We start from the raw sequence: 57671 nt of genomic DNA on the forward strand, positions 1-57671 counted from the left end.
CGCCAACCCGTCCTCCTCACCGACGCCCTCAACTCCGCCCTCACCGACGGCCACACCACCTACCTCGAAATCAGCCCCCACCCCGTCCTCACCCCCGCCATCGAGGAAACCCTCGACACCACAACCCCCACCCTCATCACCGGCACCCTCCGCCGCAACGAAGGAACCTGGACCCGACTCCTCACCTCCGCCGCCCACCTCCACACCCACGGCCACCCCGTCGACTGGACCCCCTACCTCACCCCCGGCACCCACCCCGACCTCCCCACCTACCCCTTCCAACGCAGCCGTTACTGGGTGGACACCGTCGGGACGGCCACGCCGACCGCCGAGCCGGACGAAGGCACCGCGGGTTCGGCCGGGGCGCAGCTGCGCCGTCGCCTCGCCGAACTGGCCGAGCCCGACCGCGAGCGCCTGCTGTTGGACCTGGTGGAGTCCCACGCGACCGCCGTCCTCGGCCTCACCGGTCCGATCCCGCCGGGGCGCTCGTTCCACGAGCTGGGGTTCGTCTCGCTCACCGCGGTCGAGCTGCGCAACCGGCTGATCGCCGTCACCGGTCTCCGGCTCCCGGCGGCCGTCGCCTTCGACCATCCGACGCCCGAGGCCCTGGGCCGCCACCTGCTCGGCCGGCTCGCGGGCACCGAGGCCCCGGCCGACGAGGCGCCGCCCGTTCCCACGAGGGCCGGTGACGACGAGGAGCCCATCGCGATCGTGGCCATGGCCTGCCGCTACCCGGGCGAGGTGCGCAGCCCCGAGGACCTGTGGCGGCTGGTCGCGGACGGCCGCGACGCGATCACGCCGTTCCCGGGCAACCGGGGCTGGGACCTCGACAACCTCTACGACCCGGACCCGGACCGCCCCGGCCGCACCTACACCCGCGAGGGCGGCTTCCTCCATGACGCCGACCGCTTCGACGCCGCCTTCTTCGGCATCGGCCCGCGCGAGGCGCTCGCCATGGACCCGCAGCAGCGGCTGCTGCTGGAGACCTCCTGGGAGGCCTTCGAGCGCGCCGGGATCGACCCGGAGTCCCTGCGCGGCAGCCGGACCGGCGTCTTCGCCGGCAGTAGCGGCCAGGACTACCACCTGCTGGCCCAGGAGTCCGCGGACGGCCTGGAGGGCTACCTGCTGACCGGCAACGCGGCGAGCGTCATCTCCGGTCGGCTCGCCTACACCTACGGGCTGGAGGGTCCGGCCCTGACGGTGGACACCGCGTGCTCCTCCTCCCTGGTCGCCCTGCACCTGGCCTGCCGCTCGCTGCGCGCCGGCGAGAGCACGCTCGCGCTCGCGGGGGCCGTCACGGTGCTGTCCACTCCGCAGGCGTTCATCGGCTTCAGCCGGCAGCGCGGGTTGGCCCCGGACGGCCGGTGCAAGCCGTTCGCCGCCGCGGCCGACGGCACCGCGTGGGGCGAGGGTGCGGGTGTGCTGCTGCTGGAACGGCTGTCCGATGCCCGCCGCAACGGGCATCCGGTGCTGGCCGTGATCCGCGGCTCGGCGACCAACCAGGACGGTGCGAGCAACGGCCTGTCCGCGCCCAACGGCCCCTCCCAGCAGCGGGTGATCCGGCAGGCCCTGGCCAGTGCCGGGCTGGCACCGGACGAGGTGGACGCGGTCGAGGCGCACGGGACGGGCACTCCGCTCGGGGACCCGATCGAGGCCGAGGCCCTGCTCGCGACGTACGGGCGGGACCGGTCGGCGGAACGGCCGCTGTGGCTGGGCTCGGTGAAGTCCAACATCGGGCACACCGCGGCGGCCGCCGGCATGGCGGGTGTGATCAAGATGGTGAAGGCGATGGAGCACGGCGTCCTGCCGCCCACGCTGCACACCGACGCCCCCACCCCGCACGTGGACTGGTCCTCCGGCGCGGTCGCCCTGCTCACCGAGCCGGTGGCCTGGCCGGAGGGGGGCCGTGCCCGGCGCGCGGGCGTGTCCGCCTTCGGCATCAGCGGCACCAACGCCCACGTGGTCCTCGAACAGGCCCCGGCGGTGCCCGGACAGCCGCGCCCGGCCAACGTGTCCGGGGGCGACGCGCCGCAGGCCCCGACGGAGCACGGGGCGCCGGCCGAACCCGCACCTCCCGCGCCTGCGCCGCTCGTCGCCTGGCCGGTCTCGGCCCGCAGCGCGGCCGCCCTGCGCGGCCAGGCGGAGCGCCTCCGGGACCACCTCGCCGACTGGCCCTCCCCCGCCGCCGTCGGGCGCTCACTGGCGCTGTCCAGGGCCGCCCTGCCGCACCGGGCGGTCGTGCTCGGCCGCGACCTCGGCGAGCTGCGGGCCGGGCTGGCCACGCTGGCCGCGGGCGACACCGCCCCCGGACTGCTCCGGGGCACCGCGGTGCCCGGCCGGGTCGGCTTCCTGTTCCCGGGCCAGGGCAGCCAGCGACCCGGCATGGGCCGGGGCCTCCACCAGGCCCATCCGGTCTTCGCGCGGGCACTGGACGAGGTGTGCGCGGAACTGGACCGGCACCTGGCCGCGCCCGGGCGTCCCGCGCTGCGCGACGTCCTGTTCGCCCCGGAGGGCAGCGCCGAGGCCGCCTTGCTCGACGAGACCGTGTTCACCCAGGCCGGGCTCTTCGCCGTCGGCCTGGCGGCGTTCCGCCTGCTGCTGTCCTGGGGTGTGACGCCCGACTACGTCGGCGGCCACTCCGTCGGCGAACTGGCGGCGGCCTGCGCGGCCGGCGTGCTGACGCAGGAGGACGCCTGCCGCCTGGTCGCCGCCCGCGGCAGGCTGATGCAGGACTCGCCGGAGGGCGGCGCGATGGTGGCCGTCGAGGCGTCGGAGGACGAGGTGCTGCCGCTGCTGGCGGGCGGGGAGGGCCGGGTCGGCATCGCGGCCGTCAACGGGCCGCGCGCCGTCGTGCTCTCCGGCCTGGCCGAGGCGGTCGAGGAGGTCGCGGCCGTCCTCGCCGCGCGTGGTCGCCGGACGAAGCGCCTCCGGGTCACCCGGGCGTTCCACTCGCCGCTGATGGACGGCGTGCTGGACCGGTTCCACGAGGCGGCGAGCGGGCTCGCGTACCGGCCACCGCGGATCCGGCTGCTGTCGAACCTGACCGGCGAGCAGGCGACAGCCGAGCAGGTGTGCGCACCGGAGTACTGGGTCCGGCACATCCGGGAGGCGGTGCGCTTCCACGACGGCGTGCGCCGGATGGCTGCGGACGGCGTGACCACCTTCCTCGAACTCGGCCCCGGCGGCGTGCTGTCCGCCCTGGTGCGGGACGCGCTGGCCGACCGGAGCCCGGCCCCGGCGGCGGTGCCGCTGCTGCGGAGCGGCCGGCCGGAGGTGGACAGCGCGCTGACCGCGCTGGCCGGTGTCCACGTCCGTGGCGTCCCGGTGGCCTGGGAGGCCGTTCTCGCCGACTCCGGTGGAGACGACCGGGTCGCCCTGCCCACGTACGCGTTCCAGCGGCGCCGGTTCTGGCCGGAGGGCGTCGTACCGGCCTCCCGGACGGCCGGTCCCGCCACTGAACCACCGGCCACCGAACCACCGGCCACCGCGCCGGGTGACCCCCGAACGCCCGAGGAGAACGCCGGCCCCCGGTCGCCCGAACGACTGTCCTCCCTCGATCCGGCCGAACGCGGCCCGTTCCTCAGGGAGTTGGTGGCCGCCGAGGTGGCCGCCGCGCTCGGGCACAGCTCGACCGAGGACGTGGAGACCGCTCTGAGCCTGCCCGAGCTGGGACTCGACTCCCTCGCCGCGACCGAGCTGAGCGCCGCCCTCCAGGCGGCCACCGGCCTGGAGCTGTCCGCCACGGCGGTGTTCGAGCACTCCACGCTCGACGCCCTCGCCGCCCACCTGCTGGACCGGTTGGACGCCGCCCCGGTGCCGTCGGCCGGTCCGCCCGGCGGGCTGCTGGCCTCGCTCGCGCCACGGGCGGCGGAGCTGGGCCGGTTCGCGGAGTTCAACGCACTCCTGTCCGCCGCCGCGCGGTTCCGCGACACCTTCGACTCCCCGCCCGACCCGTCCGGCCGGCCGGCTCCCGTTCGCCTCACCCAGGGTCCGGCGGCCCCCCGCCTGTTCTGCTTCCCGTCGTTCGCGAGCAGGTCCGGCGCCCACCAGTACGCGCGGCTCGCCGCCGCCGTGGGCGGCCGGCACGAGCTGTGGGCGCTGCCGGCCCCCGGCTTCGCCGCGGGCGAGCGGCTCCCGGCCGATCTCGACGCGCTGGTGCGCCTGCACGCCGAGGACGTCGAACGGCTCGCCGCCGGGCAGCAGTTCGCGCTGCTCGGCCACTCCGCCGGCGGCTGGATCGCGCACGCCGTGGCGGAGCGCCTGGAGGACCTCGGCGCCCTCCCGGTGTCGGTCGTCCTGCTGGACAGCTACCGGCCCGGCAGTGCCATACTTCCCCTCGTCCAGGCGGAGATCGCCGCCCAGTTGACGGACGGTCGGATTCCCGCCGACGCCCTGCTGGACGACGTCTGCCTCACCGCGATGGGCGGCTACGCCCAGCTCTTCGAGGCCTGGCGGCCCCGGCCCCTGGCCACGCCCACGCTCCACCTGCGCGCCGCCCGGCCGCTGCCCGGCTTCCCGGCCGCCGACTGGCAGGCCTCCTGGCCGGTCCCGCACACCGGGGCAGAGGTTCCGGGCGACCACTTCACGATGACCGGCGAGCACAGCCCCACCACCGTGCGCGCGGTCCTCGACCGGCTCGCCGAGCCGGTCGCCTGACCACCACGACCGGCACGGCCGGCCCGACCACCACGATGTCCGACTCCTGACGAGGGTGAGCAGAACATGAGCACTGACAACGGCAACCGGCCCACCTCCCTGGACCAGGCGGTCCACGACGGCCAGGCCCCCTACCACCGCCGCGCGCTGACCTTCTACGACCTGGTCGTCTTCCGCGGCAGCGCGCCGCTGTTCTGGCGGTGCTCGCCGCGGAACTTCCAGCAGATGTACGACACCTGCCTCGGTGCGAAGCACCTGGAGATCGGCGTCGGCACCGGGTACCTGCTGGCGCACTCCCGGTTCCCGGTGTCGAACCCGCACATCACGCTGGCCGACCTCAACCCCAGCACGCTCGACTTCACCGCCGAGCGGCTCGCGCACTACCGGACCACCAAGGTGGTCGCCAACGCCCTGGAGCCGCTGCCGGTGCCCGCCGAGAGCCAGGACTCGGCCGCCCTGAGCTTCCTGCTGCACTGCATCCCCGGCAGCCTGCGCGAGAAGGGCGTGGCCATCCGCCACGCGGCCGCGGCCGTGAAGCCCGGCGGCACGGTCTTCGGCAGCACCGTGCTGTCGTCGGGGGTCCCGGTCACCGGGGCCGGCCGCTGGCTGATGAACAACCTCAACGCGAAGGGCGTCTTCCACAACGACCAGGACGACCTGGAGGACCTGCGCGACCAGCTCAAGCAGTCCTTCGACGACTTCGACCTCGTCGTGCGCGGCTCCGTCGGCCTGTTCCGGGCCCGCAAGGCCTGAGGCGTGAGCCCCGGCCCCGTCCTCACCGCTCCTCACCGCTCCTCCCCGCCCCACCGCCCCGTTCCCGGAAGGACCCGACACCATGTCGACACGCTGGTACCCGATCGAGGAGGCCGACGACTCGCTGTTCGCCACGGCCCCGCTCTACCACGCCCGTTCGGTCGAGGTGCCGTTCTCCGCGGAGGAGACCTGGGCGGCCCTGACCGGCGACGGCGTGTCCAGCTGGACGAAGGGCATGCGGCGGCTCACCTGGACCTCGCCCCGGCCGTTCGGCGTCGGCACCACCCGCGAGATCGAGATGGACGGTGACTTCACCCTCCGCGAGCGCTTCTTCCGCTGGGAGGAGGGCACCCGCAAGACCTTCAGCGCGACCGAGGCGACCCGCCCGATCTTCCGTCACCTGGTGGAGGACTACGTGGTCGAACCCACCGAGAACGGCGCCCGGTTCGGCTGGCGCTGGGCGGCCGAGCTGAACCGCCCGTGGTCGTTCCTCCAGGGCCCGCTGGACCGGTTCTTCTTCGCCCCCACCGGCCGCTCGCACATCGACGGCCTGCCCGCCTACATGGCCTCCCGGCACGGCGCCGCGCACCGCTGAGCACCCGGCCCCAACCCCCGCCCCCGAACGAAAGAAGAACCGAATGTGCGGGATCGCCGGCTGGATCTCCTTCCAGCACGACCTCGAACGTGAACTCCCCGCCCTGACCGCCATGACCGACACCATGGCCTGCCGCGGTCCGGACGCCGCCGGCACCTGGCTGTCCCGGCACGCCGCGCTGGGCCACCGCCGGCTCGCCGTCATCGACCTGACCGGCGGCGCGCAGCCGATGGTCGTCGAGACGCCGGACGGCCCGGTCGCCATGACGTACAGCGGCGAGGCGTACAACTTCACCGAGCTCCGGGACGAACTCCGCCGCCGGGGGCACGAGTTCCGCACCTCCAGTGACACCGAGGTCGTGCTGCGCGGCTACCTGGAGTGGGGGCAGGGGATCGCCGACCGGCTCAACGGCATGTACGCGCTGGGCATCTGGGACGGCCGTGTCGAGAAGCTGGTGCTGCTGCGCGACCGCCTGGGCATCAAGCCGCTCTACTACTACCCGACCGCCGACGGCGTGCTGTTCGGGTCCGAGGCGAAGGCCCTGCTCGCCCACCCGGCGGTGGAGCCCGTGGTGGACGCCGACGGCTTCCGCGAGCTGTTCGGGTTCGTCAAGGCCCCCGGCCGCGCGGTCTGGACGGGCATGCACGAGGTCAAGCCGGGCGCCATGGTGACCGTCGACCGCTCGGGCCTGCGCGAGCACGTGTACTGGCGGCTGGAGGTCACCGAGCACCGGGACGACACCGAGGCCACCGTCCGGCGCGTCCGGGAGCTGCTGGAGGACAGCGTGGCCCGGCAGCTGGTCGCCGACGTGCCGCAGTGCGTGCTGCTCTCCGGCGGCCTCGACTCCAGCGCCCTCACCGCCCTGGCCGCCCGCCGCCTGGCGGACGGGGGCGAGCGGGTGCGGACCTTCACCGTCGACTTCGAGCAGCCGGACGAATTCCGCCCCGACGACCTGCGCGGCTCGGCGGACGCGCCGTTCGCCCGCGCGGTGGTCGAGCACGTCGGCGCGCAGCACCACGACATCCGGCTCGACCACCTCGAACTGGCCGATCCCGAGGTGCGCCGGGCCACCGTGACCGCCCGCGACCTGCCGTTCGGCTTCGGCGAGGCGGACAACTCGCTGTACCTGCTGTTCAAGGCGATCCGCCGGCACTCGACGGTCGCCCTCTCCGGGGAGTCGGCCGACGAGATCTTCGGCGGCTACCCGTGGTTCCACCTGCCGGCGGTCCAGCAGACCGCGATGTTCCCGTGGGTGACCGCCTCCGGCCTCGGTCCGCGGAAGCACCCCACCAAGCTGATCGACGCCGGGCTGCTGCTGGGGACCCTCGACGTCCCCGGCTACTGGGCGCAGCGCTGGAGCGACTCGGTCGCCGCCATCCCGGTGCTGGAGGGCGAGGACGCGCACGAGCGGCGGATGCGCGAGTTCTGCCACGTGCACCTGACCAGCCTGCTGGGCCTGCTCCTGGACCGCAAGGACCGGATGAGCATGGCGGTGGGCCTGGAGGTGCGCGTGCCGTTCTGCGACCACCGCCTGGTGGAGTACGTCTACAACACCCCGTGGGCGATGAAGACCTTCGACGGGCGGGAGAAGAGCCTGCTGCGCGCGGCGGTGCGGGACGTGCTCCCCGCGTCGGTGGTGGAGCGGGTGAAGGCCCTCTACCCGCACACCCAGCAGCTCGCCTACGTGGGGCAGTTGCAGCAGCAGGTCGGCGAACTGCTGTCGGGCGGCCACGAGGCGGTCGAGTTCTTCGACCGGGCCGCGCTCGCGGCGGCCGCGGGCGCCCGGCCCGAGGCCGTCGACCGGGACGAGCGCGAGGCGTTCGAACGGGTCCTCGACCTGGCCGTCTGGCTCGACCTCTACCGCCCGACCATCAAGCTCTCCTGAGGAGTCGCACCATGCCCGTCGACAACGACGTCTACAACACCCACTCCTGGTGGCACGACGACCAGCCGTTCGCGACGCTGGAGGCCTTCACCCCGGCCCGGTTCGCCTACTTCCAGGAGGTCCTCACCCAGCGGCTGAGGCTGGACCTCAAGGGCCTCAAGGTCCTCGACGTGGGCTGCGGCGGCGGTCTGCTGGCCGAGCTCTTCGCCGGCGCCGGGTGCCGGGTCACCGGCGTGGACCCGTCCGGCCCGTCCCTGGAGGCCGCCGGCGAGCACGCCCGGCAGTCCGGGCTGGAGATCACCTACCAGCAGGGCTTCGCCGAGGAACTCCCCTTCGCCGACGGCACGTTCGACCTGGTGTACTGCTGCGACACCCTGGAGCACGTCACCTCCGTGGACCGGGCGGTGGGCGAGGCCGTACGGGTGCTCAAGCCCGGCGGCCACTACCTCTACGACACCATCAACCGGACGTTCCGGTCCAAGCTGGCGATGATCAAGATGGCGCAGGACTGGAAGTCCGTCAGCTTCGCGCCCAAGGACCTGCACGACTGGAAGAGCTTCATCAAGCCGGCCGAGCTCCACGCGGTGTTCCGCGCGCACGACCTGACCAATCAGGACCTCGTCGGATTCGCCTCCACCCGGCCGCAGTTCGAGCTGCTGAAGGCGATGCGCCGCCGGGCCCGGGGCGAGATCACGTACGGCGAGCTGGGGCGGCAGTTCCAGCTCGGCGTGCACAAGGACACGTCGGTGATCTACGCCGGCTACGCACGGAAGGCTGCCCAGTGACCCTCACCACCGCCCCCGACGTCCGGGTCCCGGTACTGATCGTCGGCGCCGGCCCGGCCGGCCTGACCGCCTCGCTGGCGCTCTCGCGCTACGGCGTCGCGCACCTGGTGGTCGGCAAGTACCCGGGCACGGCCCACACCCCCCGCGCGCACCTGCTGAACCAGCGCACCGGGGAGATCCTGCGCGATCTCGGCGCCGAGGACCAGGTGACGGCCGAGGCGACCCCGAGCCCGCTGCTGGCCAACCACGTCTTCATGTCGACGTTCGCCGGACCCGAGGTGAGCCGGCTGGACGCCTACGGCAACGGCCCGGACCGCATCGGCGACTACCTGGCGGCCAGTCCGAGCACGATGTGCAACCTCGCGCAGCACCGGCTGGAGCCGCTGCTGGTCGAGCGGGTCCGGCAGGCCGCGGTCGGCGAGCTCCGCTTCGGTCACGAGTTCCTGCGCATGGAGCAGGACGAGGACGGGGTCACGGCCGTGGTCGCCGACCGGCAGTCCGGCCTGGAGTACACCGTGCGCGCCGACTACGTGATCGGCGCCGACGGCGCGAAGAGCCGGGTGATGGAGCAGGCCGGACTCACCGTGGAGGGTGCCACCGGGCTGGCCAAGGTCGCCTCGGTCTGGTTCGAGGCGGACCTCTCGCAGTACTGCGAGGACCGCCCGGCCATCCTCTACATGGGCGCCGTGCCCGGCAACCCGCCGGAGGACGGCCGGGTGTTCGTCAGCATCCGCCCCTGGAACGAGTGGGTCTACCTGCGCTTCCTCGACCACGGCGCGGAGTTCGACCGCGACGACCACGAGGAGATCCTCGCGCACATCCGGGAGAGCATCGGCGACCCGTCCGTCGAGGTCCGGATCAAGAACGTCTCGCCGTGGGAGGTCAACGCGGTCGTCGCCCCCCGCTACGCGAACGGCCGGGTGTTCTGCGTCGGCGACGCGGTGCACCAGATGCCGCCGACCAACGGCCTCGGGCTGAACTCGGCGGTCGCGGACTCCTTCAACCTCTGCTGGAAGCTGAAGCTGGTGCTCGACGGCTCGGCCTCGCCCGCGCTGCTGGACACCTACCAGGCCGAGCGGCTGCCGGTGGGCGGACAGATCGTCGACCGGGCGGTGCGCAGCATGCTGGACTTCCTCGGCATCCCGGCCGCGCTGGGCTTCACCGCCGGGCAGGACGCCGCCGAGCAGTGGGAGCTGCTGCGCGGCCTCGCCGACGACACGGAGGAGGCCGCCGCCCGGCGGGCCGCCCTGGCCGCCGCGACCGACCGGATCAACTACCAGGTCAACGCGCACGGCGTCGAGATCGGCTACCGCTACCGCAGCGGTGCCCGGGTCGACGACGGCACGCCCGAGCCGGTCGGCGACCGGGACCCCGAGCTGTACTACCAGCCCACCACCTGGCCCGGCGCACGTCTGCCGCACGCCTGGCTGGAGGACGGCGGCCGCCGCCGCTCCACCCTGGACGTGGTCGGGCGGGGCCGCTTCGTCCTGCTCACCGGCCGCGGCGGCGACCGCTGGCACGATGCCGCCCGCGAGGCCGCCCGACTCACCGGGGTGCCCGTGACGGTCCGGACGATCGGCTCCGCCGAGGGCCTGCGCGACCCGTACGGGGCCTGGGACCGGCTGCGCGAGGTCGACGCCGACGGCGGCGTCCTGGTCCGCCCGGACGGACACGTCGCCTGGCGCGCCCGGACCGCCGACTCCGCCGGCGAGCTGCCCAAGGTGCTGGCCGCCGTCCTGCACGCGCCGGCCGGCCCCGCGGTCTGAGCCGCCGCCGGGCGGCCCCTTCGGGGGGACGCCGAGGCCGGTCGGTCCGACAGTGCGTCGGACCGGCCGGCCTCCCCGGGTGGGGAGGGGACGGTCAGACGGCGCCCATGGGGTACCAGCAGATGTTCATCTGGACGTTGCCGTTCGCGTTCGCGACGTCGTCGATGTCCTCGATCCAGACCTTGGCGGTGGCGTTGCGGGCGAGCGGGACGGTCATGTTGTCCCAGACTCCCTGGGTGTTCTGCCGGGTCTTCTTGCCGTGGGCGACGAGGTCGAAGTAGTAGGTCATCCCGGGGGCTTCGACGTAGACCCGGTGCTTGCGGCCGTGCTTCTCGTCGTCGCTGAACCACTCGTAGCTGGCGGCCTCGACCACCAGGAAGCCGTTCCGGTCGGCCGTCATGGTCCACTTGCTGGTCGAGCGCGGCTTGACGGACGACGTCGGGTAGTTCTTCCGCGTCGGGCTGCCGAAGAGTGCGGTGGCGAAGGAGACGCTGCCGTTGGCGGTGAGGGTGCCGGTGACCTTGACGGTCTTGTTGGCGGTGAGCGGTCCGTTGGCGGTGAGCTCGCCCTCACCGGCCTGGGCCCCGGCCTTGGCGGTGAGCGCGCCGTAGACGGTGATCGCTCCGCCGTTCTGGGGGATGCTCAGGCCCGCGGTGCCCTGGAAGAGCAGCGTGTCGTTGACCTTGATCGCGGTGCCCGCGGTGGGGTGTGCCAGGGCGGCGGCCTTGAGCGTCTTGTCCGACTTGACGGTCAGGCCGTCGTTCGCCGTGATCACTCCGCCCGCCGTCACCTTGCCGGCTTTCAGCTCCTTGTCGGACTTCACGGTGACGTTCCCGTCCGCCTGCAGTTCGCCGCCGACGGTCAGCTTGCCGGACATGGTGACGTCCCCCTCGAAGGCGGTGTTGCGGGCCCAGGTCTTCCTGGCGTTCTTGTTGTCCGCCCAGAAGGTGTCCGTCACGGTGACCTTGTCGGTGGCGGAGAGGGTCTTGGCGGCGATGTCGGGGTTCTTCACCGTGACGGTGGTGGACAGGTAGTGGTGGACGTCCTTGCCCTGGGCGTCCTTGGTGCGGGCGTCGAGGACGAAGGTGGTGGTGTCGGTGAGGGGGCCGACCGGGTGGCTTCCGCCGGAGACTTCGATCGGGGGGCGGTCGTCCCAGGCCAGCCAGTAGCCGGTGCCGGCCTCGCTGCCCTCCCAGCGCAGGACGACCGTCGCCTTCCCGTCGTTGACGATCTGGGGCCTCTCGGCGGCGAAACCGCGGAAGTGGAAGGCCGACGGGCGTTCGAGGTGCTTCTCCACGGGGTCGGTGCTCACGGTGCGGTCGGCCCAATCGTCGCTGGTGGCGGGGGTCGTGTGCTCGGTGATGGTGAGGGCGGCGTGGCCGGGGGTGCGGACGACGGGGATCGCCGAGACCTTGAGGGTGAAGCGGCGGGTGGCGTCGAAGGTCACCTGGTTCCCCGGCCCCTCCGGGGTGCACGTGAACACCACGGCCTTGTCACCGCGCTGCGGCACGATCAGCCAACTCCCCTGGCCCCCGTCCTGGTTGCCGTCGAGGGGGGCGGGGCTGCTGGCGAGGTCGGCGGCGGTCGTCCCCACCGGGAGGGAGACGGTGATGGACCGGCATCTGACGTCCGCGGCGCCGTCGGGCTTGGAGAAGGTGAGGCTGAGGACGCCGTTCTTGGTCTTGCTGGGTGTCGAGACGGGAAGCGGGTCCGGGCTTGGCACGCACTCGACCCGCAGCAGGCCGGGCGGTCCTGCGGCCGCGTCGGAGGGATCGGAGGGGGAGGTGTTCGGCAGCACTCTCGGATACTCGGGTGAGGACCTGATTTCGTCAACAACTCCCGCTGGTGCGCCCGAGGTTGGATGTCTGCGCCGTGTCAGAAAGAGAATGCTTTCGATCGGATCACCGAAATTCTCGGAGAGTTTCGATCAGTCCGGGAAGTCATGGCTCCGCCAAGATGTATACGTGCGACCATGGGCGCTGCTCCTCGACCAGTGATCATCAGCCGTACGGACTGAGGGAGTTCGCCATGCCCGTGGAAGCCGTCTTCTTCAATGTGGGGCAGGGCGACTGCACCCTGTTGATCTTCTACGCCGACGGCAAGGACACCCAGGGCGTGGCTTCGGTCCTGATCGACTGCGGGAGCATCAAGCGCCAGGGGCACAAGGGCGGCGGCCCCCTGGCAACGGCCGGGTCCATGTCGGAGCGGGTCATCGAGAAGATCGACGGCTACCTGAAGAACCTGAAAACCCCGAACACCATCGACTACCTGATCCTCAGTCACCCCGACCGCGACCACTACCGCTACGTCCAGGACCTCGTCGCGCCGGTCGACACGGCCACGAAGAAGCGCCGACTGCGCTACACGATCCGGAACATCCGGTACACCGGGAAGCCCGGCGACTACACCAAGGACATCCTGGGGCACGGCAAGGGCCTCAACCTGATGCTCAAGAACTGGACCACCTACGGTCGCGACGGCTCGTCCCACACCATCGCCACCGAGCCGGTCGAACAGGACATGCCCGCCACCCCGCTCCTGCTGCCGCTCGACGGCCTCCCGGACGGCCCGACCACCCCGAAGCTCTACGTGATCTCCGCGAGCGTCTCCAAGACCCGCACCACCGCCAGCGTCGCCGCCAAGAAGCGCAGGACCACCGGCAGCACCCTGGCCCGCCTGGAGGCCCTCCCGCACGGCTTCTGGCCGCTGGGAGGCAGCAAGCGCAAGGCGGACGCGCCGACCGCGGAGAGCCAGGCGAACACCGACTGCATCGTGCTGATGCTCCAGGGAGCCCCCGACAAGGACGGGAAACGGCAGAAGGTCATCCTCACCGCCGACGCCGGCGAGGAGACCGAGGACTACCTGGTGGCCAGGTACAAGGACGACCCCGACCTCAAGCGCGAGGCCGGCTCCTGGTTGAAGGTCGGTCACCACGGGAGCAGCTACTCCTCGACGGCGCCCTGGGTCCGACTGATCAACCCCGACGGCCTGTTGGTCAGCTCGGGCACCCGGGAGTTCGGCGGCACCGGGATCCCCGGGTTCGGCCACCTCCAGCGGATCGCCGACGACCGGCACAAGCCCGCGCCCACCGTCACCCCGAACCCGGCGGACGGCGAACTCCCGCGCGTGGCCTACTACGGGCAGTCCGGCGACGTCATCAAGGGCACCGGGCCGTACCACTACCGGGACCAGGTCGGCGTCGCGGGCGTGTGCACCACGCTCAACAACGTCAAGGACGCCGCGACCGGCAAGAAGCCCGACCCCCGCGGCTGGGACTGGCACCTGACCATCGACCCGGACGGCACCCCGGGCACCTACCGGCTCACCTACAAGTAAGGAGAGTTGACCATGGGGCTGTCCGTTGCGGCACTGCGCGCGAGGATCGAGGCGTCCGACGGAGGCGCCTTCACCCTCGGAGCCGCCGACCTCGACCTGCCGACCGCGGGCGAACTGTTCCAGCGGCACCTGGGCGCCGGAACGCTGAACCTCGCCCGGTCCGTCGCGCTCACCGAGGAGTTGAGCGTCGCGGGCGAGCTGCTGCTCTCCGGCGCCGCCACACCGCTGCCCGCCCTGGTGTGGTTCGCCACCGACCGGGACCCTGACGACCCGGCGGCCGGTGACGACGACGAGGCCCTGGTCACCGGCCTGCAGATCGACGTCTCGCTGCCCGACTTCACCGTGCCCGCCGGCCACCTGGACCGCGAGCTGGATCCGGCGGTGCTGCGCACGGTGGGCTTCGACACCCTCCACCTGCTGCTCGACGCCACCGCCGCCATCGACGACGACCGGACCGACGACCACGCCCGCCCGCGCAACGGCATCGGCGCCGAGTTCCCCCTGCCCGGCGCGGGGCCGCGACAGCGCGGCTACGCCGTCGGGTTCTGCCCGGAGCAGGCCGGGTGCGCCTGGAGCCTGGCGGGCGACTTCGCGGACGTCCCGCTGCGCGACCTGGCCGACCTGGCGGTGCTGGGGCCCGGCCTGGGGGCCGGCGACTTCGCGATCCCCGAGGAGTTCGGCCGGATCGGCCCGCTGGCGATGAGCGGCCTGTCCGTCACCTTCCACCCCGCCGACCAGGCCCGGGGCATCACCGCGGCGATCGTCTCCGCGGGCGTGCGGATCGAGCTCGACACCACCTTCGACCTGTTCCCCGGCGCGCTCGGCGTGTCCGGGCTGTTCGCCGAGTTCACCGTGACCCACGTGGGCCGCCCCCGGGTGCGCAGCCTCTTCGGCGGCACCCTCACGCTCGCCGGCGACACCGAGGCGCACGCCGAGGTCCGGTTGCCCGACTTCCGGGCGGTCGCCCGGCTGCTCGCCCCGGTGCCGCTCGCCCCGCTGGCCGCCGCCTACCTCCCGGGCCTCGGCCTGCCCGAACTCACCGTCTCCGAGCTGCGCTTCGAGGGGACCGCCGGCAAGGGCGCACCCGCGTTCGGCCTGGACCTCTCCGTGGAGGGCCCCTGGGAGGTCCTGCCCGGCCGGGTCGCGCTGACCGACCTCGACCTCGCCCTGACCGTCGACGGTGACGGCTGGACCGGCGAGCTGGAGACGGCCTGGCAGCTGGGCGGCGGCCAGGTCGGCGTGTCGGCCGAGCACCAGGACGGCGTCTGGCGCTTCCTCGGCCAGGCGACGGGCCTCACCCCGGCCGACCTCTTCGGCGTGTTCGAGGCCGACGTCCCGGCGCTCTTCGACGAACTCGAACTGCTCTCGCTGTCGGTGGAGTTCGACGGCTCGGGCGAGGAGATCGCGCTGGGCGGTGCCCTGGCGTTCCCGATCGGCGAGGCCGACGCCGTGCTCACCCTCACCACGGTGCTCACCCGGCGCCCCACCGGTGGCGGCTACGAGAAGCAGGTGACCGGCCTGCTCACCGTGGTCGTCCCGGGTGCGGGCACCGAGGAGCCGGACGGCGGGGAGGAGCTGCTCGGGGAGGACCTGCGCCAGGAGGACGCTCCGGCCGGTGTACGGACGGCCGGGCCGCGCACCCTGGTCTTCGCCGTCGACTACCGCGAGGACGCCACCGGCACCACCGTCACCGGCACCTGGTCCTCCCCCGAAGGGGTCCGCCCGACCGATCTGGTGGCCGCGCTCGGCATCGACCTGCCCCGACTGCCCGAGGCCCTGGAGCCGGCGCTCACCGCCCTGGCCGTCCGCTACGACTCCGCCACCGGCCAGGTGCTGCTCACCGCCACCACCGAGCACACCGGCTGGGTGTACGCCACCCGCCCCGGCTCCGGCCAGGGCAAGCCGCGCCGCACCACCGCCGCGGCCCGGGTACGGCTGGACGCCCGCGCCTCCGGGCTGCCCCTGGTCGGCGACGCCGTCCCGCCCGGCTCGGACCTGGCGCTGCCCGGGCTCGCCGTCACCTCCGCCCCCGAGGGGTGGAACGACCAGCAGGCCCGCGCCCTCAACACCCTGCTGGACGGGCTGGACGGCGCCGCCGAACGCCGCCTGCCCCGCTTCGCCGTCGGCGAGGCGGCCCGGCCGGGGGTCGCGGTCCAGATCGAACTGAGCATCGGCGGCGAGCCGCAGGACCCGCTCGTCCTGCCGGTCACCTCCCCGCCCGGGCGGGCGCTCACCGCGCGCGGCCCGATCGCCGCCCGTGCCATCGCCGCCCGTGCCCAGGAGGACGGCTCCGCCCGCGAACTCGGCGTCGTGCTCGGCCCGGTGCGGCTGCACCGGCTGGGCGTCGCCGTCGTCGACGGCCGGCTGGTGATCGCGCTGGACGCCACCATGGCGGTCGGCCCGCTCACCGTCGACCTGCTCGGGCTCGGCTTCGGCCTGGACACGGACTGGTCCCTGACCCCGACCCTGCGCGGCGCGAGCCTGGCGCTGGAGCGGACCGGCCCGCCCCGGGTGGTCATCGCCGGGGCCTTCACCCGGATCGACGCGGGCCCGGAGTTCGAGCCGGCCTTCGCCGCCGCCGGACGGATCGAGATCCAGGACCTCATCGTCCTGCAGCTGGCCGGGAGTTGGGCGCGCAACAAGGCCGGCTGGGACTCGGTCTTCGGCTACGCCGAACTGGTCGCCGGCCGCAACCGGATCAACGGGCTCTTCACGGTCGGCCCGGTGACCTTCACCGGCGTCGTGCTCGGCTTCGGCGTCAACAGCACCGTCCGGCTGCCCGCCACCCACGAGGTGAGCGAGTTCCCCTTCGTCAAGCGGCTCGGCGCCGCGCCCGGCGAGCCGGGCGGCGAGGTCGAGAAGCTGTCCCCGACCGAGGCACTGGACCGACTGGTCGGGCAGGGCGGCTGGGTGACCCCGGCGCAGGGCCAGTACTGGGTGGCCGGCGGCATGGAGTTCACCGTCTACCGGTTCATCCAGGCCCGCGCGGTGGCCCTGGTCGAGTGGGGCCCGGCCGGCTGGAAGGCCGTCCTGGCGGGCAGTACCTCGCTCGCGCTGCCGCCCACCCGTGGCGCCGGGAGCACGGCGGCGCGGCGGGGCGAGGTCTCCCCGCACGGGGAGGCCGCACCGCACGACGGGGCCGCACCGCTCCTCTTCGGCAAGCCGCTCGGCCAGGTCGTCGTCGACTTCGTCTTCGCCTACGACTCCGCGCTCGGCCGCTTCTCCATGGACACCGTCATCGCCGAGGGCTCCTACCTGCTGGACCCGCAGGCCAGGCTCACCGGCGGCATCTCCCTCTACGTGTGGGGCAAGAGCCTGCCCGGCGTCCCGAAGGGCTTCGTGCTCACCGCGGGCGGCTACCACCCGCGCTTCCGCGTCCCCGCGCACTACCCGAGGCCGCCGCGGATCGGCTGGCTGTGGGAGCGCGGCCCGGTGTCGATCCGGGCCGAGGCCTACGCCGCGCTGACCGACGGCGCCTTCATGATCGGCGGCGAGCTGGCCGCCGTCTACGACAACGGGCACGGCATCAACCTGCGCGCCTGGTTCACCGCCTACGTGCACGCCCTGGTGCAGTGGAAGCCGTTCTACGCCGACCTCGCGCTCGGCCTGCGCATCGGCGTCGCCGCCACCGTCAAGGTGCTCTTCGTCCGGATCCGGGTCTCGCTGGAGGTCGGCGTCGACCTCCAGCTGTGGCTGCCGCCGATCGGCGGCCGGGCCAAGGTCAAGGTCTGGTTCATCTCCTTCACCCTCGGCTTCGGCGCCGACCGCAAGGGCGCGCCGGCCGCCGACTGGGAGGAGTTCCAGCTCCAACTGCCCGCACCCTCGCGCGCCGCGCTGAAACAGGGCGGCGAGCTGCCCGACGTCACCGAGGCGGAGACGGCGGCCCGGCAGGCGGCGGCCGCCCCGGAGCTGGTCCGGATCGACGGCTTCACCACGGCCGTCGAGTCCGCCCTGCCCGCGTCCAGGATCACCCTCAACGGCGACCTGTTCGCGGGCAGCGACACCGCCCGGATCGACATCCGGCCGATGAAGCTCACCGGCGTGGTCTGCGAGCAGATCGTCGAGATCCTCGACGAGCAGGGCCGGCGCTACGGCTGGCAGGAGGCCGGCTGGGAGATCACCGCCTCCCGCGAGGGCCTGCCGCAGGCGCTCTGGGGCCGGCCGCTGGCGAACCCGAACCAGGCGCTCGACCAGGACGGCCTGGTCGACGGCTGCCTCACCGGGCTGACCATCGACGTCCCCGGCCCGACCCGGCAGCTCGGCGTCGGCCCGGTGCCCTCCGCCGCCCTCGACGTCGAGGGGCTGCCGCCCGGCCGGATGCCGCTGCGCGACGGGTCCGTGGCCGGGCCCGCCCCGGTCTTCGAGGAGGACGGTGTCGGTGTGATCACCCGCACCCTCACCGGGGCGGCCGCCGAGCGCACCGCCGTGCACGACGCGCTGGCCGCCCTCGGCCTCGCCCCGGGGAGCGACGGCCCGCTGGACCGCACCGCCGAGCTCCTCGGCCACTCCCTGACCGACGCCCCGATGCTGACCGAAGCCCAGAGGTGACCGCCGTGCCCACCCGCCCCGACCTGGACGTCAGCTTCTACGACCACCTCGTCCCCAAGGCCACCGCCGGCGTCTACACCGTCACCGTCGAGCACCGGCTCAGCAAGGACGGCCGGCCCCTGGACACCGCCGCCGAGCTCCCCCCGGCCGAGGGCCGGTACGAGATCCGCGCGGCGCGCTTCCACCTCGACCCGAGCTCGGTGCACGCCCTCTACCCGGCCGCCGGCGCCGCCGGTCGGTACACCCACGTGCTGCCGCACGTCACGCTCACCCGCGCGGTCCTGCCCTGGGAACGGACCCTGGCGAAGCGGTCCGTACCGGCCCCCTGGCTGGCACTGCTGCTGCTCGCCGAGGGGGAGGCGCTGGACGACCCCGCCGCCGCCGGCGAGTTCACCGACCGGCCGGTCGGCGAACTCCGGCGCCCCACCGAACCCGGCACCGTCGGGCCGGAGTTGGGCGGGGACATCGACGACACCCTGCCCTGCCGGACGATCGACCTGCCGATCGGGGTGTTCCACGCGATCGCCCCGCGCAAGGCCGAACTGCTCGACCTCACCCACGTCCGCGACGTCGAACTCGCCCCGCAGCGCCGGGACGACGGCGAAGTGCTCACCGAGGGCGCGTACGCCGTCCTGGCCGCCAACCGCTTCCCGCGCACGCCCGGGAGCTACGCCGTCCACCTGGTCTCGCTGGAGGGCCACCTCGACCGGCTCGAACCCGGCACGCTCGCGGACGCCGGGCACATCCGGCTCTGCAGCCTGTGGTCCTGGTCCTTCACCAACGCCCCCGACGGCACCCTCGACCCCGGCACCCTGCTGCGCGACCTGGTCGCGCCCGGCACCGCGGACCCGGAGCGGCTCGCCCTGCGGCACACCCCGCCCGCCGGCGGGGGCGACACCGCCGCCGAGCGCCACATCCGCACCCGGCTGCACCACGGCTACACCGCCCTCCCCCAGCGCACCCTCGCCGGGGAGTCCACGTACGCCTGGTACCGGGGCCCGTTCACCCCGCTCACCGCCCCCGAACTGCCGCGCGAGGCCGTCGAGGGCCCGCACAGCACGGCCGACCACGCGCTGGTCTACGACCCGGCGTACGGCGTCTTCGACGTCAGCTACGCCGCCGCCTGGACGCTCGGCCGCACCATCGCGCTCGCCGACCCCGAGTACAGCACCGAGATCGTCGAAGCCCGGCGGGCCCTGGCCAACCGCGCCGCCACCCTGGCCGCGCTCGGCGCCGACCCGGTCCGGGCCCGGCAGGACCCGGACGCCCTGCCCGGCGACACCGCCCTCGGCGCACTCGCCGCGGCCGGCCTCGGTGCCCGGCTGGTCCAGGCCCTCGGTGGCGAGCCGCGCCGCGCACCGGCCCCGGCCCCCGCCGCCCGGACCGCCCGCGTCCGACCCGCCCGCGTCCGGCCCGCCGCCCTGCTCGCCGACCCGCGCGCCCGCGCCTCGCTGGCCGCGGTCGCCGAGGCCGTGACCCCGACCGCGCCGGACTGGCTGGAACGCCTGGCCCTGCTGCGCGGGGTGCCCTTCCCGCACCTGGTGCCCGATCCGCGTCTCCTGCCGCCGGAGAGCCTGCGGGCGTTCCGGATCGACGAGGGCTGGATCGAGGCGCTGGTCGCGGGCGCCGCCGACGTCGGCGCCCACACCTCGACGGACCACGCGCTGGCGCCCCTGCTGCGCGAACGCCGGTTCCGCGACGGCACCCGCCTGCCCGCCGCCGGGCTGCTGATGCACTCCGAACTCGTGCGCGCCTGGCCGGTGTTCGACCTGATCGCCACCCGGGCCGGCGAACCCGTCGAGGAACTGCGCCGGGACCACCTCGCCCCCGACCTCCTGCTGGTGCTGTGGGACGCCGTCCCGGACTCGGTGAGCATCCGCGAGCCGGGCCAGGGCATCCACTTCGGCGTCAACTCCGAGGCCCGGATCAGCCTGCGCCACCTGACCGGCAGCGCCGTCGGCTACCCGACCGGCACCGAGTTCCCCGACCCGGCGAGCGGCCGTACCGTCTTCGACCACCTGCGCCCGGGCCAGGGCGGGCGCCTGCCGGACGTGCTCACCCTGCACGGCGACGGCGGGCTGCTGCCGGCCCTCGCCACCGCCTGCGGGAGCGACCTGTCACCGGGGCGCTTCGCCCTGCAACTCGTCAACGCGCCGCTGGAGCAGCTGCTGCTGCCCGCTCCCCGGACCGACCTGCCGTGCGAGGCGGACACCTTCGTCCAGTACGGCCAGGGCCCGGTCGACGGCACCCGCCACGAGCTGATGGTCAAGAACGAGGGGCCGGCCAGCTCCGTCACCAGGATCGCCTACCTGCGCTTCGACGCCACCGGGCTCCCGCCCGCCGACCGGATCGCCCGGGCCGTCGTCCGGGTGCACGCGGCGGCCAGGGACGCGGGCGGCTTCGACCTGCTGCTGCACGGCACCGGCAACGACTGGGCGGAGTCCGCGCTCGCCTGGGCCGACCGCCCCGAACTCTCCGCGCAGCCGCTCGCCCGGGCCCGCCTGGGCGCCGTCGACGCCTGGACCTGGCTGGAGTTCGACGTCACCGACCACGTCCGCGCCCGCACCGGCGGCCGGGTCTCGGTGGCGCTCACCAAGGCCCAGGCCGCCCGGGAGCTCGCGGTGATCACCTCCCGCGAGGGCACCTCGCACCGCCCCGCCCTGATCGTCACCACCACGCCGACCTCGAACGCGGGGGACTCCGACCGATGAGCGACACCGACCTGATCGTGCCCGTCCAGGTGCACGCCCTGCTGGTCAACCGGAAGGTGCGCACCCTGCACCCCTTCCACCGCCCCCAGCCGAGCTTCGACCGGATGCTCGGCACCCAGCCGAAGACCAAGGGCCGGGGCGCCGCCGAACCCGAGGCCTTCACCGGAGGCAAGGAGGTCGGCGGGGACGCGGGCTTCGAGGGCGTGCACCTCCAGTGGCAGCTGCCCGAGGCGCTCACCGACGGCTTCGTACCGGACGACGGCCAGGACACCCGCTTCCCGCTGGTGCCCAACCGCTGGCTGGTGGTGCGCTACGCGTGGGTGCGCGGCGCGCGCAAGGTCCGCGGCTGGGTGGTGCACAGCGACTACCTGTACTCGGACGACGAGGGCGCCTCCTGGGACGACAAGGAGGCGATCAACAGCTTCGTCGACCCGCGCCGCGAGGAGCCGGAGGTCGACTGGCTCGGCCGCCGCCACGTGCTGACGCCCGGCACCCCCTGGCGGGAGCCGGAGGCCAAGCGGTCGCTGTTCCTGAACGCCGCCGGCGCCGGACTGCCCAACTTCGCCGCCTTCGAGCCGTACCACGAGAACGTGTTCGCCCTCCACGACGACCTCCAGGACCTCAGGGACCCGGCACACGGCGACAGTTACCCGCCGGACGCCGAACTCTCCTACCTGGTCGCCGGGTGGTACAGCGACACCGACCACGACTTCCTCCGGGCGGCGGCCGCCATCCCCGGGCTGCTGCCACCGGACGCCTCCCCCGACTCCGCCGCCGAGGTCGTCGCGGCGCTGGGCTGGACCCTGGCCGGGCGCGGCGCCGCCGTCGCCGGGGGCCTGGGTACGGCGGCCGGGCACGGCGTCGAGCACCTCCTCGACCACCAGGACGACACCTACTACCTGAGCGCGAACGCCCCCGTGCGCTCGGACCGGATCACCGTCGACCTGGGCACCGTCCAGGACGTGAGCTCGCTGCGCGTCCTGGCCGGCGACCCCGACGACGCCCACCTGCTGCCCGCCGTCCGGGTCCAGACCTCGGTGGACGGCACCGACTGGCCCGCCGCGCACCACCAGGACTACGACGCCGGCACGCCCGTCCTCGAGTACTCCCCCGCCACGCCCGTCCGGGCCCGGTACGTCCAACTGTGGCTGCTGGAGGCCGGACCGGAGCCGGTCGCCGTCCGGACCTTCGAGGTGACCGCCGCACCGGCCCTCGGGCGCAGCGTCTACCACGGCACCGCGCTCGGCCTGGAGTGGCGGCACGACGGCGACGCCCCCGAGGACAGTCGGCCCGACCCCAACCGCACCGACGTCGCGTTCGGCCACAGCACCGGCGAGGCCGCGGCCGAGCTGTTCGACCGGCAGAGCGACCCGCAGCACGACTCGCCGCGCACCGCGCAGCTGCTGAACGCGCTCTACCACGGCACCCTGGACACCTTCGACGGCCCGGACGGCGACCGCGACCTCGCCGAGACCACCCGGCGCAGCTGGTTCTCCGGCAGCGAGGGCGGTCACCGCTGGCAGATCCTCGCCCGTCCCGATCAGGACCCCGGGGCCGGGAGTCGCCGGGCGCCGGCCGTCGCGCCGGAGTGGCTGGCCCGACTCAACGCGGACCAGGCCGAACACGACTCCCGGCTGCGTGAACTGACCGAGCACCAGTGGCGGGTGTGGGCCCTGCACTGGCTGCGCCACCTGCCGGAGGGCGAGCGGCCCTCGCAGTTGCCCGAGGGGTTCGACGACGAGTGCGACCGGCTGCTGGAGCCCGCCAACGAGGGCCCGGCCAAGGACGCCGACGACGCCCTGCGACGCATCGAGGAACTCCGCGGCCTGATCCCGTGGCCCGAGCCCGGCCAGGACCTCCAGGACGTCGCCGACACCTGGGCCGCCGAGCGGGGCCTCGACCCGGGCCTGCAGCTCCGGCGGCAGCCCGGTGACGCCTTCTACAAGCCCGCCGACCCGGTCCTGCTGATCAACGGCAGCGGCGGCGGCACCGTCCCGCTCACCCGCGACCGCGACAACCCGCTGCCCTGCCGACTCGGCACCGACCTGCTGCGCGAGGTGATGATCGGCTCCTCCTGGAGCCCGGTCGAGGCGAGTCCACCCGACCCCGGCCTCACCGGCCTGCCCGCCGCCTGCGCGGCACTGCTCAAGGAGTTCGCCCTCCTGGAGCGCGCCGCCCGCACCGCCGACGGCGCCCGCACCGCGCTGCACGCCGTCGTGGAGAGCCCGGCCACCCGCGCGCGCGGTCCGCTCGCCGAGTACACCGCGCCCTGGCGGCAGCCCTGGCTGCCGATGACGCTGATGTGGAAGCTCAGCTGGTTCCCCACCCCCTACCGCAGCGACGGCACCACGCACTGGACGTTCAGCCCGCCCGATGACGGCATCGACGCCCACCACTACACCTGGGACGGCACCGGCACCCTGGCGGCGGACTTCGAGAGCGAGGGCGACGTCCTCAACCGCCTCTTCCGCTCCCGCGCCTACCTCGCGCCCACCACGGTGTACGTGCTGCGCGAACAGCTCGCCCGCTACCGGGCCAGCCACCCGGGCGCCGACCGCGCCGCGCTGGCCGGACTGCGCCGGGAGCTGGAGCCGCTGGACGTGCTGTCGCAGACGCTCGACGGGTTCAACGACTGGCTGCTGCAGCTCGACGGCGGCGCGCAGGTGCCCGTCGAGGGCGCGGTCGCCGGGCTCGCAGGGCCGCAGAACCACGTGCCCGACCCGGCGACCGGCGCGTTCACCGACCGCCACCAGCCCATCCGCGCAGGGCAGTTGTTCCTCACCGACCTGCGCCTGCTCGACCGCTTCGGCCGCTGCGTCGACCTGGTCACCTCGGGCGACGAGGGCAACTGGTACGGCCAGTACCCGGTGCTCACCGCCTCCGTCACCCCGAGCCACCCGCTCTACACCGAGCCCAGGATGGAAAACCCCGAGCGGTTCGTCCAGCTGCCGCCCCGGCTGCTCCAGGACACCCGGCTGGCCTTCACCCAGGAGCCGTCCGGGCGCAGCGACGGCCTGGCCGGCTGGCTGCTGGTCAACCACCTCGACCAGGCCCTCGGCGTGTACGCACCGGACGGCGCCGCCGTGGGGGACGTACGGATCGTGCTCACCCCGGACTCCGGCGAGGCCGCCAGGTGCGTCCCGCTGCCGCACTCCCCGTACACCGGGCACACCGACCCCCGGCTCCTCGCCGACCATCCCGAACTCGCCGGTTTCCTGGCCGGGTTGATCGACCGGCCGGACTCGGCCGGGGCGTTCCGCGCGCTCGTCGCCACCGTCGACCGCAGCGTCGCGGGCATCGTCGACACCGCGCCCGAGTCCGGGCCGCTGCCCGCCCGGCTGATCGGGCGGCCGGTCGCCCTGGTCCACGCCACCCTCGACCTCGAACTCCACCACCAGTTGCCGACCGACCCGTCCTGGGACACCGTCCTCGAACCGGTCACCGGCGCCCACGAGGACGAGGACTGGAACATCCGGCTCGGCGACCCGGAGCGCCTCGACGACGGCCTGATCGGTTACTTCGCCGGCGCGCCCGGCGAGCGGGTGGACTACGGCCTGCTGCGCGCGCTCGACCCGGCCGCCGACAGCGACTACCTGGACCCGGTCACCGACGGCGGCGACCTCGCGCTGCCCGCGCGCCCGCCCGTCCGGCGCCGCTTCCGGCGCGTCACCATGATCGCCCACCCGCACCTGCCGGTGCACGCCACCACCGACATCCTGCCCGTGCACGCCCTGCGGCTGGACGCCGAGCAGGTGCACCGCGCGCTCGGCGCCATCCGGGCCTCGTTCCGGCTCAACCCGCTGCTCGCCACCACGCGCGACCTGCGCCGCTTCGACACCACCATGGCCGTCGACCCGGCGCACCCGCTCGGCAACATCGCCGGACGCGCCCCGGCGGCGGCCGAGTTCCGCAGCCTCGGCGCACCGGCCGCCGGGAGCACCGTCGTGCTCGACCTCGGGTCGGTCCAGCGGCTCGCCGGGTACTCCCTGCTCACCGGCACGGCCGACGGCTCCCACCGGCCGGGGAACCCGGTGCTGGAGTACTCGGAGCGCGGCGAGCCGAACGGCTGGCGGCACCTGCCCTACGACGCCGAGCAGGCGGTGAACGAGCACACCCTCGACGAGGCCGTCCCCGCGCGGTACGTCCGCCTGCGGCTCACCACCGGCGCCGACGGCGTCTTCGGCATGCGGCGCTTCGCCGTCACCTGCGACCCGGACGACGCCGCTCTCCTCCTGCCGCCGCTGTCCGCCCGCTACGGCACCTGGAGCTGGGCCCAGCCGCAGGCGACCGCCACGGACGACCTGGACTGGGACGAGCGGCCGCTGTTCCCCGCCGACCACCTCAGCCACCCGGACGACCCGGCGCCCACCGCCCGGGCCGGCTACCTCCAGCTCCACCCGGCCGCGCCGAACCCCCCGGCCCGCTGACCCGCCGACCGCTCGTCCGCTGACCCGCCGAACCCCGACCCCGGCCGCCACCCACCACCGGAAGGACCGCGCCGCATGGCCGTGACCGCCACGACCGACCTGCTCCGCTACACCCTCACCACCTCCCCGCCCGACCTCGTCCGGGCCACCGCGGGCCACCCCCGGCAGGCCCGGCTGGAGATCGCCGTCACCCGCAACCCGGCCGCGGACGGCGTCCCCGACTGCCGCAGCATCACCGTCGAGGTGCCGACCGGGGACGGGGCCGACGCCCTCACCGCCCGTGCCGAGCGCATCGACACCGCCTACCGGGCCCCGCACGGCCGCAGCTGGCACATCCGCGCGACCACCCCGGAGCCCGGCCGAACGGTGTTCACCTGCACCCCCGAAGGCCCGCGCGGCAAGGCCGGGTTCGACGACCGGGAGGACTTCACCCTCGTCCTGGAACGCATCCCGCTCACCGGCCCGCCCGGCACCGTCCAGCTGCGCATCAGCGACGAGACGGCGACCGGCTCCGGCACCTACGCGCGGCGCAGCACCGTGCTGCCGGTGGCGGTGGTGGGCGAGTGATCGAGGTCATGGCCGCCGCGGGGGCCCTGCTCGACCTGGTCTGCGACACCAACCCCGACCCGGTCACCGTCTCCACCGCCACCGAGACCGAGCGGGCGACGGTCTTCCTGACCTTCCGCAGGCCGGCCGGGAGCGCGGACGTCAAGTGCCGCGCGCTCAGGGTCACCGTTCCGGTGGGCACCGCGGCCGGCGACCTGTCCCTCAACACCGACGCGGCCCACGCCGACGACATCGACGACTACCCGCGCGACAACGGCGGGCCGGAGTGGGACATCGAGCGCACCACCGTGCCGCCCGAGCCGACGGCACCGGGGCAGGTCACCTCGATCACCTTCACCTGCACCCCGCCGTCCGGCGAGACCACCTTCGGCGCCGGGCGGGAGTTCACGCTGCTGCTGTCGAACATCCCGGTCAACCGCACGGTCGGGGCCGCCCGGCTGACCGTGACGGAGACGACGCGGCCCGGCTCGGGGAGCACCGACTGGGCGGACCGGCCGACCGGGGTGCCGGTGGTCGAGAAGCTCGCGAACGAGTTCTACGTGCGGAACTTCTCCAGCCGGGTCGGCCGGGTCGCCCACGGGCAGGCCGCCGTCCTGGAGTGGGAGGGCACCCCGCAGAACAGCGAGTACTACCTCTACTGGGACGACGAGCCCGCGAAGCGGCTCCCCTCCACCGTCCCGCTCACCTACACCACCCACGCGCTCACCCGGACGACGACCTTCGTGCTCGACGCGCAGACGCGGAACGCCGCCAACCAGACGGTGCACCACTACCGTTCGACCACCGTCACCGTGAAGGACCCGGACGTCCTGGCCAGGACCCTCACCGCCGCCGACAGGCTCGCCGTCCACGACACCTTCACCGCCGACCGGACCGACGCCCGCAGGACGTGGGCCCGCACGACGGACTTCACCGGCGACGTGACCATCAGCTGACGACCCGAGGCGCCCCCATCCCATGGCAACCAGTCCGCTCGCGCCCGACGGCCGCCTCCAGGCCGAGTGCGTGCCCAGCCCGAACCCCCTTCCGGTCTCCACGCCGAGCAAGACCAAGAACGGCGTCCTGCGCCTGACCTTCTCCAAGCCCGACGGCAGCCCCGACGTCGAGTGCCGCTCCATCACCGTGTCCCTGCCCATCGGGACGGCGCCGACCGACCTCACGGACAACCCCGTGCCGATCGACGGCAACCAGGACGGCGGGCAGGGCACCTGGCTGATCGTCCAGCGCCCCTCGAAGGAGAACTCCCTCACCTTCGTCTGCACCCCCGAGGCCCCCGGCAACCAGGTCACCTTCGACGCGGGCCGCCGCTTCACGCTCAAGATCTCCGCCATCCCCGTCGCCCGCACCCCCGGCGACGTCCGGCTCACCGTCACCGCCCACACCGCCACCGACAACGACTGGGAGGACCGCCCCGTGGACACGCCCGAGGTCGGGAAACACCGTGAGGACGCCTCCGCGTTCTTCTTCCGCGCGTTCTCCAGCGTGCAGCCGCGGGTGGCGAACAAGGGCAGGGCGACCCTGCGGTGGGAGGGCAGCGAGGCGGGCACCGAGTACTGGCTGTCCTGGGACGAGGGCGCACCGGTGAAGGTCACCGGCCTCAGCCACCAGAGCCACGAACTCACCGACACCACCACGTTCGTCCTGGACGCCCGCACCAAGGGCGCCGACGGCCAGGACGTCCACCACTACCTGTCCACGACGGTCACGGTGAAGGACCCGGACATCGTCGCCAGGACGGTGACGGCGAGCGACAAGGTGACGGTGACGGAGACCTTCACCGCCGACAACAAGGCCGGGAAGAAGACCACGATCGGCGCCACCACCTTCGACGGCAACGTCACCGTCACCACCGGCAACACCCTGACCGTCGCCGGGCAGATCAACGCCAACGGCGGCGTCAACGCCACCACCCTCACGACCAGCGGCGCCCTCAACGCCAACGGCACCGTCACCGCGAAAGCCGACGTGATCGTCGAGTCCGCGTACGTCCTGCGGACCGATCACATCTGGTCCTCCGGCAGGAGCACGACCGGCACCGTCAACCTCCAGAGCAAGGTCGACTTCAAGCAGCCGGTCACCGCCAACAACACGGTCACCGCGAACCGGGACGTCACCATCGACTCCGGCTACTCCCTCAAGGCGGCGAAGATCTACGCCGCCGACGGGACCACGACCGGCACCGTCACCGTCAAGAGCAAGCTGGCCGTGGAACAGGCCGTGACCGCCATCGGCGCCGCCCAGACACTGTTCTCGGACTACCTGTCGGGCTTCGCCGACCGCACCTACACGGCCGCGGGCGGCGACGGATTCGTCCACGTCCGGCTCCAGAGCCTGCGGGCGGACACGTCGTCCAGCGCCTGGCAGTTGCACGCCCACCACCGCATCACCGTCAACGTCGGCGGCGTGGACTACCAGTCCTCGACCGCCCAGTCGGGGTGGAAGGACAACGGCACGTTCCCGGGCGACAGCGTGGTCGTCCCCGTCAAGAAGGGGCAGACGATCCGGGTCACCGCGCAGAAGGGGAGCACGGGCGCGTGGTTGGCGCTCACCTGGACCCCGCTCGGCGGCAGCGACGCGCTGACGTAGGAGCAGCCACCGGCCCCGGAAGAGCACGGCAGCACAGGCCGGTGCCGGCCGCGCCCGGAGGGCGTGGCCGGCACCGGTGAGCCGGGGGGAGCGAATTCACGTTACGGAGAGTTCGACGGCGACCCAAGTCCCGGGTTCTTCCGGGAGTGGCGGTACTACGGTCGGAGAATTGCCGTTCGGGGGCCCGCTCCGCCGGTTCGTCAGAGGATCTTGATGGAGTTCACCTTCGGCGGGTGGTTCGGGTACGAGATGTCCGTCCAACGGTTGACCCGCACCGAGTCGCCGTTGGCGTCGGAGTAGACCAGGTCGTTGTTCCCGGTGGAGATCCGGTCGACCCACCACCCGCCGAAGCCGATCTCCCCACCGTTCGCATAGCAGTCCACGCTGTCGCGACCGTCCAGGTGCGACCAGATCTTCAGGAAGTCATTACGGCTCCCGTCGCACGGGATGTGGTCGATGGCGAAGGCACTGCCGGACGGCACCGCCACGGTGAGGGTGGCCGCCGCGGCGAAGGCCATGGCCATCGAGCCCACGACCTTCTTGACATTCGAGAACATGGATTCTCCCCAGTCGGATCACATGAATAATCGGAGTCCGCTCCACAACGAGTTTCCGTTGCGTCGTGCTCGATCAGTATCCGGAACGCCTTTATGAGGGTCAATCGAACAGACCTTGGCGCACGGCGTTCTCGGTCATTTCCCTCCGGAATTTCGGCAAGGCGTGGGGCGTGTCGTTCCGGTGGGTTCACCCGATGACGTGTCGCGGCCTGCCGGGAGGAGACGGGGCGGCGTCCTCGCGCCCGGGGGGCAGTGTCGGTGGGGCGGGGCGGTGGTGTCAGTCCGGATGGTTCCGGGTTCCGGGGTGGGTGGCGGGTGGTTAGCGTGCCCCGGGCGGTCCGGAGGGGCCGCTGCCACGCGTCTTCAGGAGGTCAGGATGACCGCGCACCACCCCGGTCGTAGGGCTCGCCGCCGGTGTACGGCGTGAGGGGCCGAGCGGTGCCGGGCTCCCTTCCCCGGCTGGCGCTGATGGCGGCCGCGCTGCTGCTGCCGGTGGCCGTACCGGCCGCGCCCGCCGGGGCCGCGCCGACGGCGGTGGCCGGGTTCGCGGCGTCCTGCCCGGCCCGCGGCCAGATCTCCCAGGGCTACAGCCAGGAGCACAACGGCATCGACATCGCCAACGACTACGGCACCCCGATCTACGCGGTGGGCGACGGCGAGGTGACGGCCTCCGGGCCGGCACAGGGCTACGGCCAGTGGATCCGCATCCTGCACCCGGACGGGACCATCACCGAGTACGGGCACATGCGCGAGCGGGACGTGGCCGTCGGCGAGCACGTGACGGCCGGTCAGCAGATCGCGCTGATGGGCAGTGAGGGCCAGGCCAGCGGACCGCACCTGCACCTGCGGGTCTGGGCCGACGCCAACGCGACCGTGCGCACCGACCCCGTCCCCTACCTCGCGGACCGCGGCATCACCATGCCCTGCCGACCGGGGACCGGTCCGCGTCCGGCACCACTGGTGTATCCGGCGCAGTCCGGGAAGGTGGTGTCGGCACGCGGCGCGGACGGTCGCCTGGAGGTCTTCGCGGCCGGCACGAACGGCGTCTCGCACGCCTGGCAGACGGCGGTGAACGGCGCCTGGTCGGACTGGGAGTCCCTGGGCGGCCCGGGCGGCGCCGAGTCGGCCATCGGCCCGAACGCGGACGGACGCCTGGAGATGTTCGCCCTCAACGGCAGCACCCTCCAACACCGCTACCAGCTCGCACCCTCCGGCGCCTGGTCGAACTGGGAGACCTTCGGCGGCGGCGGCCACGACCTCGCCGTGGGCGCCAACCAGGACGGACGCCTGGAGGTCTTCGCCTCCGGCCCCGCGGGCCTCTTCCACAAGTACCAGACCGCACCCAACAGCGGCTGGTCCGACTGGGAATCGGCCGGCGGCGGCCCCGCCGACAGCGAAGTCCGCCTCGGCAAGGCCCCCGACGGCCGACTCGAAGTCTTCGCGCTCAACAACACCACCTTCCAACACCAGTGGCAGACCACCCCCAGCGGCGGCTGGTCCCCCTGGGAGACCTTCGGCGGCGGCGGACGCGCCCTCACCGTCGACCACAACGAGGACGGCCGCCTCGAAGTCCTCGCCTCCGGCCCCACCGGCGTCTTCCACAAGTACCAGACCAACCCCACCACCTGGTCCGACTGGGAGCCCACGGGCGGACCGGCCGACTCCCGGCTGACCAGCCAGCCGACGGCGGACGGCCGCGTCGAGGTCTTCGGCATCAACAGCAGCGCAGCGCAGCACATCTGGCAGACCGGACTGAACGCCCCGTACGGCCAGTGGGACACCTTCGGAGGCGGCGGCACCGGGATCACCACCGCGACCAACGCCGACGGCCGGATCGAGGTCTTCGGGACCAGCAGCGCCGGCGTCTACCACAAGTGGCAGACCGGCTTCTCCACCTGGTCCGACTGGGCCTGGCTCAACACCACCGCCGGCCCCGCCGTCAACTGAGGAGAGCTCACGTGACCAGCACACCACGCGCCCGTCGGGCGCCCCGCCGCGTCCTGCTGTCCGCGCTCACCGCGCTGGGCGTGGCGGCGGGCCTGACGGCGGGCGCCACGCCCGCGCCGGCCGCCACCGGCATCGACCTGTGCGCCGAGGTCGGCTACACCGCGGGCTTCCGGGGCGACGCCCTGGTCACCGCGATCGCCGTCGGCATGGCCGAGTCCAGCTGCAACCCCTCGGCGTCCAACGTCCAGAACAACACCCCGCCGTCCCGCGACCGCGGCCTGTGGGAGATCAACGACTACTGGCACCCCGAGGTCAGCGACGCCTGCGCCTTCGACGCCCAGTGCAACGCCAACGCGGCGTACCGCATCTCCAACGGCGGCACCAACTGGCAGCCCTGGTCGACCTACAACCAGCGCGCGCACGAGCGCTACCTCGGTGCGGCGCAGGCCGCGGTGGACCGGCTCGGCCACCACGACCCGGGCCCGGCGCCGTTGGTCTACCCGGCGAAGTCCGGGAAGGTGGTGTCGGCGCGCGGCGCGGACGGCCGCCTGGAGGTGTTCGCGGCCGGCACGAACGGTGTCTCGCACGCCTGGCAGACGGCGGTGAACGGCGCCTGGTCGGACTGGGAGTCCCTGGGCGGCCCGGGCGGCGCCGAGTTGGCCATCGGCCCGAACGCGGACGGACGCCTGGAGATGTTCGCCCTCAACGGCAGCACCCTCCAACACCGCTACCAGCTCGCACCCTCCGGCACCTGGTCGAACTGGGAGACCTTCGGCGGCGGCGGCCACGACCTCGCGGCGGGTGCCAACCAGGACGGACGCCTGGAGGTCTTCGCCTCCGGACCGGCGGGCCTCTTCCACAAGTACCAGACGGCGCCGAACAGCGGCTGGTCGGACTGGGAATCGGCGGGCGGCGGACCGGCCGACAGCGAGGTCCGCCTCGGCAAGGCCCCCGACGGCCGACTCGAAGTCTTCGCGCTCAACAGCACCACCTTCCAGCACCAGTGGCAGACCGCCCCCAGCGGCGGCTGGTCCGCCTGGGAGACCTTCGGCGGCGGTGGACGCGCCCTCACCGTCGACCACAACGAGGACGGCCGCCTCGAAGTCCTCGCCTCCGGCCCCACCGGCGTCTTCCACAAGTACCAGACCAACCCCACCACCTGGTCCGGCTGGGAGGCCGCCGGTGGACCGGCCGACTCCCGGATCACCAGTGAGCGCTCCCCGGACGGCCGGGTGGAGGCCTTCGCCATCAACGGCACCACCGCGCAGCACATCTGGCAGACCGGCGTGAACGCGCCCTACGGCCAGTGGGACGGCTTCGGCGGCGGCGGCACCGAGATCTTCGCCGCCGCCAACGCCGACGGCCGGATCGAGGTCTTCGGCACCAGCAGCGCCGGCGTCTACCACAAGTGGCAGACCGGCTTCTCCACCTGGTCCGACTGGGCCTGGCTCAACACCACCGCCGGCCCCGCCGTGGGCTGACACCCCCGGCAGTCCCCGGCGGCGCGGATCGGCAGGCACGGCCTGCCGGTCCGCGCCGTCACGTGGCCTGCACCACCATTCTGTTTATTGTCATGCTCAAGGAGGTAACGTTCCGTCCGTCAGGGCAACGGTCGGGGTGCGGCACAGGACAGCAGTGCGCGGGACGGGGGAACGGTGAGTGGGATTCTCGTCCACCTGCCGGAGGGGAACGGCGACGAAGCGGTGACGCTGCGGCTCGGGCCCGGGGAGCGGGCGCGCTTCGGGCGGGGCTCGGCCGGTACGCCGGTGGAGCTCCGGCTCGGCGACGAGTCGGTGTCCCGGCTGGCCGGGGAGATCCACGCGACGGACGACCACTGGCAGTTGAGCAACCTCAGCAACACCCACGCCTACCTGGTGGAGAACCCGGAGGGCGCCGGCGAGTACCTCCGGGTGCCGCCGCGCCGGATCGGCGCGCCGATCCCCTTCGAGTTCGCCCGGGTGGTGCTGCCCTCGCGGCGCGAAACCCCGCTGTCCTTCCAGGTGTTCGCGCCCGACCACGTCTACCTCGACCCGCACGCCCGCGGCGGCTCCTGGGAGAGCCGCACCATGACGGCGTACTCGCTGGACGAGACGGCCACCTACTTCCTGGTGCTGGTCGCGCTCTGCGAGCCGTGGCTGCGCGACCTCTCCCCCGCCGCCGTGCCCACCACCCCCCAGGTGGTCGCGCGGCTGCGCAGCCACCCCGCCTGCGCCCGGCTGACCGCGCGTGCGGTCAGCTCCCACCTCGACTACCTCGCCGACGAGAAGCTCCGCGTCGAGCTGCCCGACGGCGCGGGGCGCCCGGACCGCCGCAGCGGCAAGCGCGAGGCCGTCGTCGGGCTGGCGTTGAAGTTCGGCATCGTCCGCGAGGAGCACCTCGCGCTGCTGCCGCGCCCCGAGACGCCGGGCCCGGACGGTAGGGCTAGGGAACGGTAGGGAGGGCAGCGAGCATGCACGATCCGGCCTTCTACGGGGACGGCGAGGACCTGCTGCCACCCGGCCACCGGGTCGGCGAGTGGACCGTGACGGGGCTCATCGGCGAGGGCGGCTGGGCGACCGTCTACGCCGCGCGCCGGAGCGGGACGGGCGGCAACGCGGGAGGGGACGGAGGGGACGCGGACGGCACGGTCGCACTCAAGGTGCTGCCGACCGCCGGGCTCGCCCCCCGCCAGGCCCGCAGCGTCGCCGAAGCCGCCCGCCGCGAGGTCGAGTTGGCCCGGACGGCGCCGCACCCCCGGCTGGTCCCGCTGCTCGACACCCTCACCCTGGCCGCCCCCGACCACCCCGCGCTGGACGGCGCGATCGTCCTGGTCATGGAGCGCGCCCGGTGCACCCTGCGCGAACTGCTCGCCACCGGCGTCGACGAGGACCGGGGCGGCCGGATCGTGGCCGGCATCTGCGAGGGCCTGGCCCACCTGCACCGCTCCGGCTGGGTGCACACCGACCTCAAGCCCGAGAACGTCCTGATCGGCCGGGACGGCGAGGTCCGCCTCTCCGACTTCGGCCTCGCCATCGAACTCACCGGCACCCACGGCCACTGCGCCCCGATGGGCACCCCCGACTACCTCCCGCCGGAGCGGTGGAAGGAGCCGCTCGGCGAGCAGGGCGTCAAGATCCGGACCACCGCCGACATCTGGGCGCTGGGCATCGTGATCCACGAGGTGTTCGCCGCGGGCGTCCCGCCCTTCCCCGGCGCCACCCCGACCGCGCGCAGCGCCGCCGCCCAGCAGTACGCCGAGGGCCGCGCCGCGCTGCGCCTGGCCTCCGACGTCCCGCCGTTCTGGCGCGAGCTGGCCGCCGACTGCCTCGCCCCGAGCCACGCCGCCCGCGCCCCGCACACCGCGGAGAGCCTGCTGGCCCGGATCCGTGACCACCGGTCCGGACGGCGGCCGCGCCGCCGCAGCCGCCCGCGGCTGCGCCTGGCCCTGCTCGCGCTGGTCGCCGCCGCGACGGCCGCCGGTTCCGCCGCGGCGCTCTGGCCGCGCGCCGAGTCGCCCGGGCACCCCGGCCGGATCCGGGTCTTCAACGCCGAGCGCAGCTGCCAGGACCGCGCCGACCGCGACCCCGCGTGCAGCCTGGGCCTGGCCGTCGACCCGCACCGCCCGTACACGGCCGACAACGTGGTGCCCACCCGGGTCTGGCACGGCGACACCCTCGACGCCGACTGCCGGCTCACCACCGGCCTGCCGATCGTGGACGAGGAGGACCGCACCTCCACCCTCTGGTACCGGGTCCACCTCCCCGACACCGCCGCCGCCTGGCTCCCGGCCGTCCGCACCAAGGACCGCCCGGCCCTCGTCGACTGCCCCTGAGCGCCGCGGCGCACCGGGGGGCGTCCCGCGTGCCACTCCGGATCGTTCCGGATTCCGGGCCCGGCGGGGCCGCCACTACCTTGTCGACGGCGCCGGCCGGACCGGGCGGCGCGGAGTGCAGGGAGCAGCGATGTCGACGACCGCCATCACCACCCGGCCGAGCAGCGCCGAACTCGGGGACCAGGAGCGCGCGGTGCTCCGGGCGGTCGGCTGCGGTCTGAGAGACGACGAGATCGCGGCCGCCCTCGCCGTCACCGAGGAGGCGGTGGCCGGAGCCCTGGCGCGGGTCCTCGGGAAGCTCGGGCTGCGCGACCGGGCCGCCGCCATCGTGCACGCCTTCGACTGCGGACTGGTGGCGCCCGGCCGCGGCCCCCGTACGCCGGGGTCGGCTTCGGCTTCGGCACCCGGGTCGGCGTCGGTGCCCAACGGCGCCACGGTCCGGACGGCCGCCGCGAAGGTGCGGATCTCGGTGCTCGGCCCGCTCCGGGCGCAGCACGGCGGGAGGGACCTGGACCTGGGGCACCTGCGTCAGCAGGCCGTGCTGGCGGCGCTGGCGCTGCACCGGGGACGGACCGTCAGCCAGCAGGAGCTGCTGGACGGCGTGTGGGGGTCGGAGCCGCCGGTCACCAATGTGGTGCCGGTCCATGTGTACCGGCTGCGCAAGGCCCTGCGCCTCGGGGACTGTCCGGGCTCGGTGATCGAGCACGACCGGTACGGCTACCGCCTGGTCGCCGGGGCGACCGAGGTGGACCTGGCCCGGATGGAGGAGCTGGTCACCGCCGCCGGGGCGGCCCACCGGGCGGGCGACCTGTCGGAGGCGGTCCGGCTCTGTTCCCGGGCGCTGGACCTGTTCCGCGGGGAGCCGCTGGCCGGGCTGCCGGGCCCGCTCGCCGAACTGGAGCGGCTGCGGCTGACCGAGCGTCGGATCACCGTCGCCCAGCGGCGTTCGGAGTGGCGGCTCCGGCTGGGGCAGTACGCCGGGGCGATCGCGGAGCTGATGGCGCTGTCCGGGGAGCACCCGCTGAACGAGCCGGTGGCGGCGATGCTGATGGGTGCGCTGTTCCGCGGCGGGCGCCAGGCGGACGCGCTGGCCGTGTTCGACCGCACCCGCCGCAGGCTCGCCGACGAGCTGGGGGTCCCGCCGAGCCCCGTGCTGCGGCGGACGCAGCGGCTGATCCTGCGCGGGGTCTGAGCCCGCCCGGCGAACGGTACGGCGAGGGCCCCACCGGGGAGGTTCCCGGTGGGGCCCGTCACCGCACCACCTGGCACGGCCGGCACGGTCAGGAAGGCTCAGGAAGGGTCAGGAGGCGAAGGCCCGCTCCAGCCGGGGGATCAGGTCCCGGAGGTCCTGTTCCCAGCAGTAGGCGTTGTGGCCGCCGTTGCACTGGCTCCCCCAGGCGGAGCCGTCGCCGTAGTCGACGTAGTAGTAGGGCATGCCCAGGGCGTCCATGTGCTCCTTGACGTGCTTGGACGCGCCTTCGAGCCAGAACTCCAGGTCGGTGGGCGAGCCGTGTCCGTTGCCGACGTAGATGGAGACCCCGACGCCGGCGAGCCGGTCCATGTGCTGGGAGGGGTCGGCCGCGTTCCACCGCCAGTCCGCGTTGAACACCGGGTAGGGGGTGCCGAACAGGGCGTCGCTGTCCACGCCCGGCTTGTAGGGGTCGTTGTTCGGGTCGCCGCAGGACCCGGTGGCCGAGCCGCAGAGCGCGCCCTGGGCGTCGATGAGGGAGGCGACGACGGCCAGTCGCAGGTCCATGGAGTCGGCCGACAGGTCGATGTCCCCGGACAGGGACGCGGTCTGGCTGAACAGGTCGGGGCGGTCCTGGGCGTAGTGGAGGGCGCCGAACCCGCCCATGGAGACCCCGGCGACGGCGCGGCCCTTCTTGGTGGCGACGGTGCGCAGGTTGGCGTCGATGAACGGGATCACCTGGTTGAGGTGGAAGTTCTCCCAGTTCTGGGCGCCGAGCTGGGTGTTCTGGTTGAGCCAGTTCGCGTACCAGCCGCGGGCGCCGCCGTCCGGGATGACGGTGATCATCGCGTTGGACGTGGTCAGGGCCGGGTAGTTCTGCTGGATCGGGTCGTCGGGCGAACCGTGCAGGAAGTACAGCACCGGGTAGCGCCGGGTCGGGTCGTCGCCGTAGCCGCTCGGCAGGATGATCTTGATGTGGTGCTTGCCGGTGACCTCGGGGGTGGTGACGGTGAGGTAGAAGTTGGTGGGGCCGCCCACGCTCGTGTCGACCTGGGTCAGGCCGTACCCGTCCGTCATCCGCGGCGGTAGCCCGGTGCCGACGGCGGCGGTGGCCCGGGCCGGAGCGGTGGCCTGGGCAGGAGCGGCCGGGGCGGCCGTGGTGGCCGTCCCGAGGATGCCGGCGACGGCGGCCAGCAGGGCCACCAGCCTTCGCCGGCGGTGCGGTGTCCTCGTCATGGTGGTCCCCCTCGTGGGTGTGGTCGGGTGCGGCGCGGTCTCGGCCGGGGGCTCAGTCAAGGACCTTGACCTCCAGGGCCGGTGAGGCCGCGATCTGCTCCTCGGTGTAGCGCTCGGGCGCCCACTGGCCGGTCGAGAACAGCTTGGTCTGGTCGGCGTAGTGCGGCGAGTTCGGGTTGGCGGACTGGGAGTAGGCCAGCACCGAGGAGGCCTGCGGCGGCCCGTCGGCGGTGAACCGGGTCTCCTGGATGAAGCTGGAACCGAAGGTGATGTCGAACTTGCCGTCGACCGTGCCGGGCGTGACCACGTTCAGCACGCCCGTTTCGTGGATCGCGCCGGGGACCGGGATCTGCTCGCCGTTGCGGGTGACCTTCTGGACGTCCGACAGCCGCGCGTCCAGCGCGATGCCGGCGTTGCGCAGGGAGAGCACGGCCCGGGCGACCGAGTTGCGGACGACGTCGTTGCCGGCGTCCAGCGAATTGGGCGTGTGCACCGGGTCCTTGGGGTCGAAGGGCACCCGCCAGGGCAGCTTCTCGATCGCCTGCCCGCCGCCCAGGAGGAACCAGACGTTCTCGAACAGCCAGGAACCCCGGCTGTCCGGCGTGAAGTCGTGGTTCCAGGCGGCCAGGATCGGACACGCCTCGCTGATGTTGACCAGGTTGCCGTCCACCAGCACGAGCCCGAACGGCGCGCCCTGGCAGGCGCTCACGGTGGCGTTGAGGGCCAGGTCGGCCGCCCTGCTGTGGTCGGAGAACAGCAGTTGCCGCATGGTCTCCGGGGTGAAGCCCCGGCCCGGCAGGCCGTCGGTGCCGTTGATCCGGTTCTGGGCGGTGAGGATCAGCTGCTGGGTGCGCAGCGTCCGGGGTGCCGCGCTGTCGCCCATCACCCGGGGGAAGGACAGCGGCTGCTCGGGGTTGGCCAGCCAGGCGCTGTCGTTGGCGTTGCCCACGAAGTCGGAGCGGATCAGCCGCGGTTGCCGGTGCGGGTCCATCAGCCCCGGCGCGACGGCGTTCGGGTCGTTCGGCCAGTCGCACTCGCTGCGTTTGCCGTCGAAGATCGACACCGGTGGCACGTTGGGCTGCCGCAGCGACTGGTTGAACAGGATCTGGCCGGTCAGGGTGAGGCAGGACTGCGCGTGGGCGTCGGTGATGTTCGGGGTGGCCTGGATGTCCGCGTAGAGCGCGTTGCCCTTGCGGTCCGAGGCGACGGTGTTGAAGAAGGGGACGCCCTCGGTGGTCTCCAGGACGTTCACCACCTCGTTGACGTCCTTGGCCTGGTCGAGGTGGAACCAGGTGTTCAGCGCCCGCAGGTTGTCCATGTTGGCGTCCCGCACCGCGTGCGCGCTCACGACCCAGGGCAGCGGGATGCCCTGGACCGAGGTGGTGATCGGGCCGTAGCGGGTGGCCCAGAGGGTCCTGGTGACCCGGCCCACCGAGCCGTCCGGGTTCAGCACGTCGACCCCGACCTGCTGCGAGGTCATCGGCGTCCAGACGCCGTCCACCAGGTAGTTGGTGGGGTGCAGCGGGTCCACCTGGACGTCGAAGAGGCCGAACGGGGCCACCGTGGCGACGGTGTGGCTCCAGGCGACGTCGTCGTTGTGCCCGATGTTCACGGCGGGCAGGCCGAGCAGGCTGGCCCCGGAGACGTTGAAGCGGCCCGGGATGGTCAGTTGGGCCTGCCACATCCGGTTCTTGCCCTGCCAGGGGAAGTGCGGGTTGGCCAGCAGCATGCTGGTGCCCCCGGACACCCCCTGGGCGCCCACCGCCAGGGCGTTGCTGCCCATGCTGCCCTGCTGCCGGGCGGCGGCCATCGCCTCGCGGATCCGGTTGCCGGTCTCCTCCGGCGAGAGCTGCGGCGCGGCTGCGGCCGGCTGGGCGGCACCGGGCTGGGCGGCGACCGAGGCGCCCGGGGGTGCGGCGTTGACCTCGCCGTCCACCAGCGGGTCGGCGCTGCCCATGATGATCTCGGCGTGGGCGTGCCGGTAGACGTCCAGTTCGGTGATCGGCCGCACCCAGGCGGCGCCGCGGCAGGCCGGGTCGGTGATGTTGCCGACCCCGGTCTCGGCCAGGTACCGGTTGTAGCCCTGGACGTAGCCGCGGATGGCCTCCTTGACCTCCGGCTCCGGGCCCCTGGGCGCGGGCTGGTCGATCAGCCCCTCCACCACCCGGTTGTCGTTGATCCGCTGGAAGTAGAGGTCGCTGTTGAGGTTGGTGGTGACGTTCTGGTTCTGGCCGGGGCTGGCCTTGCCGTCCGGGCCCAGGTAGCGGGAGCGCTGGGCGTTGACCATCAGGTAGGTGTCGGCCAGGGTGCAGATGTTGTCCTTGGCGGCGGCGTACCCGTAGCCCTCCCCCAGCCCGGCCAGGTCGGCGGCGATGATGTGCGGGATGCCGTACTCGGTGTAGCGGATCGTCGGTTTGTCCGGTGCGCCGGCGGTGGCCGCCGGTCCGGCGGCCGGTGCTCCGGCGGCCACCGTCGTGCCCATCAGTGCCACCGCGGCCAAGACCGCCACCGGCAGCCTCGCTGTGAGTCCCCTCCGCGCCATCGGGCCGTCCCTTCCCTGTCATCCGAGGGTTTTGTCCGTACGCGGCCACGCTAGGGAGGGGCGATGACAGACCGATGACGCAGGCCCCCGCCCCCGCCACCGCCCCCCGCAGACGACTCACCACCTGCCGGCGGCCGGGCGGCGCCCGGGCACTGACAGGTGGTGAGGGGGCCGGTTGCGGGCCCGGCGGCTACTGGCGGTACGGGCGGCTACCAGCTCGCCGGGTACCAGGCGCCGTTGTACCACTGCTCGTTGGCGCCGTCGTTGTGGTGGTCCATGTTGAAGTCTTCGGGGTAGTTCTTGACGTGGTTGTTCGGGTAGGTCCAGATGCCGGCGGACTCGTCGCAGACGTAGTCCCAGTGGCAGATCGTCTTGACCGGCACGTTGCCGAAGAACCGGTCGGCCCCCGCCAGCGGGGCGCCGATGATGCCGCCGAACGGCACGGCCCCGCCGTTGGCCCCGGGCGGGCCCTGGCGCTTGGGGTCGGCGACCAGGATGGCGTTGACGTTGCCGAAGGTCTGCCAGTTCTCGGTCACCCACACGTGCACCACGCCGGCGCCCAGCGAGTACCCGGCCATCTTGACGTGCTGGTCGGGACAGGCCGCGCGCTGGTCGCGGACCAGCCGGTTCAGCTCGCTGACGCCCGCCCGGGTGCTCGCCCCGTTGGGGATCTGCGTCGGGTAGCCGACGTGCTGCTGGATGTTGCCGTAGAAGCCGTCGTTGTTCCAGGAGCTGCCGGTGCCCCCGACGACGATCGTGTAGGTGCCCTCGCACGGGGCGGCCACGCGCGTGGTCGCCGCCTGTGCCGTGGCGCCTTGGGCCGCCGTCAGCCCCACCGTCAGCAGGAGCCCGGCGGACGCGGCGGCGATCTTTCGTGCTTGCATGGCGTTTCCTCCCCACGAGGTCGGCCCGCCCGCCCGCTCCGTTGCGGTGCGTGGTGGGCCCAGGTCACCGGAGGACCATCGCAGCGGGCGATGACAGGGCGATGAAGCCGATCGTCCGGGGGGCGCCGCCGCCGGTCAGGAGCGGCGGGCCGGACGGCGGCGCGGGGTGCCGAAGGCGCGCAGGAAGGTGTCGACGCCGGTGCGGACGGCGGTGGCGAGGTCGGCGGGGGCGACGGGCCGGGTGCCGAGGGCGGAGAGGCCGGGGAGGTTGCCGGAGACCAGGGCGATGAACTGGGCCGCCGCCACGGCCGGGTCGTCGAGGTCCAGGTGGCCGCGGTTGGCCAGGCTGGAGAGGCGGCCGGCCAGGACGTCCTGGACGGGCTGGGAGCCGCGGGCCACGACCTGGTCGTAGAGGTCGGGCAGTCGGGAGGCCTCGGCGTAGAGCAGCCGTTGCAGGGCCCAGCCCTCGTCGCTGAGCTGGCACTCGACCACGCGGTGGGCCACCCGTTCCAGTTCGGCCGCGAGGTCCTGTCCGTCGTCGGGGAGGCTGGCGAGGGCGGCGACGATGCGGTTGGCGGTGCGTTCGGCGCCGTCCCGCATCACCACCCGGAAGAGGTTCTCCTTGTCCCCGAAGTGGTTGTAGAGCGTCGGCTTGGCCACTCCGGCCGCCGCGGCGATGGCGTCGATGCCCGCCTGGGCGTAGCCCTCGCGCGTGAACACCTTGACCGCGGCGTCCAGGATGGCGCTGCGCTTGTCGATCCGGCCACGGCCCGTACCCGGGAGTTCACGTTCGTTCACGTTCCTCACAGTAGCGCACAGGTGCTTGCTAAATCGGATCTGAACTCATGAGTTCAGTCTCAGGGGAGGCTGCGCACCAGGGGCCTTGCTGGGGCGGGTGCCATCTCGGGTTCCACCTCCCATGGAGCGGACGGCAATTGAACAACCTAGTTCAGTCTGATTAACTACCCGGGTCAGTGGGAATCGTTTCGCGCCAGTCCCTGGGCGAGAACTGACCATTCATCGGCGCTCCGGTTCCGGAGCCGGTCTCCTAGGAGTACGGGGTGTCCGCCACGCGTGGCCTGCCGGGCATGCGCCCGCTGCTCGCCGCCACCCGCCGGGCGATCGACCTCTCCCGTACCGACAGCGCGCTCTGTACCCGGCCGCGTTGTGCCCCCGCGCGGCCCGGCAGCCACTGACCGGCCGGCGCGACGGCCCTCGCGGCGACCCCGACCCGTCCCCGGCGGCCCCGCCGCCGTCCGCGCCTCGGAGAGAAGCCCCGCCATGCGACCGCACCCCGACACCCTCGCCCCCGCCGCCGCCCCCGCCGCCGCCGCCAGGACCGCGACCCGGCACCGAACCGCCGTGCACAGCAGGGGGTTCCGCTCCAGACTCGGCCTCGTCGCCGCCCTCACCGTGCTCCCGCTGACCGCCGCCTGCGCCGGCTCCGCGACCACACCGGGCGGCGCCGACGCCGCCGGCGGCGACCGGCCGGTGGCCGGCGGCACCCTCACCCTCGCCGTCCCCTACGGCCCGACCTGCCTCGACCCGCACCAGGGCCAGGCCGACGCCCTGTTCTCCCGGGCCGCGCTGGACTCCCTGGTGTGGCAGGACGACAGCGGCACCGTCCAGCCCTGGCTGGCGAAGTCCTGGAAGATCTCCGAGGACCAGAAGACCTACACCTTCACCCTGCGCACCGGCGTCACCTTCAGCGACGGCACCGCCTTCGACGCCGCCGCCGTGAAGGCCAACCTGGACCACGTGGTCGCCCCCGCCACCAAGTCCGCCGGCGCCGCCCAGCTGATCGAGAACTACCGCTCGGCCAGGGTGGTCGACCCGCAGACCGTGGAGGTCACCCTCGCCGCGCCCGCCTCCTCGTTCCTCACCGGCCTGGCCTCCCCGAGCCTCGGCATCGAGTCGCCCGCCACCCTGGCCGGCGACCCCAAGGCGCTCTGCTCGAAGATCGTCGGCACCGGCCCCTTCACCAGCGCCGAGGGGTTCACCCCGCAGCAGGGCATCACCTACCAGCGCCGCGCCGACTACGCCTGGGCCCCCGAGGGCGCCGCCAACCGGGGCGCCGCCCACCTGGACCGGCTCACCGTACGGATCGTCCCCGACAGCTCCTCCCGCCAGGGCGCGCTGACCAGCGGTCAGGCCGACGCCGCCGCCGCGATCGCCCCGGTCAACGTCGCCAGGCTCAAGGCCGACCCGAAGTTCACCGTGCAGAGCGCCGTCTCCCCCGGCGTGCCGTGGAGCCTGAACCCCAACACCGAGAAGGGCCCGCTCGCCGACGTCCGGCTGCGCCGGGCGCTGCGCAACGGCATCGACTGGCACCTGATCGTCCAGAAGCTCTACTTCGGCGTCTTCCCGGCCGCCACCGGACCGCTCTCCCCGTCCACCCCCCAGTACGCGGCGGGCGTCGCCGACCAGTACCGGTACGACGCGGCGGCCGCCGGGAAGCTGCTGGACGAGGCCGGCTGGGCGGCGCGCGACGGCGAGGGCTACCGCACCAGGGACGGGAAGCGGCTGAGCCTGGACTTCCTGTACATCGGCGAGTACTTCGGCCAGTACACCGCCCTGGCCACCCAGATCCAGGCCGCCGCGAAGGACCTCGGGATCGAGATCCGCAACCAGAACCTGGACACCGGCACCTACGTCAAGCGCGTCCTGGCCGGGGACTACGACCTGCTCAACAGCAGCGCCAACAACTCCTCCCCGGACGCGCTGCGGCTGGTCTTCGGCAGCGCCCACATCCCCACCGCCAAGATCGACAACAACGCCGCCCGCTACCACGACGACCAGGTCGACGCCCAGCTCGCCGACGCGCTCGCGACCACCGACGTGCAGCGGCAGAAGACCCTCTACGCCGCCGTCCAGCAGAAGGTGAGCCAGGACGCGGCGATCCTGCCGGTGTTCAGCAACGCCTACGTGCTGGGCACCTCCGCCCGGGTGCGGGGCGTCGCCTTCGAGCAGCAGAGCTTCCCGAACTTCGCCGACGCCTGGCTCGCCCGGTGACCGGCGCCCTGGCGGACCGCCGCCCCGGCGGCGCCGCGCAGAACCGCCTCGGCGGCGCCGCCCTGCGCCGGCTCGGCAGCGCCGTCCTGGTGCTCTGGGGCGCGGTGACGCTCGCCTTCCTCGCCCTGCACCTCACCTCCGGCGACCCGGTCGACCTGCTCACCGGCCTGCGCGGCACCGGCGACGGGCTGCGCGAGGAGATCACCCGGGAGTACGGGCTCGACCGACCGCTGCCGGTGCAGTACCTGACCTTCCTCGGCCATGTGCTGCGCGGCGACCTCGGCGACTCCTACGTACTCCACCTGCCGGTGCGCACCGCGATCGGCCAGCAACTCGGCCCGACCCTCCAACTGCTGGGCGCCACCGTGCTGGTGACCGTCGCGCTGGCCGTCCCGGCGGCCCTGCTGACGGCCGGCCGGCCGCGCTGGGTGCGCACCCCCGTCGCCCTGCTGGAGGGCCTGGGCGTGGCCGTGCCCGCGTTCTGGCTCGGCACCCTGCTGCTCGCCCTGTTCTCCTTCCGGCTGCGCTGGTTCCCCGCGCTGGGCGCGCCGGGGCTGGACGGGCTCGTGCTGCCCGCCCTGGCACTGGCCGCCGGGCCGGCCGCCGTGATCACCCGGGTGCTGCGCCGCGGCCTGGAACGGACCCTGGACGAACCCTTCGTCACCACCGCCCGGGCCCGGGGCCTCGGCGAGGCCGCCGTCCGGCTGCGGCACGCGCTGCGGCACGGCCTGCTGCCGGTCACCACCCTGGTCGGCTGGCTGACCGGCTCGCTGATCGGCGGCGCGGTGGTGGTCGAGTCGGTCTTCTCCCGGCAGGGGCTGGGCACGCTCGCCGTCACCGCCGTCCGCAACAAGGACCTGCCGCTGGTCATCGGCATCGTGCTGGTCGCGGGGCTGGTCTACACCGTCGTCAACACCGCCGTCGACCTGTCCTACCGGCTGGTCGACCCGCGGCTGCGCACCAGCGAGAGCTGAGGAGGAAACCCCGTGGTCATCCCCCGCATCCGCCCCGGCCTCGCGCTGGGGCTCGCGGTCTGCGTCCTCCTGCTGCTGGCCGCACTCGCGCCGGGCCTGTTCGGCGGCGCCGGGCCGGACGCCGCCAACCCCGCCGACACCCTGCTGCCGCCCGGGTCCGCCCACTGGATGGGCACCGACGAGAACGGACGCGACGTCTACTCCCGCGTCGTGCACGGCGCCCGGCCCTCGCTGCTGATCGGCCTGGCCGCCTCCGCCCTGGCGCTGGCGGCCGGCACCCTGGTGGGCGTGCTGGCCGCCCAGGGCGGACGGACCGTCGACCGGATCGCCGGCCGGCTGCTGGACGTGCTGCTGTCCGTCCCGGGCGTGCTGCTGGTGCTGCTGGTCGTCGCGGTGCTGGGCACCGGCACCGGGAACCTGGTGGCCGGGCTCGCCCTGGTCACCCTGCCCGGGTACGCCCGGCTGGTGCGCGCCGAGGTGCTGCGGGTGCGCGGCACCGGCTACGTCGAGGCGGCCACCGTGCTCGGCTGGTCGCGGCTCCAGGTGGTCCTGCGGCACGTCGTGCCGAACGCCGTCGGGCCGCTGCTGGCGCTGGCCACCGTCGGCGTCGGCGGCATGATCGTCACCGGCTCGGCGCTCAGCTTCCTCGGGCTGGGCCCGCAGCCGCCCACCGCCGAGTGGGGCGCGATGCTCGCGGGCAGCGGCGACTACGTCCAGGTCGCCTGGTGGACGGCGGTCTTCCCCGGGGCGGCGATCACCCTCACGGTGCTGGCCGTCTCGGCCGTCGGGCAGTGGCTCCAGGACCGGGCCGAGGGGCGGGTGGCGCGATGAGCACCGAGACCCGGTCCGAGCCCGCGCACCCGCGGACCGAGCCCGCGCCGCCGGTGGTCGAGGTGCGCGGCCTCCAGGTCGCCTTCCCCGGCCGGCGCGGCCCGGTCACCGCCGTACGCGGCCTGTCGCTGACCGTCGGCGCCGGCGAGAGCGTCGCCCTGGTCGGCGAGTCCGGCTCCGGCAAGAGCGTCACCGCGCGCGCCCTGGTCGGGCTGACCGGGCCGGGGGCGCGCACCACCGCCGAGCTGTTCCGGATCGACGGGCGCGACGCGGGCGCACTGACCGACCGGCAGTGGCGGCCGCTGCGCGGACGCCGGATCGGCTTCGTGCTCCAGGACGCGCTGGTCTCGCTCGACCCGCTGCGCCGGGTCGGCGACGAGATCGCCGAGGCGCTGCGCGCCCACCGCACCGTGCCGCGCGCCGAGGTGCCCGCGCGGGTCCTGGCCCTGCTCGCCGAGGCGGGGGTGCCCGAACCGCGGCTGCGGGCCCGGCAGTTCCCGCACCAGCTGTCCGGCGGGCTGCGCCAGCGCGCCCTGATCGCCTCCGCGCTCGCCGCCGACCCGGCGCTGCTGATCGCCGACGAGCCCACCACCGCCCTGGACGTCACCGTCCAGGCGCAGATCCTGGAACTGCTCGCCGAGCGGCGCCGGGCCGGCCGGGCGCTGCTGCTGATCAGCCACGACCTGGCGGTGGTGGCGCGGGTCGCCGACCGGGTGCTGGTGATGAAGGACGGCGAGGTGGTCGAACAGGGCCCCACCGCCGAGGTGCTGGCCGAGCCCCGGCACCCGTACACCCGGCAGCTGCTGGCGGCCGTGCCCCGGCCGGGGGCGCGCGGCACCCGGCTGTCCGGGCCGCGGGCGGGCGCCGAACTGCCCCGGCCGCGCACCGGGGAGCGGGTGGTGCTGCGCGCCGAGGGCCTCGGCAAGTCCTTCGCCGTCCCGGGGCACGCCCCGGTGGCCGCCGTCCGGGACGTCTCGCTGACCCTGCGGGAGGGCCGCACGCTCGGCATCGTCGGCGAGTCCGGCTCCGGCAAGAGCACCACCGGGCGCCTGCTGCTGGGCCTGGCCGCGCCGGACACCGGGAGCGTCGAGGTGGACGGGCAGTCCTGGCAGGGCCTGCGCGGCGCCCGGCGGCGCGCCCTGCACCGGCGGATCCAGGTCGTCCACCAGGACCCGCTCAGCAGCTTCGACCCGCGCTACCCCGTCGCCCGGATCATCGCCGAGCCGCTGGCCGCCACCGGGGTGCCCCGGCGGGCCCGGGCCGGCCGGGTCGCCGAGCTGATGGCCCAGGTCGGGCTGGGCCCGGAACTGCTGCACCGCCGTCCGCGCGAACTGTCCGGCGGGCAGCGCCAACGGGTCGCGATCGCCCGGGCGCTGGCACCGCGCCCGCGGATCGTCGTGCTCGACGAGCCGGTGGCGGCGCTGGACGTCTCCGTCCAGGCCCAGGTCCTCGACCTGCTGGCCGAGCTGCGGGCCGAACTCGGCGTGGCCTACGTGTTCGTCTCGCACGACCTCGGCGTGGTGCGCCACGTCGCCGACGAGGTGCTGGTGATGAAGGACGGCGAGGTCGTCGAGTCCGGGGACGTCGCCGAGGTCCTGACCGCGCCGCGCCACCCCTACACCCGCCAACTGCTGGACGCCGTCCCCCACCTGGACGGCCCGAACCCCGGGAAGGCCCGATGAGCACCGAACGCGAGCTCCACCTCAACCTGCACATGGTCGGCGGCGCCATGGGCGTGCACCCCGCCGCCTGGCGCGAACCCGGCTCCGACCCGTACGGCTTCGCCCGGGTGGAGACCTGGGTGGACGCCGCCCGGACCGCCGAACGCGGGCTGATGGACGCGGTCTTCCTCTCCGACACCCCCGGGGTCTTCGCCGACATCCAGACCAGCCCGCACGGCGCGTACTACCACGAGCCGACGCTGATCCTCACCGCGATCGCCGCCGCCACCTCCCGGATCGGACTGATCGCCACCGCCTCCACCACCTCCAACGAGCCCTACAACATCGCCCGCCGGTTCAAGTCGCTGGACGTGCTCAGCGGCGGGCGGGCCGGCTGGAACGCCGTCACCACCTACATCCCCCAGGTGGCGGCCAACTTCGGCGGCAGCGGCCTGGCCCCGCGCACCGACCGGTACGCGCGCGCCGAAGAGTTCGTGGACATCGTCAAGGCGCTGTGGCGCAGCTGGGAGCCGGAGGCACTGGTCGCGGACGTGCGCACCGGGCGGTTCACCGACCCGGGGCGGCTGCGGCCGATCTCCCACCAGGGCGAGCACTTCAGCGTCCGCGGGCCGCTGCCGCTGCCGCCCTCCGCCCAGGGCCACCCGCTGGTGGTGCAGGCGGGCGCCTCCGAGCCGGGGCGCGAACTGGCCGGGCGGACGGCCGACGTGGTGTTCTCCGGGGCCAAGACCCCGGACGTCGCGCACGCCTACGCCGCCGACGTCCGGGCCCGGGCCGAACGGCACGGCCGCGACCCCCGGTCGGTCAAGATCCTGCCCGGGCTGATGACCACCGTCGCCGACAGCCGGCGCGAGGCGCTGGCCCGGCTGCGCCGGCTGGACGAGCTGGCCGGCCACGCCCCCTGGCGCGGGGCGCACATCGAGGCGATCGGCACGCCCGAGCAGGTCGCCGACGTCGCCGAGGAGTGGTTCGTCTCGGGCGCCGCGGACGGCTTCACCCTGATGCCGGACGTCTTCGCCGACGGACTGCCGGCCTTCGTCGACCTGGTGGTGCCGATCCTGCAGAAGCGCGGCGTCTACCGCTCGTCCTACCGGGGCAGCACGCTGCGCGAGCACTACGGACTGCCGCACCCGTACCCGACCCCCGCCCCGGCCGGCGTGTGACCACCGCCGCCCGGACCCGGTCCACCCGCCCCCGGCGCACCGGGGGCCGACTCCTGAGGAAACAGGCATGACCGCGTTCTCCGTCCTCGACCAGGGCCCCCGACGGGCCGGCACCGGCACCTCCGAGCTGCTCGACGAGGCCGTCCGACTCGCCCGGCACGTCGAGGCGTTGGGTTTCAGCCGGTACTGGGTCGCCGAGCACCACGCCGAGGCAGCGGTGGGCATCTCGGCGCCCGAGATCGTCATCGCCCACCTGGCCGCCCGCACCACCCGGCTGCGGATCGGCGCCGGCGGGATGCTGCTGCCCAACCACTCGCCGCTGCACGTCGCCGAGCAGTTCCGCACCCTGGAGGCGCTGCACCCGGGCCGGATCGACCTCGGCATCGGCCGCTCCACCGGCACCGGGCACGGGCCGACCGCCGCCCTGCTGCAGCGCTCCTCGCTCGCCCCGGACGTCTTCAACGGCCAGCTGGCGCAGCTGCTGGCCTTCGGCGGGCACACCGCCCTGCCGGACGGGCACGAGCTCGCCGCCGTCCGGGCCGTGCCGACCGACGCGCCGCTGCCCGAGGTGTTCCTGCTCGGCGGCAGCCCCGCCTCGGCGGGCACCGCGGCCCGGCTGGGCCTGGGCTACGCGTACCTGGCGGCCTACCAGGACCCCGCCAACGCCTTCACCGCGCTGCGCCGCTACCGGGAGCAGTTCCGCCCGGCCCGCGAGGGCGCGCGGCCGTGGGCCGTCCTGACCCTGACCGTGGTGGTGGGCCGGGACGACCGGCACGCCGAGGAGCTGGCCGCCCCGTGGCGGCTCGCGCTGGCCCAGCACGCGGTGGGCCGCTCCGCGCCGCTGCTGTCCGTCGAGGAGGCCCTGGGCCACCGGCCGTCCCCGGCCGAGCAGGCCGCGCAGCGCACCCGGCCGCTGAACGACCTGCGCTCGGAGGTGGTCGGCGGGCCGGACACGGTGGCGGCGAAGTTGAAGGCCTTCGTGGCCGAGTCGGGCGCGGACGAGGTGATGGTGGTGGCGAACACCTACGACCCGGCGGACCGCCGGGAGTCCTACACCCGGCTGGCCGAGCTCGCGGGCCTGGCCTCCTGAGCTCCTGACCGCCGGACGTGCCGCAGGGGTGGGACACCGGCCGGTGTCCCACCCCTGCGGCGTGTGGGGGCTGGGGGGTGGGGCTGCGGGGCGGGGGTTCAGAGCCGTACGGGCAGCTCCCGCAGGGCCGGGAGCACCTCGGCGGCGAAGGTGCGCAGCGCGGCGAAGGCCGTGTCGGCGGGCAGGGTGCCGTACTCGAAGGCGGCGTTGACCCGGGTGACGCCGGCGGCGGCGAGTTCGGCGATCTGCTCGACGATCTGCTCGGGCGAGCCGGCCAGCAGCCGCTGGTAGGCGAGTTCCTCGTCGGCCGGGTCGACGGCGGCCGGGACCGGTGGCCGGCCCCCGGTCGGGTAGGCGCCCTCGGCCAGGGCGCGGGAGGTCTGGATCTGCCGGGCGACCTCGCGGGCCGCGGCCCGGCGCCCGGCCGGGTCGGTGCCGACGTGGACGAAGCGGTTGACGGCGTACTCCAGGCCCTCCGCCGCGACCCCCTCCTCGGCCGCCAGGGTGGCCACCGTCCGCCACTGGGCGGCGAGTTCGGCCGGGGTCGACAGGGCGAGGCCGAGCAGGTGGAAGCCGCGCCGGACGGCGAAGCGGGTGGACTCGGGCGAGACCGCGGCGGCCCACACCGGCGGGTGCGGGGCCTGGTGGGAGGGCGGCAGGACGGTCACCGGGGCGTCGATCCGGTGGAACTCGCCCTTGTGGGTGACCTCGGTCTCGGTGAGCAGCCGCAGCACCAGGTCGGCGGACTCCTCGAAGGCGGCCCGGCTCCGGTCGAGGTCGCGGCCGAAGCCGAGGAACTCGTGCGGCTGGTAGCCGCGGCCGATGCCGAGGTCCAGGCGGCCGCCGGACAGCTGGTCCAGGGTGTTGACGTCGGCGACCAGGCGGACCGGGTCCCACAGCGGCAGCACCAGGATGCCGGTGCCGATCCGCAGGTCGGGGGCGAGCGCGGCGGCCTGGCCGAGCAGCAGCAGCGGGGAGGAGCTGAGGCTGTAGCCGGAGAAGTGGTGCTCGGTGATCCAGATGCCGGAGAAGCCCCGGTCGTTGGCCCATTCGACCTGCCGGGCGAAGTCCAGGTACTTCTGCCGGGCGGACGACCGGTCGACCGACGGGGAGATGCTGAGGTAGGTGATTCCGACGCGCATGACCGGGGTTCGCTCCTCTGGAAGGTTCGGCGGGCTTGGTCGTTCGGTGGGGGGTGGACGGGCTCGGTGCCTCAGGCGGCGGGCAGGACGGACTCGGCCAGCAGGTGGTCGAGGTGGGCGGTCAGTTCGACCGGCGTGGGGTGGTCGAAGGCGACCACCGGGGGGAGCGCGAGCCCGGTCGCGGCGACGAGCCGGTTGCGCAGGTCCAGGACGGTGAAGGAGGAGAAGCCGAGGTCCTGGAAGCGCTCCCGCTCGCCGATCCGGGCCGGGTCGGCGTAGCCGAGGGCCTCGGCGGCCTGTTCCCTGACCAGAGCGAGCAGCAGGGCGGTGCGGTGCCCGGGCCCGGCGTCCGCCCAGCGCCGCAGCAGGGCGGCCGGGTCCTCGGCGGGCTCCCGTTCCGCGGTGGTGGCCCCGGGCAGCGGCGCGGGTTCGCGGCCGGCGCCGGAGGGGCCGGGGGTGGCCAGCCAGTGGACCGTCGGGGCGAAGGGGTGGCCGGGCACGGTGTCGGGGTCGGCGGCGGGCGCCGGCCCGCTCGGCCCGCCGACCGGCAGCCCGTGCACCTCGGCCCCGGCCAGCGCGGCGGCGAGCGCCCTCGACGGGGGCCGTTCGCGCAGCTGCACGGGCAGTTGGACGGCCTCCGGGTGGATCGCGGCGGTCAGCGCGGCGAGCGTGCTGTGCGGGCCGAGTTCCAGGTAGGCGGTGACGCCGTACCGCTCGCGCAGGGTGCGCACGCCCTGCTCGAAGCGGACGGTGGCGCGGATCTGCTCGGTCCAGTAGCGGGGGCTCGCGATCCGCTCGGGGTCGGCGGTCTCGCCGGTGAGGTTGCTGATCACCGGCAGGCTCGGGGCGCGGTAGCCGATCCGCCGCGCCTCGGCGTGGAAGCGTTCCAGCACCGGGTCCAGCTGGGCGGAGTGGAAGGCGTGCGAGACCCGCAGCCGGCGGGTGCGCAGGCCGAGGCCGGTGAGCTCGCGGTCGAGCCGGGCGATCGCGTCGGCGTCGCCGGAGACCACCGTGGAGGCCGGTCCGTTGACGGCGGCCAGGCCGAGCGCCTGCCCGTACGGTGCGAGCAGTGCGGTGAGCCGCTCCTCGGGGGCCTGGACGGAGAGCATCGCGCCCGCGCCGGCGGGCAGTTCGTCCATCAGCCGGGCCCGGGCGGCGACCAGCGCGGCCGCCGACTCCAGGTCGAACACCCCGGCCAGGTGGGCGGCGGACAGTTCGCCGATCGAGTGGCCGAGCACCGCGACCGGTGGGGGCAGCCGGGTGCCCAGCAGTCGGGCCAGCGCGGTCTGGTGGGCGAACAGGGCCGGCTGGGTGTACCGGGTGCGGTCCAGCAGTGCGGAGGCGGCGGAGCCCGGTTCAGCGAACATCACGTCCCGCAGCGGGCGGTCCAGGTGGGGGTCGAGGGCGTCGCACACCTCGTCCAGCGCCTTGGCGAACTCCTGGTGCTCGGCGTGGAGTTCACGCCCCATGCCGGGCTGCTGGGAGCCCTGGCCGGTGAAGGTCCAGGCGGCCCTGGGGGCGGCGACGGCGGTGCCGCGCACCAGGGCGGGGTGGGTGCCGCCGGCCGCCAGGGCGCGCAGGGCCGGGGCGATCTCCGCCGGGCGGTCGGTCAGCACGGCGGCCCGGTGCGGGAACCGCGCCCGGCCGTGGCCAAGCCAGTGGGCGGTGTCCCGGGCACGGTCCGCGGCGCCGTTCCCGATACCGTCCGTGGCGCCGGCCTCGGCGTGCGCGGCCAGCGCCAGCGCGTGGTCGCGCAGCGCCTCGGGGGTGCGGGCGGTGAGCAGCCAGGGCCGGTCGGCGGGGCCGGCGCCGGGCTCGGGACCGGGTTCGGCGGCCGGCGGCTCGGGGGCCTCCTCCAGGATCAGGTGGGCGTTGGTGCCGCTGATCCCGAAGGAGGACACGGCGGCCCGGCGCGGGCGCTCCCCGCGCGGCCAGGGCGCGGCCTCGGCGAGCAGTTCGACGGCGCCTTCCGACCAGTCGACGTGCGGGGTGGGCGTGTCCAGGTGGAGGCTGGCGGGCAGGGTGTCGTGCCGCAGGGAGAGGATCAGCTTGATCACCCCGGCGGCTCCGGCGGCGGCCTGGGTGTGACCGATGTTGGACTTCAACGAGCCGAGCCGCAGCGGGCGTTCACGCTCGGCGCGGCCGTACACCGCGAGCAGGGCACGGGCCTCGATCGGGTCGCCGAGCGTGGTGCCGGTGCCGTGCGCCTCGACCGCGTCGACCTGGTCGGGGGTGAGCCGGGCGTCGGCCAGCGCCTCCCGGACGACGGCCTCCTGGGCCGGCCCGCTGGGGGCGGTGAGCCCGTTGCTGGGGCCGTCCTGGTTGACGGCCGAACCGCGCAGCACGGCCAGCACCCGGTGGCCGTTGGCACGGGCGTCGGACAGGCGCTCCAGGAGCAGCAGGCCGACGCCCTCGGCGAGCCCGGTGCCGTCGGCGCCCGCCGCGAAGGCCTTGCACCGCCCGTCCGGGGCCAGCCCGCGCTGGCGGCTGAACTCCAGGAACACCCTCGGGTGGGCCAGCACGCAGGCCCCGCCGGCCAGGGCGAGGTCGCTCTCGCGCGAGCGCAGCGAGCGGGCCGCCAGGTGCAGCGCCACCAGCGAGGAGGAGCAGGCGGTGTCGACGGTCAGGGCCGGTCCGTGCAGGCCGAAGTGGTAGGCGAGCCGGCCGGAGGCGACGGACCCGGCGTTGCCGGTCATGAAGTGGCCGTCGAGTTCGCCGGCCACCTCGTGCGGGCGCGGGGCGTAGTCCTGGCCGATCATGCCGACGTACACGCCGGTCCGGCTGCCGCGCAGGGCGGCCGGGTCGAGGGCGGCGGACTCGAAGGTCCGCCAGGCGGTCTCCAGCAGCAGCCGCTGCTGGGGGTCCATGGCGAGCGCCTCGCGCGGGCCGAGGCCGAAGAAGGCGGCGTCGAACTCGCCGGCGCCGTCCAGGAAGCCGCCCTGGCGGGCGTAGGAGGTGCCGGGGGTGGCCGGGTCCTCGTCGAACAGCGCGTCGAGGTCCCAGCCGCGGTCGGCGGGGAAGTCGCCGATGGCGTCCCGGCGTTCGGCGAGCAGCCGCCACAGGTCCTCGGGGGTGCGCACGCCGCCGGGCAGCCGGCAGGCCATGCCGACGATCGCGACCGGCTCGTGCGCGCGCTCCTCCAGGGCCTCGATCCGGCGCCTGGCCTGGCGCAGGTCGGCGGTCGCGCGGCGCAGGTAGTCGCGCAGCCGTTCCTCGGTGCCGCCGGGGGTGGCGGTGGGGGCGCCGCCGGAGGTGGCGGCGGGTTCGGTCGTCCCGGGCATCTCAGACCTCCGTTCCGGGATGGTTGAGTTCGTCGTCGAGCGCGGCGAACAGTTCCTCGTCGCTGGCCGTCGCGAGGTCCTCGGCGCGCTCGCCCTCGCCGTCGCCTTCGGCCGGGGTGTCGTCCAGGCGCCAGAGCAGCTCGCGCAGCCTCCGGCCGACCGCTCCCCGGACGCCGTCCGCGGCGGCCAGCGCGGGCAGCAGGGACTCCAGCCGGTCGAGCTCGCGCAGGAACGGGTCCGGCGCGGCCTCGTCCTCGGGGGCCAGGGCCCGGTGCAGGTGGGCGGCCAGCGCCGACGGGGTCGGATGGTCGAACACCGTGGTCGGGGCCAGCCGCAGGCCGGTGGCCGCCCCCAGGCGGTTGCGCAGTTCGACGGCGGTGAGCGAGTCGAAGCCGATCTCCTTGAAGGCCTGGTCGGCGGCGACGGTTCCGGCAGCGACAGTTCCGGCCCCGCCGTGGCCCAGGACGGCGGCGGCCTGGCCGAGCACCAGGTCGAGCAGGGCCTCGGCCCGCCCGGCCGGGTCCAGGCCGGCGAGCCGGTCCGACAGCGGGGCCGGGCCTCCGGCGGCGGGCGCGCCGGCGGCGCTGCGCCGGGCGGGGGCGCCCGCCAGCGAGCGCAGCAGCGCGGGTACGGTCCCGGCGGCCCGGCCCGCCCGCAGGTCGAAGCGGGTGGTGACGACGGCCGCCCGGCCGGTGGCGCGGGCCGCGTCCAGCAGGGCGAGGCCCTCCCGGTCGGTGAGCGGCACCAGGCCGCCCCGGGCCAGTCGGGCCCGGTCGCCGTCGGTGAGCTGTCCGGTCAGTCCGCTGGCCCGCTGCCACAGGCCCCAGGCGAGCGAGGTCGCGGGCAGGCCCTCGGCGGCGCGGCGGTGCGCGAGGCCGTCCAGGTAGGCGTTGGCCGCCGCGTAGTTGGCCTGTCCGCCGCCCCCGAGCACCCCGGAGACGGAGGAGAACAGCACCAGGTCGGCGAGGTCGGCGTGCCGGGTCAGCTCGTCCAGGTGGCGGGCGGCCCGGGCCTTGGGGGCGAGCACCGCCTCCAGCGCGGCCGGGTCGAGGGCCTCCAGGACGCCGTCCGCGAGGGCGCCGGCGGCGTGCACCACCAGCGTCAGCGGGTGCTCGGCGGGGACGGAGTCGAGCAGCGCGGCCAGCGCCGCCCGGTCGGCGACGTCCACCGCGGCGACGGTCACCTCGGCGCCCAGTGCGGCGAGTTCGGCGGCCAGCTCGGCGGCGCCCGCCGCCTCGGGGCCGCGCCGGCCCGCCAGCAGCAGGTGCCGGGCGCCGTGCTCGGTCACCAGGTGCCGGGCCGTCAGCGCGCCGAGGGTGCCGGTGCCGCCGGTGACCAGCACGGTGCCGGCCGGGTCGAGCGGCGCGGGGACGGTCACCACGACCTTGCCGGTGTGCCGGGCCTGGCCGAGGTGGCGCAGCGCCTCCCCGGCCCGGGCGACCGGCCAGGCGGTGATCGGCGGCAGGGTCAGCACCCCGCGCTCGAACAGCGCCAGCAGCTCGGTCAGCAGCTCGCCGATCCGCTGCGGACCGGCCTCCAGCAGGTCGAAGGAGCGGTAGCGCACGCCCGGGTACTGCTCGGCGATCCGGTCGGCGTCGCGCAGGTCGGCCTTGCCCATCTCGACGAAGCGGCCGCCGCGCGGCAGCAGCCGCAGCGAGGCGTCGACGAAGTCCCCGGTGAAGGAGTTCAGCACCACGTCCACCCCGGCGCCGTCCGTCCCGGCGAGGAAGAGCCCCTCGAAGTCGAGGGTGCGGGAGGAGGCGGTGCGGGCCGGGTCGACGCCCAGCGCCGCCAGGGTGTCCCACTTGCCGGGCCCGGCCGTCCCGTACACCTCGGCGCCCAGGTGGGCGGCGAGCTGGACGGCGGCGATGCCGACGCCGCCGGCCGCCGAGTGCACCAGCAGCCGCTCGCCCGCGCGGAGCCCGGCCAGGTCGACCAGGGCGTAGTGGGCGGTCAGGTAGGCGGCGGGGACGGCGGCGGCCTGGGCGAAGCTCCAGCCGGCCGGGACGCGGGCCAGCAGCCGGTGGTCGGTGACCGCGACCGGGCCGATGCCCCCGGACACCAGGCCGGTGACCCGGTCGCCGGGCGCCAGGCCGGTCACGCCCGGGCCGACCTCGGTGACCACGCCGGCCGCCTCGGTGCCGAGCAGGGCGCGGTCCGGGTAGACGCCGAGGGTGATCAGCACGTCCCGGAAGTTCAGTCCGGCGGCCCGCACGGCGATCCGCACCTCGCCGGGGGCGAGCAGGCGGGCGGCGTCCGGGGCGGGGAGCAGGGCCAGCGCGTCCAGGGTGTCCCCGGTGGGGGCGAGCCGCCAGGGGCCGTCCCCGGGGGCGGTGAGCTCGGGCCGGGCGGGCAGCGGGACGACCGCCGGGGCGAGCAGCGCGCCCCGGCGCAGGGCGAGTTGGGGCTCGTCCCGGGCGAGGGCGGTGCCCAGCGCCGCCCGGGAGTCGGGGTGCCCGTCGGTGTCCAGCAGGCGGAACCGGCCGGGGTGCTCGGTCTGGGCGCTGCGCAGCAGGCCCCAGAGGGCGGCCGCGACCGGCCGGACCGGGCGGTCGGCGGGGCCGGTGTGCTGGGCGTCGCGGGTCAGCACGGCGAGCCGGGTGTCGGCCAGGTGGTCCTGGGCGAGCCAGCGCTGGACGAAGCCGAGCAGGGCGGCGGTGGCGGCGGCGGGGTCCTGGTCCTGGTCCTGGTTCGGGTTCGGGGCCGTCGGCTCGGGGAGGGTGAGCGGGAGGACGGCGAGGGCGGGCGGGTCGGTGGTGAACAGGCTTGCGGGGTCGGGGAGTTCTGCGGGGTCGGTGGGGTCGGTGGGGTCGGCGGAGAGGTGGTGCTCGGGCAGTTCGACCACCGCCCGGTCGGCGGGGACGGCCGCCGACGGGGGCACGGGCGTCCAGTCCAGGTGGTACAGGCCGTCGGCCCGCCCGACCGGCCGGGCGGCGGCCAGGGCGCCCGGGGCGAGCGGGCGCAGGGCGATCCGCTCGGCGGTGAGCACCGGCCCGCCGAGCGGGTCGGTGGCGGTCAGCGCGACCGAGTCGGCGCCGTGCCGGGTCAGCCGGACCCGCAGGGTGGTGGCGGCCGTGGCGGCGAGGGTGACGCCGGTCCAGGCGAAGGGGAGTGCCGTTCCCCGGTCGGCGTCCTCGGGGTCGCTCTCCTCGCGAGTGCCGTCCGCGGGGGCGGTGAGGCCGGCGGCGAGCGGGTGCAGGGCGGCGTCCAGCAGGGCGGGGTGGATGCCGTAGCGGGCGGCGTCCGGGTGCGCGGGCTCGGGGAGTTCGACAGTCGCGTAGACGGCGTCACCGGCGCGCCACAGGGCGCGGACGCCCTGGAAGGCCGGGCCGTAGTCGTAGCCGCGGTCGGCGAGGCCGGGGTAGAGGTCGGCCGGGTCCACGGGGGTGGCGCCGGGCGGGGGCCAGGCCGCGGGCCGGTCCTCGGGCCGGTCCTCGGGGGCGGCGGCGGACGGGTGGTCCGGGAGGAGCAGGGCGGTGGCGTGCCTGGTCCACGGCTCCTGCGGGCCGGCGGCCGCCGGGCGGGAGTGGACGGCGAGCGCACGGGCGCCGTCGGTGTCCGGCGGTTGGACGGTGGTCTGCAGGTGCACGGCGCCGTCGTCGAGCAACAGCGGTGCCTCCAGGGTCAGTTCGGCCAGGGCCGGGACGGCGGCGCGGTGGCCGGCGTGCAGGGCGAGTTCGACCAGCGCGGTCGCGGGCAGCAGTGGGGTGCCGGTGAC

33 protein-coding genes and 1 pseudogene (1 of these 34 running past the window's edge) are annotated in these 57671 nt (G+C 74.5%); 25 read left to right on the forward strand and 9 right to left on the reverse strand.

The annotated features are described in order from the left end of the window. The 6 genes from ACFY2K_RS32365 to ACFY2K_RS32390 all read left to right on the forward strand — a co-directional run. Positions 1–4656: beta-ketoacyl synthase N-terminal-like domain-containing protein (locus ACFY2K_RS32365; RefSeq protein WP_387716219.1), on the forward strand; the 4656-nt coding region annotated here is incomplete at its 5' end. 66 nt (positions 4657–4722) lie between these two features. Beyond that, entirely contained in the window at positions 4723–5409 is a 687-nt protein-coding gene (locus tag ACFY2K_RS32370; protein WP_375894657.1) for a class I SAM-dependent methyltransferase, read from the forward strand. Positions 5410–5491: 82 nt separating this feature from the next. Continuing rightward, entirely contained in the window at positions 5492–6004 is a 513-nt protein-coding gene (locus ACFY2K_RS32375; protein WP_375894654.1) for an SRPBCC family protein, read from the forward strand. A gap of 43 nt (positions 6005–6047) precedes the next feature. Further along, positions 6048–7889, forward strand: a complete 1842-nt coding sequence (gene asnB, locus ACFY2K_RS32380) for an asparagine synthase (glutamine-hydrolyzing) (protein ID WP_380525769.1) — start codon at positions 6048–6050, stop codon at positions 7887–7889. An 11-nt stretch (positions 7890–7900) separates the two neighbouring features. Beyond that, complete coding sequence (ubiG, locus tag ACFY2K_RS32385; protein WP_375894649.1) at positions 7901–8674, forward strand: bifunctional 2-polyprenyl-6-hydroxyphenol methylase/3-demethylubiquinol 3-O-methyltransferase UbiG; 774 nt, start codon at positions 7901–7903, stop codon at positions 8672–8674. Beyond that, positions 8671–10440 carry an FAD-dependent monooxygenase gene (locus ACFY2K_RS32390; RefSeq protein WP_380525767.1) on the forward strand — a complete coding sequence of 590 codons (1770 nt, stop codon included), beginning with the start codon at positions 8671–8673 and terminating at the stop codon, positions 10438–10440. Before ubiG ends, ACFY2K_RS32390 begins: the two co-directional genes overlap by 4 nt. 94 nt (positions 10441–10534) lie before the next feature. On the opposite strand, the gene ACFY2K_RS32395 is transcribed toward ACFY2K_RS32390, so the two are convergent. After that, positions 10535–12238 (reverse strand): hypothetical protein, encoded by a 1704-nt coding sequence (locus ACFY2K_RS32395; RefSeq protein ID WP_387716223.1) that lies wholly within the window; start codon positions 12236–12238, stop codon positions 10535–10537. 230 nt (positions 12239–12468) lie between these two features. Here ACFY2K_RS32395 and ACFY2K_RS32400 point away from each other — a divergent pair, with 230 nt between their 5' ends. The 7 genes from ACFY2K_RS32400 to ACFY2K_RS32430 all read left to right on the forward strand — a co-directional run bounded on the left by ACFY2K_RS32400 (position 12469) and on the right by ACFY2K_RS32430 (position 28615). Further along, a complete protein-coding gene (locus ACFY2K_RS32400) occupies positions 12469–13776 on the forward strand; it encodes a ComEC/Rec2 family competence protein (protein ID WP_380525763.1) in 1308 nt (435 codons plus the stop codon). 12 nt (positions 13777–13788) lie between these two features. Next, a complete protein-coding gene (locus ACFY2K_RS32405) occupies positions 13789–18324 on the forward strand; it encodes a DUF6603 domain-containing protein (protein ID WP_387716225.1) in 4536 nt (1511 codons plus the stop codon). A gap of 5 nt (positions 18325–18329) precedes the next feature. Beyond that, positions 18330–21035 carry a DNRLRE domain-containing protein gene (locus ACFY2K_RS32410; protein ID WP_387716227.1) on the forward strand — a complete coding sequence of 902 codons (2706 nt, stop codon included), beginning with the start codon at positions 18330–18332 and terminating at the stop codon, positions 21033–21035. Beyond that, a complete protein-coding gene (locus ACFY2K_RS32415; RefSeq protein WP_387716229.1) occupies positions 21032–25462 on the forward strand; it encodes a discoidin domain-containing protein in 4431 nt (1476 codons plus the stop codon). Before ACFY2K_RS32410 ends, ACFY2K_RS32415 begins: the two co-directional genes overlap by 4 nt. A 75-nt stretch (positions 25463–25537) precedes the next feature. Further along, entirely contained in the window at positions 25538–26029 is a 492-nt protein-coding gene (locus tag ACFY2K_RS32420; protein WP_387716231.1) for a hypothetical protein, read from the forward strand. Further along, the gene (locus ACFY2K_RS32425) at positions 26026–26964 is read left to right on the forward strand and encodes a hypothetical protein (protein WP_387716233.1); all 939 of its coding nucleotides are present in this window, start codon (positions 26026–26028) and stop codon (positions 26962–26964) included. The genes ACFY2K_RS32420 and ACFY2K_RS32425 overlap by 4 nt, the downstream gene beginning before the upstream one ends. 22 nt (positions 26965–26986) lie before the next feature. Continuing rightward, positions 26987–28615: a hypothetical protein gene (locus ACFY2K_RS32430; protein WP_387716235.1), complete on the forward strand. Its 1629-nt coding sequence runs from the start codon at positions 26987–26989 to the stop codon at positions 28613–28615. Between the two features lie 200 nt (positions 28616–28815). Here ACFY2K_RS32430 and ACFY2K_RS32435 read toward each other — a convergent pair whose 3' ends face one another. Next, positions 28816–29172: a beta/gamma crystallin domain-containing protein gene (locus ACFY2K_RS32435; protein ID WP_375894624.1), complete on the reverse strand. Its 357-nt coding sequence runs from the start codon at positions 29170–29172 to the stop codon at positions 28816–28818. Positions 29173–29640: 468 nt separating this feature from the next. Here ACFY2K_RS32435 and ACFY2K_RS32440 point away from each other — a divergent pair, with 468 nt between their 5' ends. The 5 genes from ACFY2K_RS32440 (at position 29641) to ACFY2K_RS32460 (ending at position 36122) form a co-directional block, all read left to right on the forward strand. After that, positions 29641–31119 carry a peptidoglycan DD-metalloendopeptidase family protein gene (locus ACFY2K_RS32440; RefSeq protein WP_387716276.1) on the forward strand — a complete coding sequence of 493 codons (1479 nt, stop codon included), beginning with the start codon at positions 29641–29643 and terminating at the stop codon, positions 31117–31119. Positions 31120–31130: 11 nt separating this feature from the next. Next, on the forward strand, positions 31131–32600 hold the full coding sequence (locus tag ACFY2K_RS32445; protein ID WP_387716237.1) for a hypothetical protein: 1470 nt from the start codon (positions 31131–31133) through the stop codon (positions 32598–32600). Positions 32601–32774: 174 nt separating this feature from the next. After that, the gene (locus tag ACFY2K_RS32450) at positions 32775–33554 is read left to right on the forward strand and encodes a serine/threonine protein kinase (RefSeq protein ID WP_380594776.1); all 780 of its coding nucleotides are present in this window, start codon (positions 32775–32777) and stop codon (positions 33552–33554) included. Positions 33555–33568: 14 nt separating this feature from the next. Further along, complete coding sequence (locus ACFY2K_RS32455; protein WP_380643097.1) at positions 33569–34930, forward strand: serine/threonine-protein kinase; 1362 nt, start codon at positions 33569–33571, stop codon at positions 34928–34930. Between the two features lie 130 nt (positions 34931–35060). Then, complete coding sequence (locus ACFY2K_RS32460) at positions 35061–36122, forward strand: BTAD domain-containing putative transcriptional regulator (protein ID WP_387716239.1); 1062 nt, start codon at positions 35061–35063, stop codon at positions 36120–36122. 108 nt (positions 36123–36230) lie between these two features. On the opposite strand, the gene ACFY2K_RS32465 is transcribed toward ACFY2K_RS32460, so the two are convergent. The 4 genes from ACFY2K_RS32465 to ACFY2K_RS32480 all read right to left on the reverse strand — a co-directional run bounded on the left by ACFY2K_RS32465 (position 36231) and on the right by ACFY2K_RS32480 (position 41579). After that, complete coding sequence (locus ACFY2K_RS32465) at positions 36231–37355, reverse strand: alpha/beta hydrolase (RefSeq protein WP_380525741.1); 1125 nt, start codon at positions 37353–37355, stop codon at positions 36231–36233. 52 nt (positions 37356–37407) lie between these two features. Further along, complete coding sequence (locus tag ACFY2K_RS32470) at positions 37408–39837, reverse strand: penicillin acylase family protein (protein WP_380525739.1); 2430 nt, start codon at positions 39835–39837, stop codon at positions 37408–37410. A 269-nt stretch (positions 39838–40106) separates the two neighbouring features. Further along, entirely contained in the window at positions 40107–40781 is a 675-nt protein-coding gene (locus tag ACFY2K_RS32475) for a cutinase family protein (protein ID WP_380525737.1), read from the reverse strand. Positions 40782–40916: 135 nt separating this feature from the next. Next, a complete protein-coding gene (locus tag ACFY2K_RS32480; protein WP_375893149.1) occupies positions 40917–41579 on the reverse strand; it encodes a TetR/AcrR family transcriptional regulator C-terminal domain-containing protein in 663 nt (220 codons plus the stop codon). Positions 41580–41842: 263 nt separating this feature from the next. Between ACFY2K_RS32480 and ACFY2K_RS32485 the strand changes: the two genes are divergently transcribed. The 7 genes from ACFY2K_RS32485 to ACFY2K_RS32515 all read left to right on the forward strand — a co-directional run bounded on the left by ACFY2K_RS32485 (position 41843) and on the right by ACFY2K_RS32515 (position 49530). Beyond that, positions 41843–41977 carry a hypothetical protein gene (locus ACFY2K_RS32485; RefSeq protein ID WP_375893150.1) on the forward strand — a complete coding sequence of 45 codons (135 nt, stop codon included), beginning with the start codon at positions 41843–41845 and terminating at the stop codon, positions 41975–41977. A gap of 85 nt (positions 41978–42062) precedes the next feature. Beyond that, the gene (locus ACFY2K_RS32490) at positions 42063–43793 is read left to right on the forward strand and encodes an ABC transporter substrate-binding protein (RefSeq protein WP_387716242.1); all 1731 of its coding nucleotides are present in this window, start codon (positions 42063–42065) and stop codon (positions 43791–43793) included. After that, on the forward strand, positions 43790–44767 hold the full coding sequence (locus ACFY2K_RS32495) for an ABC transporter permease (RefSeq protein ID WP_387716244.1): 978 nt from the start codon (positions 43790–43792) through the stop codon (positions 44765–44767). Before ACFY2K_RS32490 ends, ACFY2K_RS32495 begins: the two co-directional genes overlap by 4 nt. A 12-nt stretch (positions 44768–44779) precedes the next feature. After that, a complete protein-coding gene (locus tag ACFY2K_RS32500; RefSeq protein ID WP_387716246.1) occupies positions 44780–45598 on the forward strand; it encodes an ABC transporter permease in 819 nt (272 codons plus the stop codon). Further along, on the forward strand, positions 45595–47280 hold the full coding sequence (locus tag ACFY2K_RS32505) for a dipeptide ABC transporter ATP-binding protein (protein ID WP_387716248.1): 1686 nt from the start codon (positions 45595–45597) through the stop codon (positions 47278–47280). The genes ACFY2K_RS32500 and ACFY2K_RS32505 overlap by 4 nt, the downstream gene beginning before the upstream one ends. Next, positions 47277–48440, forward strand: coding sequence for an NtaA/DmoA family FMN-dependent monooxygenase (locus tag ACFY2K_RS32510; RefSeq protein ID WP_380525726.1), 1164 nt, complete (start codon positions 47277–47279; stop codon positions 48438–48440). The genes ACFY2K_RS32505 and ACFY2K_RS32510 overlap by 4 nt, the downstream gene beginning before the upstream one ends. A gap of 67 nt (positions 48441–48507) precedes the next feature. Continuing rightward, on the forward strand, positions 48508–49530 hold the full coding sequence (locus ACFY2K_RS32515) for an LLM class flavin-dependent oxidoreductase (RefSeq protein WP_387716250.1): 1023 nt from the start codon (positions 48508–48510) through the stop codon (positions 49528–49530). A gap of 98 nt (positions 49531–49628) precedes the next feature. Here ACFY2K_RS32515 and ACFY2K_RS32520 read toward each other — a convergent pair whose 3' ends face one another. The 3 genes and pseudogenes from ACFY2K_RS32520 to ACFY2K_RS32530 all read right to left on the reverse strand — a co-directional run. Then, entirely contained in the window at positions 49629–50672 is a 1044-nt protein-coding gene (locus ACFY2K_RS32520) for an LLM class flavin-dependent oxidoreductase (RefSeq protein ID WP_387716252.1), read from the reverse strand. 71 nt (positions 50673–50743) lie between these two features. After that, positions 50744–53929, reverse strand: a pseudogene (locus tag ACFY2K_RS32525) (type I polyketide synthase); the annotation flags it as partial. 25 nt (positions 53930–53954) lie between these two features. Beyond that, positions 53955–57671, reverse strand: the 3' end of a protein-coding gene (locus ACFY2K_RS32530; RefSeq protein WP_387716254.1) for an SDR family NAD(P)-dependent oxidoreductase. 6789 nt of this gene lie beyond the right edge of the window; only the last 3717 of its 10506 coding nucleotides appear in the window; the start codon falls outside the window, past its right edge; it ends in the stop codon at positions 53955–53957.

The sequence above is a fragment of the Kitasatospora sp. NPDC001309 genome (genome assembly GCF_042896295.1).
Taxonomy (GTDB): Bacteria; Actinomycetota; Actinomycetes; order Streptomycetales; family Streptomycetaceae; genus Kitasatospora.

Excerpts from the sequence above, each read along its gene's own strand:
- ACFY2K_RS32520 (WP_387716252.1), bottom strand. The coding sequence starts at position 50,672 with ATGCGCGTCGGAATCACCTACCTCAGCATCTCCCCGTCGGTCGACCGG.
- ACFY2K_RS32400 (WP_380525763.1), top strand. The coding sequence starts at position 12,469 with ATGCCCGTGGAAGCCGTCTTCTTCAATGTGGGGCAGGGCGACTGCACC.
- ACFY2K_RS32420 (WP_387716231.1), top strand. The coding sequence starts at position 25,538 with ATGGCCGTGACCGCCACGACCGACCTGCTCCGCTACACCCTCACCACC.
- ACFY2K_RS32370 (WP_375894657.1), top strand. The coding sequence starts at position 4,723 with ATGAGCACTGACAACGGCAACCGGCCCACCTCCCTGGACCAGGCGGTC.
- ACFY2K_RS32510 (WP_380525726.1), top strand. The coding sequence starts at position 47,277 with ATGAGCACCGAACGCGAGCTCCACCTCAACCTGCACATGGTCGGCGGC.
- ACFY2K_RS32405 (WP_387716225.1), top strand. The coding sequence starts at position 13,789 with ATGGGGCTGTCCGTTGCGGCACTGCGCGCGAGGATCGAGGCGTCCGAC.
- ACFY2K_RS32470 (WP_380525739.1), bottom strand. The coding sequence starts at position 39,837 with ATGGGCACGACGGTGGCCGCCGGAGCACCGGCCGCCGGACCGGCGGCC.
- ACFY2K_RS32430 (WP_387716235.1), top strand. The coding sequence starts at position 26,987 with ATGGCAACCAGTCCGCTCGCGCCCGACGGCCGCCTCCAGGCCGAGTGC.
- ACFY2K_RS32465 (WP_380525741.1), bottom strand. The coding sequence starts at position 37,355 with ATGACGAGGACACCGCACCGCCGGCGAAGGCTGGTGGCCCTGCTGGCC.
- asnB (WP_380525769.1), top strand. The coding sequence starts at position 6,048 with ATGTGCGGGATCGCCGGCTGGATCTCCTTCCAGCACGACCTCGAACGT.
- ACFY2K_RS32375 (WP_375894654.1), top strand. The coding sequence starts at position 5,492 with ATGTCGACACGCTGGTACCCGATCGAGGAGGCCGACGACTCGCTGTTC.
- ACFY2K_RS32475 (WP_380525737.1), bottom strand. The coding sequence starts at position 40,781 with ATGCAAGCACGAAAGATCGCCGCCGCGTCCGCCGGGCTCCTGCTGACG.
- ACFY2K_RS32460 (WP_387716239.1), top strand. The coding sequence starts at position 35,061 with ATGTCGACGACCGCCATCACCACCCGGCCGAGCAGCGCCGAACTCGGG.
- ACFY2K_RS32455 (WP_380643097.1), top strand. The coding sequence starts at position 33,569 with ATGCACGATCCGGCCTTCTACGGGGACGGCGAGGACCTGCTGCCACCC.
- ACFY2K_RS32505 (WP_387716248.1), top strand. The coding sequence starts at position 45,595 with ATGAGCACCGAGACCCGGTCCGAGCCCGCGCACCCGCGGACCGAGCCC.
- ubiG (WP_375894649.1), top strand. The coding sequence starts at position 7,901 with ATGCCCGTCGACAACGACGTCTACAACACCCACTCCTGGTGGCACGAC.
- ACFY2K_RS32515 (WP_387716250.1), top strand. The coding sequence starts at position 48,508 with ATGACCGCGTTCTCCGTCCTCGACCAGGGCCCCCGACGGGCCGGCACC.
- ACFY2K_RS32435 (WP_375894624.1), bottom strand. The coding sequence starts at position 29,172 with ATGTTCTCGAATGTCAAGAAGGTCGTGGGCTCGATGGCCATGGCCTTC.
- ACFY2K_RS32440 (WP_387716276.1), top strand. The coding sequence starts at position 29,641 with ATGGCGGCCGCGCTGCTGCTGCCGGTGGCCGTACCGGCCGCGCCCGCC.
- ACFY2K_RS32490 (WP_387716242.1), top strand. The coding sequence starts at position 42,063 with ATGCGACCGCACCCCGACACCCTCGCCCCCGCCGCCGCCCCCGCCGCC.
- ACFY2K_RS32415 (WP_387716229.1), top strand. The coding sequence starts at position 21,032 with ATGAGCGACACCGACCTGATCGTGCCCGTCCAGGTGCACGCCCTGCTG.